The sequence below is a fragment of the Streptomyces sp. NPDC007917 genome, assembly GCF_042959105.1.
Taxonomy (GTDB): domain Bacteria; phylum Actinomycetota; class Actinomycetes; order Streptomycetales; family Streptomycetaceae; genus Streptomyces.
This window is the reverse complement of the sequence record NZ_JBIBKK010000011.1, coordinates 114053-170521: the sequence shown is the minus strand read 5'-3', so window position 1 is coordinate 170521 and position 56469 is coordinate 114053. Positions and strand designations below refer to the sequence as shown.

The following is a 56469-nucleotide window of genomic DNA, read 5'->3' as shown; positions in this document are numbered from 1 at the left end:
CGTTGATCGCCGCGTCGGTGAGCACCCGGGTCGTCTCCTGGAAGGACGCCGCCGACAGCCAGGACTCGGTCGCCAGCGAGGCCTTGGTGATACCCATCAGCTGCGGACGGCCGGAGGCCGGGTGGCCGCCTTCCTGGACCACACGACGGTTCTCGGACTCGAAGCGCGAGCGCTCCACCAGCTCGCCCGGCAGCAGCTCGGCGTCGCCGGACTCGATGATCGTCACGCGGCGCAGCATCTGCCGGATGATGATCTCGATGTGCTTGTCGTGGATCGACACACCCTGCGAGTTGTAGACCTTCTGGACCTCGCCGACCAGGTGCACCTGGACGGCGCGCTGGCCGAGGATGCGCAGCACGTCGTGCGGGTTGGTGGCACCCACGGTCAGCGGCTGGCCGACCTCGACGTGATCGCCCTCGTCCACCAGCAGACGGGCTCGCTTGGAGACGCCGAAGGCCGTCTCGTCGGAGCCGTCGTCCGGAGTGACGACGATCTTCTTGGTCTTCTCGGTCTCCTCGATCCGGACGCGGCCGGCCGCCTCCGAGATCGGGGCGACACCCTTGGGCGTACGGGCCTCGAAGAGCTCGACGACACGCGGCAGACCCTGGGTGATGTCGTCACCGGCCACACCACCGGTGTGGAAGGTACGCATCGTCAGCTGGGTGCCGGGCTCACCGATGGACTGGGCGGCGATGATGCCGACGGCCTCGCCGATGTCCACCAGCTTGCCGGTGGCCAGCGAGCGGCCGTAGCACATGGCGCAGGTGCCGACGGCGGACTCGCAGGTGAGCACCGAGCGGGTCTTGACCGTCTCCACGCCGTGCCGGACCAGCTCGTCGATGAGCACATCGCCCAGGTCGGTGCCGGCCGGGGCCAGCACCTTGCCCTCGACGACGATGTCCTCGGCGAGGCAGCGCGCGTACACGCTGGTCTCGACGTCGTCCGCCTTGCGCAGCACGCCGTCCGCGCCCCTGGCCGCGATCGCCAGCTTGAGGCCGCGGTCGGTGCCGCAGTCCTCCTCGCGGATGATCACGTCCTGGGAGACGTCCACCAGACGACGGGTCAGGTAACCCGAGTCGGCGGTACGCAGGGCGGTGTCGGCGAGACCCTTACGGGCACCGTGGGTGGAGATGAAGTACTCCAGCACGGAGAGACCCTCACGGAACGACGCCTTGATGGGCCGCGGGATGGTCTCGTTCTTCGCGTTGGACACCAGACCACGCATACCGGCGATCTGACGCATCTGCATCATGTTTCCGCGCGCGCCCGAGTCGACCATCATGAAGATCGGGTTGGTCTTCGGGAAGTTCTCGTTCATCGCGTCGGCAACCTCGTTGGTCGCCTTCGTCCAGATCGAGATGAGCTCCTGGGTGCGCTCGTCCTTGGTGATCAGACCACGCTCGTACTGCTTCTGGACCTTCTCGTCCTGCGCCTCGTAGCCCTCGATGATGGCCTTCTTGGCCTCGGGGACGACGACGTCGGAGATCGCGACGGTGACACCGGAGCGGGTGGCCCAGTGGAAACCGGACGCCTTCAGGTTGTCCAGGGTCGCCGCGACGATGACCTTCGGGTAGCGCTCGGCCAGGTCGTTGACGATCTCGGAGAGCTGCTTCTTGCCCACCGAGTAGTCGACGAACGGGTAGTCCTCGGGCAGCAGCTCGTTGAAGAGCGCGCGGCCCAGGGTGGTGCGCAGCCGGAAGCTGTCGCCCGGCTGCCAGGCGGGCTCGCCCTCCTCCGGAACCGGCGGGGTCCAGCCGCGGGGCGGGACGGTGCCGATCGGGAAGCGGATGTCGATCTTCGCCTGGAGCGAGAGCTCGCGGGCGTCGAACGCCATGATCGCCTCGGCGGTGGAGCCGAAGGCCCGGCCCTCGCCGATGACCTCGCGCTCCTCCTCGTCGGTGGTGAGGAAGAACAGGCCGAGCACCATGTCCTGGGTGGGCATGGTCACCGGGCGGCCGTCGGCCGGCTTGAGGATGTTGTTCGAGGACAGCATCAGGATGCGGGCCTCGGCCTGGGCCTCCGCGGACAGCGGCAGGTGCACGGCCATCTGGTCACCGTCGAAGTCCGCGTTGAACGCGGTGCACACGAGCGGGTGAATCTGAATGGCCTTGCCCTCGACCAGCTGCGGCTCGAAGGCCTGGATGCCCAGGCGGTGCAGGGTCGGCGCACGGTTCAGCAGCACCGGGTGCTCGGCGATGACCTCTTCGAGCACGTCGTACACGACCGTGCGGCCGCGCTCGACCATGCGCTTGGCCGACTTGATGTTCTGCGCGTGGTTCAGGTCCACCAGGCGCTTCATCACGAACGGCTTGAAGAGCTCCAGCGCCATGGCCTTGGGCAGACCGCACTGGTGCAGCTTGAGCTGCGGGCCGACGACGATGACCGAACGGGCCGAGTAGTCGACACGCTTGCCCAGCAGGTTCTGACGGAAACGACCCTGCTTACCCTTCAGCATGTCGCTGAGGGACTTCAGCGGGCGGTTACCGGGACCGGTCACCGGGCGGCCGCGGCGGCCGTTGTCGAACAGCGCGTCGACGGCCTCCTGCAGCATCCGCTTCTCGTTGTTCACGATGATCTCGGGGGCACCGAGGTCAAGGAGACGCTTGAGGCGGTTGTTCCGGTTGATGACGCGGCGGTACAGGTCGTTCAGGTCGGAGGTCGCGAAGCGGCCACCGTCCAGCTGCACCATCGGACGCAGGTCCGGCGGGATCACCGGGATGCAGTCCAGCACCATGCCGTTGGGGCTGTTGCGGGTCTGCAGGAAGGCGGAGACGACCTTGAGGCGCTTGAGCGCACGGGTCTTCTTCTGGCCCTTGCCGGTCCGGATGATCTCGCGGAGCTTCTCGGCCTCCTCGTCGAGGTCGAAGGACTCCAGGCGCTTCTGCAGGGCAGCGGCGCCCATGCCGCCCATGAAGTACGTGCCGAAGCGGTCACGCAGCTCGCGGTAGAGCAGCTCGTCGCCCTCCAGGTCCTGGACCTTGAGGTTCTTGAAGCGGTTCCACACCTCGTCGAGACGGTCGATCTCGCGCTGGGCGCGGTCGCGCAGCTGCTTCATCTCGCGCTCGGCGCCCTCGCGCACCTTGCGGCGCACATCGGCCTTGGCGCCCTCGGCCTCCAGCTCGGCGAGGTCCGCCTCGAGCTTCTTGGCGCGGGCCTCCAGGTCGGCGTCGCGGCGCTGCTCGATCTGCTGGCGCTCGACGGAGACATGGGCCTCCAGCGAGGGCAGGTCGCGCGTACGGCGCTCCTCGTCCACCCACGTGATCATGTAGGCGGCGAAGTAGATGACCTTCTCCAGGTCCTTCGGGGCGAGGTCGAGCAGGTAGCCCAGACGCGACGGAACGCCCTTGAAGTACCAGATGTGGGTGACGGGTGCGGCCAGCTCGATGTGGCCCATCCGCTCACGGCGCACCTTGGCGCGGGTGACCTCGACGCCACAGCGCTCACAGATGATGCCCTTGAAGCGGACGCGCTTGTACTTGCCGCAGTAGCACTCCCAGTCCCGGGTCGGACCGAAGATCTTCTCGCAGAAGAGTCCGTCCTTTTCGGGCTTCAGGGTGCGGTAGTTGATGGTTTCCGGCTTCTTGACCTCACCGTGGGACCACTGACGGATGTCGTCAGCGGTGGCGAGGCCGATCCGCAGCTCGTCGAAGAAGTTGACGTCGAGCACTTGTCGTCAATCCCTCTTTCAGGGTCGTGTCTTCGGGTCTGACTGGGGGTCCGGGGAGAGGCCGGGGCGGTCGCGGTGGTCGATCGCCCCGGCCAGACCCGTCAGACCTCTTCGACGCTGCTCGGCTCGCGCCGCGACAGGTCGATACCGAGCTCCTCCGCAGCGCGGAAGACGTCCTCGTCGGTGTCGCGCATCTCGATGGACATGCCGTCGGACGACAGCACCTCCACGTTGAGGCACAGGGACTGCATCTCCTTGATGAGCACCTTGAAGGACTCAGGGATGCCGGGCTCGGGGATGTTCTCGCCCTTGACGATGGCCTCGTAGACCTTCACTCGGCCGGTGACGTCGTCGGACTTGATGGTCAGCAGCTCCTGGAGGGCGTACGCGGCGCCGTAGGCCTCGAGCGCCCACACCTCCATCTCACCGAAGCGCTGGCCACCGAACTGAGCCTTACCACCCAGCGGCTGCTGGGTGATCATCGAGTACGGACCGGTGGAGCGGGCGTGCAGCTTGTCGTCCACCAGGTGGTGCAGCTTGAGGATGTACATGTAGCCGACGGAGATCGGGTCCGGGAACGGCTCGCCGGAGCGGCCGTCGAACAGCCGGGCCTTGCCGGACGACTGGACCAGGCGGTCGCCGTCGCGGTTCGGGATCGTCGAGTCGAAGAGACCGGAGATCTCGTCCTCGCGGGCGCCGTCGAAGACCGGGGTCGCGACATTGGTGCCCGGCGCGACCTCGTCGGCGCCGATCGCCTGCAGCCGCTGCATCCACTCCTCGGAGCCCTCGACCTTCCAGCCGCGGGAGGCCAGCCAGCCGAGGTGGATCTCCAGGACCTGTCCCGGGTTCATTCGGGACGGGACACCCAGCGGGTTGAGGATGATGTCGACCGGGGTGCCGTCCTCCAGGAACGGCATGTCCTCGACCGGCAGGATCTTGGAGATGACGCCCTTGTTGCCGTGGCGGCCGGCGAGCTTGTCACCGTCGGTGATCTTGCGCTTCTGCGCCACGTAGACGCGGACCAGCTGGTTCACGCCCGGGGGCAGCTCGTCGCCCTCCTCGCGGTCGAAGACGCGCACGCCGATGACCTTGCCGGTCTCACCGTGCGGCACCTTCAGCGAGGTGTCACGGACCTCACGGGCCTTCTCACCGAAGATCGCGCGCAGCAGGCGCTCCTCCGGGGTCAGCTCGGTCTCACCCTTCGGGGTGACCTTGCCGACCAGGATGTCCCCGGCGATGACCTCGGCGCCGATGCGGATGATGCCGCGCTCGTCGAGGTCGGCCAGGACCTCCTCGGACACGTTCGGGATGTCCCGGGTGATCTCCTCAGGGCCGAGCTTGGTGTCACGGGCGTCGACCTCGTGCTCCTCGATGTGGATCGAGGAGAGGACGTCGTCCTGCACCAGGCGCTGGCTGAGGATGATCGCGTCCTCGTAGTTGTGGCCCTCCCACGGCATGAACGCCACCAGGAGGTTCTTGCCGAGCGCCATCTCGCCGTCCTCGGTGGACGGGCCGTCGGCCAGCACCTGGCCGGCGATCACCCGCGCGCCCTCGTCCACGACGACCTTCTGGTTGAAGGAGGTGCCCTGGTTGGAGCGGGAGAACTTGGCCACCCGGTAGGTGGTGTAGGTGCCGTCGTCGTTGGCCACCGTCACGTAGTCGGCGGAGACCTCCTGGACCACACCGTCCTTCTCGGCCTTGATGACGTCGCCGGCGTCGACCGCACAGCGGTACTCCATGCCGGTGCCGACCAGCGGGGACTCCGCCTTGATCAGCGGCACGGCCTGGCGCATCATGTTCGATCCCATGAGCGCGCGGTTGGCGTCGTCGTGCTCGAGGAAGGGGATCATGGCGGTCGCGACCGACACCATCTGGCGCGGCGAGACGTCCATGTAGTCGACGTCGTCGCCCGGGATGTAGTCGACCTCGCCGCCACGGCGGCGGACCAGGACGCGGTTCTCGGCGAAGTGCAGGTCGTCCGTCAGCGGCGCGTTGGCCTGCGCGATGACGAATCGGTCCTCTTCGTCGGCCGTCAGGTAGTCGACCTCGTCGGTGACGACACCGTTGGCGACCTTCCGGTACGGGGTCTCGATGAAACCGAACGCGTTGACCCGGCCGTACGAGGCGAGCGAGCCGATCAGACCGATGTTCGGGCCTTCGGGCGTCTCGATCGGGCACATGCGGCCGTAGTGCGACGGGTGCACGTCACGGACCTCGAAGCCCGCCCGCTCACGGGACAGACCACCGGGGCCCAGCGCGTTCAGACGGCGCTTGTGGGTCAGACCCGACAGCGGGTTCGTCTGGTCCATGAACTGCGACAGCTGGCTGGTGCCGAAGAACTCCTTGATGGAGGCGACGACCGGCCGGATGTTGATCAGGGTCTGCGGCGTGATCGCCTCGACATCCTGAGTCGTCATGCGCTCGCGGACGACGCGCTCCATACGGGCCAGACCCGTGCGGACCTGGTTCTGGATCAGCTCGCCGACGTTACGGATACGGCGGTTGCCGAAGTGGTCGATGTCGTCGGTCTCGACGACGATCGTCTGACCGTTCTCGCCGACCGTCTCGGTCTCACCGGCGTGCAGCTTCACCAGGTACTTGATCGAGGCGATGACGTCCTCGACCGTCAGGACGCCCGCGTCCAGCGGAGCGGCCGCACCCAGCTTCTTGTTGACCTTGTAGCGGCCGACCTTCGCGAGGTCGTAGCGCTTGGGGTTGAAGTAGAGGTTCTCCAGCAGCGTCTGCGCGGCCTCACGCGTCGGGGGCTCGCCCGGGCGCAGCTTGCGGTAGATGTCGAGCAGCGCGTCGTCCTGGCCCTGGGTGTGGTCCTTCTCCAGGGTGGCGCGCATGGACTCGTACTCGCCGAACTCCTCGAGGATCTGCTCGGTGGTCCAGCCGAGCGCCTTCAGGAGGACGGTCACGGACTGCTTGCGCTTGCGGTCGATGCGCACACCGACCATGTCGCGCTTGTCGATCTCCATCTCGAGCCAGGCGCCCCGGGAGGGGATGACCTTGACGGAGAAGATGTCCTTGTCGGACGTCTTGTCGATGGAGGAGTCGAAGTAGACACCCGGCGAGCGCACCAGCTGCGACACCACGACACGCTCGGTGCCGTTGATGACGAAGGTGCCCTTGTTGGTCATGAGCGGGAAGTCGCCCATGAAGACCGTCTGGGACTTGATCTCACCGGTCTCGTTGTTGGTGAACTCGGCCGTGACGAAGAGCGGCGCGGCGTACGTGAAGTCGCGCTCCTTGCACTCGTCGATCGAGTTCTTCGGGGGCTCGAAGCGGTGATCGCGGAAGGTCAGGGACATCGACCCGGAGAAGTCCTCGATCGGGGAGATCTCCTCGAAGATCTCTTCCAGACCGGACTTGGTGGGGACGTCCTGACCGCTGTCCAGCGCAGCCTCGACGCGAGCCTTCCAGGCGGCATTGCCGAGCAGCCAATCGAAGCTCTCGGTCTGCAGCGCGAGGAGGTTCGGAACCTCGAGAGGCTCCTTGATCTTCGCAAAGGAGATGCGCAGCGGGGCGGTGCTGGCGCCGTTGTTCGTATTGGCAGTCGAGGCGTTGCGCGAGGCGGCCAAGAGGGGGTCCTTCCGAGGGCTCGGACTCACTACGCGCGTGCCGGTCCCAACTCGAGCCACAGAGGGAAATCCCTGGTCAGAGAGATTCCCTCGGCCGTGCTCTCAGGTGGGCATGCCCCTGGTGACGGGCAGGAGGCAGCTAACAGGCAGCGCAAAGGGTCAGTGTAGCCACTTGGCACACTGATGTCCAGCTCCGAGTTTCTGAGACCGGCAGCGCCAATCTCTCCCTCCGGTGAGGGGGCCGCTCCCCCTCGTTGTCTTCTCGTTGTTTTCGAACGCCTGCAGCCACCCATGCGCCTCAGGCGCATATCGATACTGCCCGCTTCGCCGCCGATCCATGCCTCGGACTTGGATCGGTGTGACGTCGCGTCCTGAGAATTGCGCGCTGCGTGCCGTTCGTCAAGGCCCCCCACTCCGGCGAGATCGTCACAGGGCGTGGCGACGGGCAACGAAGATCACCATACCCGCAGGGACCGACAAGGCAACGCAGCCGTGACGGAAGCGCCGAAGGGCGACCACCCCAACGGGTGATCGCCCTTACGGAACGGAGCGGGTCAGCGGGCCCGGCAGGGCCCGCCTCCTGGCCCGCCTCGGGTCACTTGACCTCGACGGAGGCGCCGGCGCCCTTGAGGGACTCGGCGGCCTTGTCGGCCTGCTCCTTGTTGACCTTCTCCAGGACCGGCTTCGGGGTGCCGTCGACGAGGTCCTTGGCCTCCTTCAGACCCAGCGAGGTCAGCTCACGCACGACCTTGATGACCTGGATCTTCTTGTCGCCGGCGCCGGTGAGGATGACGTCGAACTCGTCCTTCTCCGGCTCGGCCTCGGCCGCGGCGCCCGGGGCACCCGGGGCAACGGCGACGGCGGCCGGGGCGGCGGCGGTGACGTCGAACTTCTCCTCGAAGGCCTTCACGAACTCGGAGAGCTCGATGAGGGTCATCTCCTCGAACTGCGCGAGCAGGTCTTCCTGGCTGAGCTTCGCCATGATGGCGGTCCTTCCACTAAATCGGCTGGTGCCGGATGTACATGTCGGCGGGCGCGGGCCCGCTGGGCAGCGGGAGAGTTACTCCGCGGCCTCGGCGGGAGCCGGCTCGCCGGCACCGCCCTGCTCTTCCTTCTTGACGCGAAGCGCCTCCGCGGTGCGGACGAACTTCGACGGGAGCGCCTGGAAGAGCGCCGCAGCCTGGGACTGCTTGCCCTTCATGGCGCCCGCCAGCTTGGCGAGCAGCACCTCGCGGGACTCGAGGTCCGCGAGCTTCTTGATCTCGTCGGCGGACAGCGCCTTGCCGTCAAGGACACCGCCCTTGATGACGAGAGCGGGGTTCTCCTTGGCGAAGTCACGGAGACCCTTCGCCGCCACTACCGGGTCACCGGTCACGAAGGCGACGGCCGACGAACCCGCGAACAGGTCGTCGAGCGTGGTGATCCCGGCCTCGTTGGCCGCGATCTTGGTCAGCGTGTTCTTCACCACACGGTACTGAGCGTTCTCACCGAGCGAACGGCGCAGCTCCTTGAGCTGCGCGACGGTGAGACCGGTGTACGCGGTCACAACAGCAGCGTTGGAGTTACGGAACTTGTCCGTCATCTCCTCGACGGCCGCGACCTTGTCAGGCCTCGCCATGAGCCTCGGCCTCCTTCCGGGTGATGAGGACCGCATCGGCCGGGCAAGGAGGCTGAACGAAACGAAACGCCCCGGCGCAGGCGCTCGGGGCGTGACTCGACCGTACGGGCCAGTGGCCCGATCGGGAGTCCATCCACAGTCACCTGCGCAGGTCGTCCGCAGCTAGCGGATCCTTCGGCCGCCGCGCCCCCGGGGAGGCACAGCAGCGACCAGCGGTCTTTGGCTTCTGTGGAAGGCTACGCGAACGGGCCGCGGCCAGGCAAATCGGCTCTGCGCCGGGTCAGCTCTGCTGGCGCAGGGCGTCCTGGAAGTCCATGGTGTCCGAGGCCGGCGGCTCCTCGACCGTGACCTTGGTGCCGTAGTCCGAGTAGAAGACCGTCGAGTCGTACTTCCCGTTGTTGCTCTCGGCCTGCTCGCGCTTCTTGACCAGCAGGTTGTCACCGTCGATCCACAGGTCGATGGTCTCGGTCTCCATGCCCGAGGTCTCCAGCTGCTTCTGCAGGGCCTCCAGGTCCGACTGGGTCAGGTCCTTGGACTGCATCTTGGCCAGCTCGGAGACCTTCACGGTGCCCGTGTAGTGGGTCGCCTTGACGCCCTTGACCGACTCCGTGCCCACGCTCTTGACCTGGCCCGTGGCGATCAGCAGCTGCACCGAACGCGCCGGGTCGGTGTTCTGCATCTGGTCCTTGAGGAACTCGCCGGAGGCGCCGGCCTGCTTGGCCAGGGTGTCGTAGTCGTACTTCATCCAGTGCTTGCCGCCCGCCTGCGCCGCGAACTCGGGGCCGAGGTTCATGAACATCGCGTCCGGCGTGTAGCGCGCCTCCATGGGCTTGCCGGCCAGCGGCGAGTTCTGAACCGACCCGCCCTTCTGCGTGATGACCATGTTGGCGTGCATACCGTTCGCCCAGTCCATCGCGCCGGACATGGTCGAGTTCTGCGCACCCATCTGCGTGGTGCCCTCGACCTTGGCCGAGTGCTGCTGGTCCGTCTGCTTGGAGGCCAGCTTCAGCGCCGCGAGCGGGCTGCCCACCGCCTCGGCGGCCTTGTCGGAGCCTTCCTTCGACTTGTCGCCGCTGTCGGCCTTGTCGCTCCCGCAGGCCGTGAGACCGGCCACCAGAATCACACCGCTGAGCACCGCCGCACTCCGGGCAGCGAAACGAGTACCGCGCACAGGTCCCCCTATGTCTTTGCTTCTTATTTATCTTTTACGACTGCTGAGACTGTATCTGAGGGGACGCCCGACGCAGTGAGCCGGGTTCCCGCCCTCCACGGGGGAGGGCGGGAACCCGGCTCACTGGGGTCGAGCGCCGCCTCGGGCGGCGCTCAGAGCGCGCTCAGCACACGTTCAGGACGGGCTCAGACGGCTTCTTCCTCGACCAGCAGGTTGCGGGTGCGGTTGGCGTCCAGCGGGATGCCGGGACCCATCGTGGTGGTCAGGGTCGCCTTCTTGATGTAGCGGCCCTTGGCGGCGGACGGCTTGAGACGGTTGATCTCCTCGAGCGCCGCGGCGTAGTTCTCCACCAGCTTGGCCTCGTCGAAGGAGACCTTGCCGATGATGAAGTGCAGGTTCGAGTGCTTGTCGACGCGGAACTCGATCTTGCCGCCCTTGATGTCGGTGACGGCCTTGGCCACGTCGGGGGTGACGGTGCCGGTCTTCGGGTTCGGCATCAGACCACGCGGACCGAGCACCCGGCCCAGGCGGCCGACCTTGCCCATGAGGTCCGGGGTGGCGACGACGGCGTCGAAGTCCAGCCGGCCCTTGGACACCTCGTCGATCAGCTCGTCGGAGCCGACGATGTCGGCTCCGGCGGCCTCCGCGGCCGCAGCACGGTCACCGGTCGCGAAGACCAGGACCCGGGCGGTCTTGCCGGTGCCGTGCGGAAGGTTCACGGTGCCGCGGACCATCTGGTCGGCCTTGCGCGGGTCGACACCCAGGCGCATGGCCACCTCGACGGTCGCGTCGAACTTGGTGGTGGTGGTCTCCTTGGCGAGCCGGACCGCCTCGAGCGGGGGGTACACGCGCTCCCGGTCGATCTTGGCGTCCGCGCTGCGGAGAGTCTTGCTGCGCTTCACTGCTGCTCCTGGTGAATTCGTGTGGAGTCGTGGTCCGGGCCGCGCCTGGCCCTGCCACGGTGGTGCTACGGGGGTGTCAGCCCTCGACCGTGATGCCCATGGAGCGGGCGGTGCCGGCGATGATCTTCTCGGCGGCGTCCAGGTCGTTGGCGTTCAGGTCGGGCATCTTGGTGGTGGCGATCTCGCGGACCTGGTCGCGGGTGATCTTGGCGACCTTGGTCTTGTGCGGCTCGCCGGAGCCCTTCTCCACACCCGCGGCCTTGAGGATCAGCTTGGCGGCCGGCGGAGTCTTGGTGACGAAGGTGAAGGAACGGTCCTCGTAGACCGTGATCTCCACCGGCACGACCATGCCGCGCTGCGACTCGGTCGCGGCGTTGTAGGCCTTGCAGAACTCCATGATGTTGACGCCGTGCTGACCCAGCGCGGGGCCGACCGGCGGAGCCGGGTTCGCGGCACCGGCCTGGATCTGGAGCTTGATCAGCCCCGTGACCTTCTTCTTCTTGGGAGGCATGCTCTCTCCGGGTCTTAGTGAGAGGTGGTTCGCCTCCGAACCGGATCATCCGGATGGAGGCATACCGCACAACAGTAACGGGTATACCTGCGCGGCCTAAAACCGAGCAGGTCAGACAGGCCGCGAAAGCCCGTCTGACCTGATCGGAAGGTTCGTATGGTCAGTTCTTCTGGATCTGGTCGAAGCTCAGCTCGACCGGGGTCTCCCGGCCGAAGATCTCCACCAGGCCCTTGACCTTCTTCGAGTCGGCGTTGATCTCGTTGATCGTCGCCTGCAGCGTCGCGAAGGGGCCGTCGGTGACCGTGACCGAGTCGCCCACCTCGAAGTCCAGCACCTGGACCTCGACCTTGCGGCTCGGCGTCGGCAGGCCCGCCTCCTCGGCGGCGGCCTTGGCGGCCTTCTCCTCGGCCTCCGGGGCGAGCATCTTGACGATCTCGTCCAGGGTCAGCGGGTACGGGTCGTACGCGTTGCCCACGAAGCCGGTGACGCCCGGGGTGTTGCGGACCACGCCCCAGGACTCGTTCGTCAGGTCCATGCGCACCAGCACATAGCCGGGCAGCTTGTTCTGGCGCACGGTGCGGCGGTCGCCGTTCTTGATCTGGACGACCTCTTCCTGCGGCACCTCGGCCTGGAAGATGTAGTCCTCGACGTTCAGCGAGACGGCGCGCTGCTCGAGGTTGGTCTTCACGCGGTTCTCGTAGCCCGCGTAGGTGTGGATGACGTACCACTCGCCGGGGAGGGTACGCAGCTCCTCACGCAGGGCCTCGACCGGGTCGACCGCAGCCTCTTCCTCGGCCTCTTCTTCGGTCTCCTCCGCGTCGGCCTCGGCGGCGTCCTCGGCCTCCAGGACGGCGTCCTCGTCCTCGACGCGGACCGCGTCCTCCTCGGCCGGCTCTCCCGCCTCAGCCTCCGCAGCCTCGGCCTGGTCCTCATCGGCAGCCTCGATGATGTCGAGCTCGTCCTCATCGGACTCGACGGCCGCGGCGGCCTCGTTCAGGTTCGGGTCAGACACGGTGGCTGCTTCTTCCTGGCTTCAAGAGGGGTGGAACGTGCGAAGGGGCACCCATGGGACAGCGCCACCCTTCGCGGGTCAGCCAAAGACGTACTTGATGGCTTGGTTGAACCCATAGTCAATCACGGTAACGATACCGATCATGATCAGCACAAAGACGATCACCACAGTGGTGTACGTCGACAGCTGGCCACGCGTGGGCCACACGACCTTGCGCAGCTCAGCGACGATCTGGCGGTAGAAAAGCGCGAGCCTGCCGAAAGGCCCCTTCTTTGCGCGCTTGCCACCACGACGGCTCTTCTTGGCCGCCACCTCTTCTTCGGGACGACCGCTTTCAGGCGTCGCGGTGGAGCCAAGGGCTTCCGTCACTACGTCCTCACCTGAATCCGGGTCGTGGCCGTGCCGCGTCCGGCCCGGCCGCACAGCGGTGCATTCTCAGTACGCGCCCACGCACCCTGGTAAACGTGCGTGTAGCAGGGCCGGAGGGACTTGAACCCCCAACCGCTGGTTTTGGAGACCAGTGCTCTACCAATTGAGCTACGACCCTTTGCGGCTCCACCCAACCTACCGCATCCACCCGGCTCCATGGAGTGCGCGAGGCGAAACGGCTGTTGAGCGGCCAACGACGGATGAGTGTACGTGGTCGAGGGCCGGGCGTCGAACGAGAAGCGCCCATCGCGCCCGTAAACCCGCGTGCCGCGCCATCCGGCGGTCTGGGACGATGCACATATGACCGCTGCTACTCCCCCTGTACAGTCCCCGACAGAGCGCCGTGTCTCCGCCCGTATCGGAGCCATTTCCGAGTCCGCCACGCTCGCCGTCGACGCCAAGGCCAAGGCCCTCAAGGCCGCCGGGCGTCCGGTGATCGGCTTCGGCGCGGGCGAGCCCGACTTCCCCACGCCCGACTACATCGTCGAGGCGGCCGTGGAGGCCTGCCGCAACCCGAAGTACCACCGCTACACCCCGGCCGGCGGGCTGCCCGAGCTCAAGGCGGCGATCGCCGCGAAGACGCTGCGCGACAGCGGCTACGAGGTCGAGGCGGCGCAGGTCCTGGTGACCAACGGCGGCAAGCAGGCGATCTACGAGGCGTTCGCGGCGATCCTGGACCCGGGCGACGAGGTCATCGTCCCCGCCCCGTACTGGACCACCTACCCCGAGTCGATCCGGCTCGCGGGCGGCGTCCCGGTCGACGTCGTCGCCGACGAGACCACCGGCTACCGGGTCTCCGTGGAGCAGCTGGAGGCGGCCCGCACCGAGCGCACCAAGGTGCTGCTCTTCGTCTCCCCGTCCAACCCCACCGGCGCCGTCTACTCGCGCGAGCAGGTCGAGGCGATCGGGCGCTGGGCGGCCGAGCACGGGCTGTGGGTGCTCACCGACGAGATCTACGAGCACCTGGTGTACGGGGACGCGGAGTTCCACTCGCTGCCGGTCGTGGTGCCCGAGCTGCGGGACAAGTGCATCGTGGTCAACGGCGTGGCGAAGACGTACGCCATGACCGGATGGCGTGTGGGCTGGGTCATCGGCCCCAAGGACGTCGTCAAGGCCGCGACCAATCTGCAGTCGCACGCCACCTCGAACGTGAGCAATGTCGCACAGGCCGCCGCCCTGGCCGCCGTCTCGGGCGACCTGGACGCCGTGGCCGCGATGCGCGAGGCCTTCGACCGCCGCCGCCGCACCATCGTGCGGATGCTGAACGAGATCGACGGCGTGGAGTGCCCCGAGCCCGAGGGCGCCTTCTACGCCTACCCGTCGGTGAAGGCCCTGATCGGCAAGGAGATCCGCGGCAAGCGGCCGCAGAGCTCCGTGGAGCTGGCCGGGCTGATCCTGGAGGAGGCCGAGGTCGCGGTCGTCCCGGGCGAGGCCTTCGGCACCCCGGGCTATCTGCGGCTCTCGTACGCGCTGGGCGACGAGGACCTGGTCGAGGGGGTCTCCCGGCTGCAGAAGCTGCTGGGCGAGGCGCGCGCGTAGTACGGAACTTGTCGGATAAGCGGGCTCCCGGCCTTGGTCGGGGGCCCGCTTATCCGTTCAGGCACGTGCCCATTCAGGGAACACGGCTGCCTGGCCGCAGATTGCATTGCTACGGCAGTATCTGCAGGTGACTCCGCCCCGAGGGGCTTCTCACTCGACCGGTGTGTCGGTCTCATGACGGACAAGCCCTGTCCGGCGCCTCGCGGCACGGAATGGAGCCTAGCAGTAACGGAGAGTTGATGAATCACGTTCGTGATGTCCGCCTGTTGCCCAAAGCGCATCTGCATCTGCACTTCACCGGCTCGATGCGCCCCGCCACGCTGCTCGAGCTCGCCGACAAGTACGGCGTCCACCTCCCGGAGGCGCTCAGCGGCGGCGAGCCCCCCAGGCTGCGCGCCACCGACGAGCGCGGCTGGTTCCGGTTCCAGCGGCTGTACGACATCGCGCGGTCCTGTCTGCGCGAACCGGAGGACATCCAGCGGCTGGTGCGCGAGGCCGCCGAGGAGGACGTGCGGGACGGCGCCGGGTGGCTGGAGATCCAGGTCGACCCCACCTCGTACGCCCCGCGTCTCGGCGGTCTGATCCCCGCGCTGGAGATCATCCTGGACGCCGTGGAGACGGCCTCCCGGGACACCGGGCTCGGGATGCGGGTGCTGGTCGCCGCCAACCGCATGAAGCACCCCCTGGAGGCCCGCACGCTGGCCCGGCTGGCGGTCCGCTTCGCCGACCGCGGCGTCATCGGCTTCGGCCTGTCCAACGACGAGCGGCGCGGGCTGGCCCGGGACTTCGACCGGGCCTTCGCCATCGCCCGGGACGGCGGCCTGCTGGCGGCCCCGCACGGCGGCGAGCTGTCGGGCCCGAGCAGCGTCCGTGACTGCCTGGACGACCTCGGCGCGCAGCGGGTGGGCCACGGCGTACGGGCCGCCGAGGACCCCCGGCTGCTGCGCCGGCTCGCCGAGCGCGGCGTGACCTGTGAGGTGTGCCCGTCCTCGAACGTGGCCCTGGGCGTCTACGAGAAGCCAGAGGACGTGCCGCTGCGCACGCTGTACGAGGCCGGGGTGCCGATGGCGCTGGGCGCCGACGACCCGCTGCTGTTCGGGTCGCGGCTGGCGGCCCAGTACGAGCTGGCGCGCGAGCACCACGGCTTCACGGACACCGAGCTGGCCGAGCTGGCCCGGCAGTCCATCCGCGGCTCGGCGGCCCCCAAGGACGTGGCGGCCCGGCTGCTCGCCGACGTCGACGCCTGGCTGGTGGCCGCCGGGTAGCCGCTGGGCCCGTGCCCTCAGAGGCTGACGCCGACCGTCACCGGCTCGTTGACGAGCGTGATCCCGAACGCGGCCTCGACCCCGGCGACGACCTCGCGGGCGAGCGCGAGCAGGTCCTCGGTCGTGGCCTCGCCCCGGTTGGTCAGGGCCAGGGTGTGCTTGGTGGAGATGCGGGCCGGGCCGGTGCCGTAGCCCTTGGTGAAGCCCGACTTGTCGATCAGCCATGCGGCGGAGGTCTTGATCCGCCCCTCTCCCGCCGGATAGGCGGGCGGGGTGACGCCGGGGCCCAGACGCTCGGCGACGCGGGCCAGGAAGGCGGCGTGGGCCTCCTCGGTCAGGACCGGGTTGGTGAAGAAGGAGCCCGCGGACCAGGTGTCGTGGTCCTGCGGGTCGAGCACCATCCCCTTGCCCGCGCGGAGCTTGAGGACCGCCTCGCGGGCGGTGGCCACCGGCACCCGCTCCCCCACCGCCACGCCGAGGGCACGGGCGGTCTCCGCGTACTTGACGGGCGCGGACAGGCCGTCCGCGTCCTCCAGCGCGAAGCGCACCCGCAGCACCACATAGCGCTGTGGGTCGGCCTTGAAGCGGCTGTGGCGGTAGGCGAAGCCGCAGTCGGCGTTCGGGATGGTCACGACGGTCTCGGCGCGCCGGTCGTAGGCGACGACCTCGGTGATCGTGGCCGAGACCTCCTGGCCGTACGCGCCCACGTTCTGGATCGGGGTCGCACCCGCGGAACCGGGGATTCCGGCCAGGCACTCGATGCCGGCGAGACCGGCCCGGACCGTACGGGCCACCGCGTCCGACCAGTTCTCGCCCGCGGCCAGCTCCAGCCGGCCGCCGTCCAGGGTGAAGCCGCGGGTCGCGATGCGCAGGGCGGTGCCGTCGAAGCCCTTGTCGGCGATGACCAGATTGCTGCCGCCGCCTATGACCAGGAGCGGGGTCCCGGCCGCGTCGGCCTCCCGGACCGCCGCGATCACCTCGTCGTCGGTGGTGGCCGTGAGCAGCCGGCCGGCCGGGCCGCCGAGACGGAAGGTGGTGAAGGGGGCCAGGGGCGCGTCGTGGAGTTCCTGCACGCGCTCAAGAGTACGGGGCGCCCCGGCGGGGCCCGGCCCGGCCCGTGGGGCGCCTCACGTGCCTCGGGCGAGGCGGACGGCGGCTGCCTCAGGCGAGGCGGACGACGGCGCGGGCCCGGCCCAGCACCTTCTGCCCCGCGCTGGTCGCCATGACGTCGACGCGGACCGTACGGGCCTCGTCGTCCAGCTTCGCGCCGACCTTGGCGGTCACCTCGATGACCGCGCCCTTCTCGTCGTTCGGCACGACGACCGGCTTGGTGAAGCGCACCCCGTACTCCACGACGGCCGCCGGGTCCCCGGCCCAGTCGGTCACCACGCGGCCCGCCTCGGCCATGGTGAACATGCCGTGCGCGATGACGTCGGGGAGGCCGACCTCTTTGGCGAACTTCTCGTTCCAGTGGATCGGGTTGAAGTCCCCCGAGGCGCCCGCGTACCGGACCAGGTCGGCGCGGGTCACGGGGAACTCCTGGGCGGGCAGCTCGGTGCCGACCTCGACGTCGTCGTACGAGACCTTGGCTGTCATCTGTCTTCCTTTGCTGCCTGGGCCTCGACGGCGCGGGCCACGAGGGTCGTGTACGAGGTCACCACGTGCTCCCCGGCCTCGTCGTGCACCTCGCCGCGGACCGACAGGACGTCATTGCCGGCCAGCGACTTGATCGAGTCGATCGTCGAGGTGACCGTGACGCGGTCGCCCGCGTGCAGCGGGCGGGTGTAGACGAACCTCTGGTCGCCGTGCACCACCCGGCTGTAGTCCAGGCCCAGCAGCGGGTCCTCGATCACCTGCTGCCCGGCGGCCTTGAAGGTGAGCGCGAACACGAAGGTCGGCGGGGCGATCACATCGGGGTGGTCGAATACCCTGGCCGCCTCCGGATCGAAGTACACCGGATTGGCGTCGCCGATCGCCTCGGCGAATTCGCGGATCTTCTCCCGGCCGACCTCATAGGGCGCGGTGGGCGGGTAGGACCGCCCGACGAACGACTGGTCGAGCGCCATCGACTCGGCACCTCCTGCGGTTGATGTTGCTCGGATCTTGTTGTGGCACGAAAAGCCGGGCACAGGACGTTGTGGAACGAAACAAGGTCGCCCCCGCGTGTGGGGGGCGACCTTGAATGCGGTCTGTGCGTACTGTCTGACCGTCGCGTTTATCGCGTCTCGCGGTGCGCGGTGTGCGCGTTGCAACGCGGGCAGTGCTTCTTCAGCTCAAGACGATCCGGGTCGTTACGCCGGTTCTTCTTGGTGATGTAGTTCCGCTCCTTGCACTCCACGCAGGCCAGCGTGATCTTCGGGCGGACGTCGGTGGCAGCCACGTGAGTGCTCCTTGACGAACGGATGGATGAACGCAGAAATAGTAGCCGATCGAAGGACCGACCCCACAATCGGCTACAGTGGGTAGCGGTGACCGGACTTGAACCGGTGACACAGCGATTATGAGCCGCTTGCTCTACCGACTGAGCTACACCGCTGCGATGCGATTGGCCCCCACCCGACCTGAGCCGAGCGGGACACCTCACACATCAGAGCCCCAATACGGAATCGAACCGTAGACCTTCTCCTTACCATGGAGACGCTCTGCCGACTGAGCTATTGGGGCGAGCGATGAAGACATTACACGCTCGGGCGCCGAAGGTGAAATCCGTATCGGGGCGCCGTCACCGTTCGCCACCGTCCGCTCAGGCACCACACCGGTACGACTATTCGGCTCCTCCCGGAAGCCGCCCGCGCCTCGCCCTAGGCTCGGGCTCGGATCACGCTGAGCGATCTTGAGCCCAGGACATCCACAGGACATCCATCCACCGGACATCCAGGAGCGCGATGCCCGACAGCCATCCGCAGCGGCAGCCGCACACCCGCGACGCCACGGCGCCCGAGGACGCCCCCGCGCTGGTGCTCGGCGGCGTCCGGCTCGCCGACGGCCGCACTGTGGACGTACGGGTCAGCGGCGGGCGCATCGAGGCGGTCGGCACGGCGGGCAGCCTGGTCCCCGGCACCCGCCTCGACCTCGACGGCTATCTGCTGCTCCCGGCCCCCGCCGAGCCGCACGCCCACTGCGACACCGCCCTCACCGCCGACACCGTCGGACCCGTCTCGTACGCGCCCGAGGACGTCCAGCGCCGCACCACCGAGGCCGCCCTGCTGCACCTCGGCCACGGGGCGACCGCGCTGCGCACCCATGTGCCCATCGGCGGGGTGCACGGGCTGCGGTCCCTGGAGGCCGTCCTGCGGGCCCGGGAGACGCTGCGCGGGCTGACCGACCTGACCTCCGTGGCGGTGCCCCGGGTGCTGACCGGCGCGGCCGGGGCGGACGGTCTGGCCGTGCTGCGGGACGCCGTGAAGATGGGCGCCGGGGTCATCGGCGGCTGCCCCGACCTCGACCCCGACCCCACCGGCCATGTGGAGGCCGTCCTCGACATCGCCGCCCGCCACGGCTGCGCCGTCGACCTGCACACGGACGGCGACGACCCGGCCCGCCTCGCCCGGCTCGCGGCCATGGCCGGCGGGCTGCGGCCGGGCGTCACGATCGGCCCCTGCGGAGGGCTGGCGCGGCTGCCGCGCGATGTGGTGGCCCGGGTGGCGGACCGGCTGGCGGCGGCGGGCGTCACGGTCGTCTGTCTGCCCCAGGGCGACTGCGCCGGACTGGAGGACCGGCGCAGCCGCCCCGGGGCCTGCGCCCCGAGCTGCGCGCCGGTGCGGCTGCTGCGCTCGGCCGGGGTCCGGGTGGCCGCGGGCAGCGGGGCGCTGCGGGACGCCGCCAACCCGGTCGGGCGGGGCGATCCGCTGGAGGCCGCCTTCCTCCTGGCCTCGCGCGGCGAGGCGGAGCCCGAGGAGGCGTACGAGGCGGTCTGCGGGCGCGCCCGGGCCGCGCTGGGGCTGCCCGAAGTGCGCGTGGAGGCCGGGTTCCCAGCAGAGCTGCTCGCGGTGCGCGGGGACGGCCTGCCGGGCGTGCTCTCGCTCGCGTACAGCCGGGTGGTGGTCCACCAGGGGCGCGTGGTGGCGCGTACCAGCGCGGTGCGCGAGTACTGCGCCTCCGCGGCCGCGGCGGCGCTGGACCTGCCGCGGCAGGCGCGGACGGACCACAGCGGCCGCCCGCAGCCGCCGGCGGACTGAGCCGGGGGGCTCGGGGGCCGAGCCGGGGTCCGGCGGGTCAGCCGTTCCGGGAGCCCGCCGTCTCCGCCGGGCGCAGCGTGCCGAGGTCGCCGAGGTCGCCGGTCAGCCCGTCGATACCGCCGTCCCCAGGGCCCTGCGCGTCGCCGTCCACGCGGAAGCGGTCCCCTGAGATCGCGGCGGCGTCCTCGTCGCTCCCCGCGCCCTCGACGTCGCCCAGCATTCCGGTGGCCGCCTCCGCCATGCCCGGGATGTCGAGCTCGGTGGCGCCGGAGGGAACGGCGATCTTCCCGCCCTCCTTGAACGTCAACGTGACCGGCAGCTTCTCACCCTTCTTCAGCCCCTCGGCGAGCGGAGCGAGATCCGCGCTGGCCCCGGCGAGCGCGCCGTTCTTGATGGCGAAGTCGACCGCGATCTTCTTGTTCGGCAGGTCCTTGAAGTCCTTGGCCGTCGGCAGGTCCTCGGCGCCCGGGATCTCGTCGGTGAACGGCCTCAGCTCGTCGAAGATCCCGGTCACCAGAGTCCTGACCGGCCCGGTGGCCACCAGGTGGTCCGCCCCGTCACGGCGGCCCTCGTCCTTGATGGTGACCTCGCGGGCGAAGAGCTTTTTGAGGGCCTTCGTGATCTTCTTGCTCGTCCCGGGGGTGAGCTCGGGTTCGCCGGACGCCTTCTTCCCGCCCCCGGCGCCGAACTCCTCGCGCGCCTTCTCCATCTCGGCGGTGTCGATCTTGACCCACCCGCCGTCCAGGATCTGCCGCAGCGCCTTGCCGCCCGGCATGGAGTCGGGCATCTCGTCGGCGGACGGCACGGGTTCCCCCGTCAGCTCGCCGAACGCCCGCATGTCCATGCGTACGTACGCCGTCTTGCCCATGACCCGGTACTCGGCGAGATCCCCGTCCGGTCCGCTGAGCTTCACCCGCGTCGCGACCAGGTCCTTGTCCTTGGCCTCCGCCAACGGCTTCTTCGCCTGGACGGCCACGCTGACCTTCATCCCGGCCAGCGCCTCGGCCTCCTCGCGCGTCATGGACTCCGCCGCGCTGTCGCTCTTGGAGAGGGCGATGAGCTGCTCGGGCGTGGCATCGAGGTCCAGCTCCATCGACAGGGACCGGCGCTCGCCGAGCTTGTCGGCCGCGTTCTCCAGCTTCTTCCCCGCCGAGATGTTCTCGATGGCGCCGCATGCGGCGACGCCGGTGACCAGGGCGGTCGTACAGCCGACGGCGACGAGGGACTTACGGATGGCGGTCATGGCGGTAATCGGGGCTCCTCCAGTCGGCTGAACAGACGATTGCGCCTGATCTTCCGGTCAGACTCGCGAGTGCCAAGGAGGGTTGCACGGCGTACGGTCGGGATCATGCGCATTGTCATCGCTGGAGGACACGGTCAGATCGCGCTGCGGCTGGAGCGGCTGCTCGCCCGGCGCGGCGACGAGGTCGCGGGCATCATCCGCCGCCCCGAGCAAGCGGGCGACCTGCTGGCGGCCGGGGCCGAACCGGTCGTCCGCGACCTGGAACAGGCATCGGTCGACGACGTCGCCCAGCACCTGGAGGCCGCCGACGCGGCGGTCTTCGCGGCCGGCGCGGGCCCCGGCAGCGGCGCCGCCCGCAAGGAGACGGTGGACCACGCCGCCGCCGTGCTCTTCGCCGACGCGGCCGAGCGGGCCGGCGTACGGCGGTTCCTCGTCGTCTCCTCCATGGGCGCCGACCGCGAGATCGCCCCGGACACCGACCCGGTCTTCGCCGCCTATCTGCGGGCCAAGACCGAGGCGGACGCGGCCGTACGGGCCCGCCTGGCCCTCGACTGGACCATCCTGCGCCCGGGCCGCCTGACGGACGACCCGGGCACCGACCGGGTCACCCTGGCCGAGCACGTCGAGTACGGCTCGGTGACCCGTGACGACGTGGCGGCCGTCCTGCTCGCGCTCCTCGACGAGCCCCGTACGGCGGGCCGCACGCTGGAGCTGGTGAACGGCCCGACGCCGATCGGCGAAGCGGTGAGGGCGTCGGCGGCGTAAGGCCCCCGCGCGACCGCGCGATGTCCTGACCCGGGTCCTGGAAATCCGCCCGGGTCCTGGAAGTCCACCCGGGTCCTAGAAGTCCACCCGGGTGGCCTCGTCCGCCCGGGCCACGGACTCCTGCGCGTACCGCCGCTCATAGGCGTCCCGGATGCGCTCGATCTGCGGGTCGTGCGCCCGCGCCTCGGACACCGGGTACAGCAGGATCAGCTCGTACGACCGCTCCCGCTCGATCGTCCCGTTCTGGTCCCGCCACTGCCCCCGCCCGTCCTGGACCGTGAGCCCCGACGGAAAGCTCGGCGTGACCTCTTCGTCGACGAAGGCCATGAACTGCTCGTCGGTCACGGGAGGCCCGCCGTCCGGCCGCTGCGTCCCGAAGAACAACCGGGTCTCGACATACGGCTTGCCCCGGCTGACGGCGGAGGCGGGGGCAAAGGACGCGGCGGACGCGGGCTCGTCGTCGAGCGCGGCGTACGCGGCGACGGGCGTGGCCGCGGCGAGGGCGAAGGCCACTCCGACGGCGGCGAGCCGCACACGCGGCTTCAAGGTCACCATCCCCCGATGATCCCGCCGCTCCCCGCCCCGCGACAGACCGCCTCCCGGCGCCTGTTTCTCCGGTGCCCCCCAAAGGTAGGGCCGCATTCCATGCTCTCGGGGGAGGTGTGCGGCCGCCCACCAGCGCAGAGTGGAGGCGAGGGAAGGATGGAGATATGAGCCTGCATTCAACGCGCTTTACCTCGCGTCGTTCGAAACTCATTATCGGCACCTTCTTCGCCGTGGTCGCACTGGTCGCTTTCGCGATCTTCTTCTATGCCACCAGTGCGGATTCCACGCCCGGGTCGACCACGCCAAAGGAATCCCATTCCTCGACCAAGTCGCCCTCTCCATCAAAATCCAAGTACAAATCCAAGTCCCATGAACACCGGTCCCGCTCGGCCACTCCTCCTGAGGCGCAGCCGTCCACGCCGGAGCAGCCCCCGTCCGATCCCCCGTCCGATCAGCCATCGGACCAGCCACCGCCCGCGCAGCCCCCGCCCCAGCCGCCACCGCAGGACACGCAGCAGCCTCAGCCGGATCCGAACCAGTCCCAGCCCCAACCGGACCCCAACCAGTCACAGCCGCAGCCCGACCCGAACCAGTCCCAGCCGCAGCCCGACCCCAACCAGTCCCAGCCGCAGCCCGACCCCAACCAGTCCCAGCCCCAGCCCGACCCCAACCAATCGCAGCCCCAACCGGACCCCAACCAACAGCAGCAGCCCCAGTCGGACCCGAACCAATCCCAGCAGCCGCAACCTCAGCAGCCCCCGCCGCCACCCCCGCCCCAGCAGCCGCCGCAACAGCCGCCCCCGCAGCCCCAGCAGCAGCCGACCGCGCCTTGACTTCATGAATCGGTGGCGCTTCACCACCGTTTCAGGGGAGTGGTGAAGACAAGCTCGGCACGGTCCCCGGACAACGTGACGTCGGAGAATTCCACGACCCGGCCGTTGGTGTCGATGGAGATCTTCCGGAGAAGAATCACCGGGACATCCTTCTTCAGGCCGAGTTCTTCGGCTTCCTCCACCGTCGGCGGGCGGGCCGTGATCCGCTCTTCCACACGGTCCAGCTCGATACCGATCGTGTAGAGCTGGCTCTGCGTACCGCCGGGCCACGGTTCGTTCGAGGCGTCGAGCAGGTCCGGGTTGACTGCCACCACATCGCGCACGAGATACGAGCGCACCAGCGCGAAGGGGGAGTCCCCGTGGCAGTTGGTGCGGTAGATCCGCTCCAGCAGCCGGGTGCCGACCGGTACGCCGAACACCGCCGCGTGATCCTCGGCGGCCCTGGCCTCGCGGTACTCGGCGTGGAAGACGAGGTCTGCGGACTCCAGCCCGGTGTCGTGTTCCGTGGAGCCGGTCTCCAGCCGCTCGGCCCTCGGCTGACGCGCCCGGTCCTTCTCCCACTGGTGCCGCTCGTTGTGCCGCTCCACCCGCCGGCGCGGCTTGCGGACGAAGGTCCCCGCCCCATGCTGTCTGTCGATCAGACCCTCGCCCGCGAGTTGGGCAAGCGCGCGCTGAAGCGTCGGGAGGCTGGTGCGGCAGTGACTCGCGAGCTTGTCCTCGACCGGAAGCCACTCGCCCGGCTTGAGCTCTCTCGTGCGGATGCTCTGCCGCACCGCATCAGCGATCTGCTTGTGCTTGGCCATGGGCGCCCGTCGTCCTTCGTTGGCCGGACGATTCCAGCGTAGGTCCTTAAAACGACTTGAGCACAAAAGCTCTCAGAGGAAGCACTCTCCCTGAGAACCACAACGGCCCTGATCACGTTTCCGCAGATCAGAGGCCGTTTCCCTTAGCGTGGCGACCCCAAGATTCGAGCATATGTTCCGAGCTTCATGGTGGGGTGCGCGGGGATGCGTAACCCGTACAGAAGTTTGATCGTTGATGTGATCGTCAGGCCGAGCGCAAGGCGAGACGTGTGAGGGGCGGGATGCGACGCAGGGTTGTGGTGGGTGAGGGGGAGCTGCAGCAGGTCGCGGCGGCCTGCGCTCGCGCGCTGCGGGGCGTGGACGTGGTGACTGGTCAGCAACTCTGCGAGGCGGCTTTGGTGGAGCGGGCCGGATGGCTGACCGCTCTGGTCGGGTCGTTGGCCGCGGGCGTGGTCCAAGAGCACTGGACTGGGCCCGACCTGGCCCAGCTCGCCTCCGGTATCGACCTGGTGGGCGCATCGCTGCCGTCGCAGGGGTGGATGGCCTTGCGGCGTCTGGGCTGGGCGGTGACCTTGCCGGAGGGTGTATACGTGCCGGACCGAGTGGTGCGCATTGCGCAGGAGCAGGCCGGGCGGGTGCTGCGTTCGGCCTGGTGGCGCGCCGAGATCACTGCCGCGCTCCTGGCCACCTGGCCTGACGATCCCACCCGGCGCACCGTAGCGGAGTGGGAAGCGCTGCGCGCCGCGTTGCCCGATGGCCCGGTGGTGGCGACCGGTGTGCTGCTGGCCCGTACGCGGCAGATCGCCGCCTTTCACGCCCGACACCAGCGACTGCCGACGGGCCTGACGGAGTGCGAGCAGGCGCCGGGCGCGGGCGCGCAGGTGGTGCTCGCGGCGGTCGACAAGCAGCTCGCCACGCTCGAACGCTGCCAGGAAGACCCGTTCCACTACGGGGTGCTGATCCTTCGGATGCCTCTGCGGCCCGACCCCACCTGCCGGGCCCACTGGCACCCCGTCCGCATCCGCTTCCGGTTACCGCCCCATGTGCCCGCCACCGCGGTGCTGTGCGCCCCCACCCTGCGTGTGCGGCAGGGTCGGCTTCTGATCGATGTGCCCTACGCGCTGGTCGTGGCGAAACCGCGGCGGGCCGGCCACCGCACTGCGGTGGCATTCGACTGGGGACTGAATACCCTGCTCACTGGCGGCGCCCTCCATCTCACCGACGAGGCTCAGCCGCGAGTCGTGACCGACGGAGAGCCGACGTATTTTCGCGCGGGAGGAGTGCTGGCCAAGGCCGACCGGCTGCGCGTCCACGGCGAGCACATCGGCACCCGCATCGACCGACTGCGCACTCTGATCGCCTCCCGGCAAGAGCGCGGCCAACGCCCTGATCCGCATCTGGTGGCGAAGCTCGCCGTCCTTCAGGCCGAGCAGGAACGCGTCGCGAAGCGCCGCACCCGGCTGAACTCAGCGCTGGCCCGGGCGGCCGCACGCTTCATCGTGGATCACGCAATCGCCGCCGACGCGAGCGTCATCTACCTCGAAGACCTGCGGGACATGCAGGCGTGCGGCAAGGGCCGCACGCTGAATACGCGCCTATCGCAGACGGTGCGCGGCACGATCGTCACCCAGGTCCGCCACCAGGCCGCGGCCCAGGGGATCGCGGTGGTGATCGTGCCGCCGCGCGGCACGTCACAGTACTGTCCCCGGTGTCTGACCGCGCTTGTTCACCACAAAGCCCCCGACAATCGGGCGACCGGCTGGGCCTGGGCGTCATGCCCAAACAATGCGTGCGGGTACAGCACCTGCCGGGACCACGCCGCCTGGCAGCGCATTGGCGCCCGCGGCCTGACCCACCAGCATAAGACCAGCCTCGACCGCGCCGGCGGCACCTTCGTGATCCGTACGGTAGCCCCGGCCCTGGACCGCGCGAGCACGGTCCAGCAGCAGACCCGGGACCGCACCAAGAGCGGCCCCACGAACAAACGCCCTGTGCCCGGGAAGCGACGCAGGGTCCCCGCCCCACCCGACAACCGTGCCTCCACGGCACGGCCGGGTGGAAAGCGTCCGGCGGGGCGGCCCCCCACGCACCCGACCCACCACAGCCAGCGGTGTCCACGGCAGCAGGGACCGACCACCATCGACACCCCCACCCGGCCACACAGGCCGGACGGGGCCAGACTCGGGGCAGGCTTCCACCGCCACGCCCACACCACCCCCGCCCGAAGACGGCCGTGGCCGAGTCACCCTTCCGCACGGTCCCTAACACCCGGGATAGCCCAGGAAACCCAAGCCGATGAGAGACGCTAAGCCGACGGATTTCGGCGCGCCTGCCAAACACCGCACCGCACCGCACCGAACGGCACAATCCGGCTCGTGAAGCCATCTCCGCGCAGCCGTTCCTAGGTCACCACCAAGTCATCAGGTACCGACTGCCTGATCATGAGCGCCTGATCGGGATAGATCAGCAGCCGTTGAACAGCGGATGTTCTCGCCGGTGTCGCACGCCCGGGGCTCGAAAAGCACGGCCGAAGTGGGGATCCCAGCTCAAGCGCCCGGTATTGGACGGCCCCGCCGCGCGGCATGCGCTCCTGCATCGTGGGGGCGTTGGCTCGGGGAACACGAGCAACGGCCCCTGACTGCGTTTTCGCAGCTCATCAGCCGTTTTCCCAGTGTGGCGGCGCCAGGATTCGAACCTGGGTAGGCAAAGCCGGCGGATTTACAGACCGCGGTTTCCTCGCGTGTCAGCAGGAGAAACGTCGCTTGAAGACTCGGTTGCCCCACGCCTGCCCCAGAGCCCAGTGTTGTGAGGGTCTCCTCCAGTCAGCCATGCCAGTCGCCTCCCCGCGACTCTCACCAATGTCAAAGGAATCCGAAGCGGTGGTTCCCCCGAAATAGCCGTCTGCTATTCCGGCGTGGGAGATTGCCAGAACGGCGACAGACTGATGAAACTAGCCTGCAGACTGTCCCTCTACAGGAGCTTGTGATGCCTGACGCCCGCTCTCCACAGGCGAGAAGCGACTCACTCGTACAGTTGGCGCGGCACCGAACAGTTTACGATATTGCGTTGGCTTTCTATGGAGTGCTGACTGCATTGGCACTAGATCATCCGCTGACGAAGTTTGCCGAGGGGGTCGCCGCCGCACCATGGGGTCGCGGGTTCAACGATTGGACTCAGCGCCTTCTAACGTTGACGTTGTTGGTGCTGGCAGCGATCTGGATCCACACCCTGGCGATCTCGCTGGAGCTGAATGACACACGCCGCGACCCACGCCTGTACCGCGCTGCCATCTGCCTCTTCTGGGCTGGCGTCGCAATGGTGGTCATTCTGATGATCCTAGGGCGTTCGGTAAATCATGGTACGACCGCGTTTCTCACGGCTTCCATGGCCTACCTCGTCTGGAATCTGCTTTTCTCTATCGTAGGCTGGATCGTGACCGAGCGGCCGCCAAAGAATGCCGGACGCACGCCGCAGACTCACGTGGGGGTCAACCCAGTTCGACTGGTCCAGGCCCTGTGGAACCAGAGGGGAGATTGGCAGACAGGTTCGCAACCTAATCAGTCAACGCGGCATATGACCGCCGCTTTCGATGTTTTGCAGTGCGTCATCGGCCTGATCATCTTGTGGGGCTTGACATGGTGGGGTCACCACCACACACGCCCTGTTTGGCAGTTTGCACTAGCGCTGGCGTGGTTGCTCCTCGTGCTCCTTTCAGCCAGCCTTGATTACCTCATACAGCGCTGGTTCTATGGTCTTTGAATTGCCGGATGCCGTTTCACGGCGATCTACGGACCAAGTCCGTGCACCTCCAGGTAATCACTGATCGGAACCGCAAGGACGAGCTGCGAACTCCGGAGAAAGTTCTGCAATCGAACATATTCCGGGTCCTTCATAAATTCCCGGCCTTCACCCTCGCACGCAGCAAAGTACTCATCTAGGAACGATGCCAATACCGCACTGGAGAACAGCACGTCGTTTCCCTCACGCCGAGAGGCCGCCGGATTCAGATAGAAAGCAACAAGAAGAAGGGGCACACGCTGGCGGTCCGGCGCCAATCGTGGCTGCAAGAAGGGCATCCGCAGCACATTGCCCTGCCATCTACTGAACAGGCGCAACCGGGCAATGGGATCACCGTGATCGGTAGCGATATCGATCCGGTTAGGCGGTTCCACCTCGCCAACAGTGAGCAATGGACTTCGTTCACGTACCCACTCAGGCACCACCTTACCCAAGCGCGAACCGATGCCCGAGCCTCGGCAACTGGGCCGAACAGCGAGATACGACACGAGCAGTACCCGGCTCCGGCGATACCACTCCGCCGCGACGCCACCGACGACATTTTGGCTGCCATCAAGTGCCAGCAGAATTGAAGCCTCCATTCCCTGCATCGGAGTGAGCGCCTCTTCCAGCTCCTCCCGCGGTATCAACTCATCCCGAGTGAACGATGGCAGGAGAACATTGTCGTAGAAGTCTCGCGCCAGACCCTTGTCGGGATTGCGAATGAGATCCCACAGTTCAAATTCTGAACTGGCCTCGCTGTCGCCACTGACCATGATTTCCACCCATTCGCGCATCGTTGCTTGATGTGCACCAAGCAGGCAGAAGAGCATCGGGGTTATACTGCGGCTAGCCTCCATATACCACTATCCCGAGGCACGCCAATGCCCACAACTGCGGATGAAACCGTTGGATGGGGTGGTCTGCATGGAGTGGGCGGGGCCGCCGACGGTCTGCTGTTCCAGACCGCCCGCGAGGTCTGGAACAGCAGACCGGCTACGGGGGCGGTGTGAGCAGGGCGACCGAGGAAGCACCTCCGGACGTTCTTCGGGTGCCCCTACCACGCTGGGCTACGTCCCGGCGAGGCTGTATGGCTTCGCCGTGAGAACTGCGAACTGCCCCCTGGCAGGGCGGGGCACGCTGCACCTTGACGGCTCCCGGCCGCGCGTCGGAAGTCCCTGGACCGACTCAGGCGCCGCCCACGACGAGCGCGGGCTGAAGTGGCGCCCTGAGAAGGAGGTGCACTGAAGGTGTGCGCGAAGTGTTTGGACGGGGCCACGGCCACGGCGAACGCCCGGATCGACGAGGTACTGCAGAACTGGGGATGATCGCCGAGCGTGCCCCACGAATGCCCCCCACACGGTGGTCAGCAGGCGAGATCGAGTGAGACACAGTGGGATAGACCGCCCATTCCTGGCCCTGATCTCCGCTTGCCGAAGACAACGGCCCCTGACTGCGTTTTCGCAGTCAGGGGCCGTTTTCCCAGCGTGGCGGCGCCAGGATTCGAACCTGGGTAGGCAAAGCCGACGGATTTACAGTCCGCTCCCATTGGCCACTCGGGCACACCGCCTGGGATGTGACCAGGGGCTCTGTTCCCACTGTCGGGAACCCCCTGGCGACGACGTAAACAATACCCGATGACAGGGGGTGCTCCGCCACCGGGTTGATCCCGTCTCGATCATGGCTGGGATGGCTAGGCTGACCCGTGCGGTCCGGCGGGCCGTGCCCCTGACAGATCTATGTACGAGGAGCCAACTCAAGATGGCCGACTCCAGTTTCGACATCGTCTCGAAGGTCGAGCGGCAGGAGGTCGACAACGCTCTCAACCAGGCGAGCCGCGAGATCTCCCAGCGCTACGACTTCAAGAACGTCGGCGCCTCGATCGGGTGGTCGGGCGAGCGGATCGAGATGCGCGCCAACTCCGAGGAGCGGGTCAAGGCGATCCTCGATGTCTTCCAGTCCAAGCTGGTCAAGCGCGGGATCTCGCTGAAGGCGCTGGACGCGGGCGAGCCCCAGGCGTCCGGCAAGGAGTACAAGATCTTCGCCTCGCTGCAGGAGGGGATCTCCCAGGACAACGCCAAGAAGATCGCCAAGATCATCCGCGACGAGGGCCCGAAGGGCGTCAAGGCTCAGGTGCAGGGCGACGAGCTGCGGGTGTCGTCCAAGAGCCGGGACGACCTGCAGGCCGTCATCGCGCTGATCAAGGGCAAGGATCTCGACTTCGCAGTGCAGTTCGTCAACTACCGGTGACCCTGGGGCGGGCTGCCTGTGTTCGGGCCGCCCGCCCTGAGCGTCTCCTTGTCTCAGTACCGCTGTCGACCGCCCGGGTACCGGATCGGCATACGGCAGTCCGGCGCGTCGTCGGGCGGGCGCTGCTCACCGAGGGCGTAGCACAGGGCCGCGTGCAGCTGCTCCGCCTCGACAAGGGTCAGCTCCAGATCGGCAACGGCCATATGCTGCCCGTCGCCGCTGATCAAGAGCGGAGGCACGACTTCCCCATCGGCCGCACGGCGTAATCCCCGTCCTGAGACGAAGGTGATCTTCCACTGAGTCACGACGGATCGCCCCCGCTCTCAGTCGCCGGGGCATCGGTCGGCTCCTCGGCGCCGACCTCCTCGTACGGGGTCAGACGTCGGCCTCTGCTCTCAGCCACCCGCAGCACATCGCGCAGCGCTTCACACAGGCACTTGGCAAGAAAACGAAGCTCGGCCGCGTCCGCCTTGCGGTCCTCCAGGAGCGCGCGGGCGTGGGCGAGGAGCTCAGTCCCCATGGACAGCTGAAGCGACTCGATCATGTCGGCCCTCGCGTTCAGGTGGCTCTGATCGCCGTCCGAGGCCAAGTAGGACGGCTTGCCGTCGGGGCTCCTCCAGGGCAGCAGCCGAAGGCCGGTCATCGTGTCCATCCGGCCACCTCCGCGCTGTGCGCATGTGATTCGAAGATCTGGGCGATATGGTTTGGCATGTCGACCTGCTTCCGTCAGGTTGGCCATGCCCCGGGGCCGTCTGCAGCGGCCGCCGGGGCCTCGTGATTTCCGGGTGACTCCATCGAATCGCCCCCGTTGACCTCATGGAGGGGCCATGCAGGGGGCCAGGGAGGGGCCAGACTGAAACGGGGAGAGGGGACTGCCATGAGCAGTGATCGACGCAAGCGGTTCGGCGCCTACCTCGCGCGGCTGCGACGGGCCACGGGAAGACGCCAGCGGCAGTTAGCGGACCGGCTGTGCGCCCTGTCAGGGCTGGATTCCGTGACCCGGCACGAAATCTCGCGGTGGGAACGCGGTGCACGGGTGCCCGATTCCTGGTTGGCCATGCTGGCAGAGGCGCTCGGCGTGTCGGCGAGCGAGCTGGAGCGGGCCGCCGCCTACGCCCGTCGCGAGACGGACACTGCTCCTCCGGGACCGGCGGCAACCCTCGCCGAGTTGCTGCCTGTCGGCGACCCTCTGGTGCCGATCGCCGCACAGCCCGGGCGGCGTATCGGCGCCGAGGCCGTCAACAGACTTGCGGCCCGCGTGCATGGACTGCGGCTGGCTGACGACGTGCTGGCAGGGGGCGATCTGATCGCACCCGCCTTTCGTGAGCTGGGCGCTGCCGTCCGGCTGTACCGAGAGAGCGGCCACAGCGAGGAGGTAGGTCGCGCGCTCCTCACACAGATCGGCGAGCTCGCGCAGATCGCCGGGTGGATCGCCAGCGACGCGGGACAGTACGCCCAGGCGGAACGCGCTTACACCGTTGGCATCTCAGCCGCACAGCAGGCCGGTGACCGGCCGCTCGTGGGCCACCTCGCCGGCAGCCTCGCCTACCAGTTGAGCAACACCGGGCGGGAACGCGAAGGCATCGACCTCGCCCGGGCGGCGCTGGCGGACGCGGGACCGGACGCCCCCGCCAAGGCCCGGGCCCTGTTCTTCGACCGTGTCGCATGGGGGCACGCCCGTGCCGGTGAGGCGCAACCCGCCATGCGGGCACTCGGCGAGGCCCACGACGCTCTCTCGGTGGAGGGCGCGGATGACGCGCCGCTGTGGGCCTACTGGGTCAGCCGCGAGGAGCTAGAAGTGATGGACGCCCGGGTGTTTACCGAGCTGCGGCGCCCGCTGCGGGCCGTACCGCTGCTCACCGACGTGCTCACCCGGTACGACGCCACCCACGCCCGAGAGGTGGCCCTCTACCGGTCGTGGCTGGCGGTCGCTTACGCCGACGCCAATGAACCGGAGCGGGCCGCCCAAGAGGCGCGCCACGTGATCACGACAACCGCCGAGGTAGCCAGCGAACGGATCGCCGAACGCTCTCGCATCGTGCTGCGTCGGCTTCTTCCCTTCGGGGATGTGCCTGAGGTGCGCAGCCTGCTCGACGATCACGCGAATCTGACCGCCGGGTGATGCCCATGGGGTGGATCTACCAGCGGCCGGCCGCGAAGGGACGGTTCGTGGAGACGATCTCGTGGCCCAGAGGGGTCAGGGATATCGGGATCAGCTTGAAGTTGGCCAGGCCCAGCGGGATGCCGATGATCGTGATGCACAGGATGGTGCCGGTGATGATGTGGCCGAGCGCCAGCCACCAGCCCGCGAGGACGAGCCACAGCACATTGCCGACGCAGGAGGGTGCGCCGGCGTCACTGCGGGGGACGGCGGTGCGGCCGAAGGGCCAGAGGGCGAAGCCCGCGATGCGCCAGGAGGCGATCGCGAAGGGAATCCCGATGATGGTGAGGAAGAGGATCAGCCCGGCGAGCAGGTAGGCACAGGCCAGCCAGAAGCCGGAGAGGATCAGCCAGATCAGGTTCAGGACGGTCTTCATGGCTGGCGACCTGCCATCTGTTCGAGGCGGGCGATGCGCTCCGCCATGGGCGGGTGGGTGGAGAAGAGCTTGGCCATACCCTCACCGGCGCGGAACGGGTTGGCGATCATCAGATGACTCGCGGTCTCCAGGCGCGGCTCGGGCGGCAGCGGGAGCTGCTGGGTGCCCGCCTCGAGCTTGCGGAGGGCGTTCGCGAGGGCGAGGGGGTCGCCGGTGAGCTGGGCGCCGGAGGCGTCGGCCTCGTACTCGCGGGAGCGGCTGACGGCGAGCTGGATGATGGTGGCCGCGAGCGGGCCGAGGATCATGATCAGCAGCATGCCGAGGAAGCCGGGGCCGTCGTCGTCGTCGGACCGGCCGATCGGGATCAGCCAGGCGAAGTTGACCAGGAACATCACGACGCTGGCGAGCGCGCCGGCGACGGACGAGATGAGTATGTCGCGGTTGTAGACGTGGCTGAGCTCATGGCCGAGGACGGCGCGCAGCTCGCGCTCGTCGAGGAGGCGGAGGATGCCTTCGGTGCAGCACACGGCCGCGTTCCGCGGGTTGCGGCCGGTCGCGAAGGCGTTGGGGGCGTCGGTCGGGGAGATGTAGAGGCGCGGCATGGGCTGGCGGACGGCGGTGGAGAGCTCGCGGACCATGCGGTAGAGCTGGGGGGCCTCGAATTCGCTCACGGGCCGCGCGCGCATGGCGCGCAGGGCGAGCTTGTCGCTGTTCCAATACGCGTACGCGTTGGTGCCCAGCGCCACGAGAACCGCGATGATCAGGCCCGTACGGCCGAAGAGGCTGCCGACGACGATGATGAGGGCTGACAGTCCCCCGAGGAGTACGGCGGTTTTGAGCCCGTTGTGCCGACGATGCACGGTGTGCCCTCCAAAAGATGCCGCAAGGGAACCCTTTTTCGCGGTGTCTCCACCTTCCAGTGGACCCTTCCGCATTGGTCAACGCCATACGAAGGTCGCTGGTTCCCTAGTGCACACGTGACGGGCCGTCGGGCCGCCGGTGCGGCGCCCTGCGGCCGGGCCTCAGGGCGAGGTCACAACAGGGCGCCGGAGGCGAAGCGCAGGACGAGTTGCGGGACTCCGGAGAGGGCGACGCCGAGGGCGGTGGCGAGGCCGATGACCGCGGTGAGGGAGGCGGGGATCGCGCGGGGGCCGGGTGCGGGAGCCCCTGCCGGCGCGCGGAAGAGGGCGGCCGTCCACTGGAGGTAGTAGTAGAGCGCGATCACGACGTTCACGGCCATGACGACGGCAAGCCAGCCGAGCCCCGCGTCCACGGCCGTCGAGAAGACGGTGACCTTGGCGAACAGGCCGATGACACCGGGCGGCAGCCCGGCCAGGCAGAGCAGGAAGAAGCCGAGGGCGAGGGCGGCCAGGGGGCGGGAGGCGTACAGGCCGCGGTGGTCGCTGAGGCGGCCCGTGGGGTGCGTGCGCGACACCAGGGCGACGACCGCGAAGGCGCCGAGGTTCACGGCGGCGTACATGAGGGCGTACGCGACCGTGGAGCCGATGGCGTGGGCCGCGTCGCCGGAGGAGTCGGCGTACCCGGCCGCCGCGATGGGGACCAGCAGATAGCCCGCCTGGCCGACGGAGGACCAGGCCAGCAGGCGTACGGCGCTGTGCGCGCGCTCGGGGCGCTGGCGCAGCGCGGCGACGTTGCCGGCGGTCATGGTGAGCGCGGCCAGCACCGCGATGGCCGGGCCCCACACGTCGGCGTACGCAGGGAAGGCGAGGACGGTGACCAGGATGAGGCCGGAGAAGCCGACGGCCTTGCCGATGACGGAGAGGTAGGCGGCCACCGGGAGCGGGGCGCCGACGTAGGTGTCGGGGACCCAGAAGTGGAACGGTACGGCGGCGGTCTTGAAGGCGAAGCCCACCAGGGTGAGCACGACGCCGGCCTGGGCGAGCGTGTCCAGCCGCGGGTCGACGTGGCCGAGGGCGGCGGCGATCCGGGACAGGTGGAGACTGCCGGTGGCGGCGTAGACGAAGCTGACGCCCATCAGCATGACCGCGGTCGCGGTGACCGAGGAGAGGAAGAACTTGAGGGCGGCCTCGGAGGAGAGGCGGTCGCCGCGGCGCAGCCCCACGAGGGCGAAGGCCGGCAGGGAGGCGACCTCCAGGGCGACGACGAGGGTCGCGAGGTCGCGGGAGGCGGGCAGGAGGGCCGCGCCCGAGGCGGAGGACAGCAGCAGGAACCAGAATTCGCCGGCGGGAACTTTGCCGCCCCCTCCGGCGTCCTCGGCGTCCCCCGTGTCCCCGGCGTCCTTGGAGCCGCGGTTGTGGACCGTGCTCATGGACAGCAGGGCCGTCAGAAGGGCTCCCCCCAGCACCAGGAACTGGATGACGACGGCGAATTCGTCGGCCCTGTAGCTGCATACGTCCGGGTCGGAGGTCAGGCAGAAGGTGCTGCGGTCCCCGGCGCGCAGCGGCAGCAGGAAGAGCGCGGCCAGAGCCAGGCCCCCGGTCGCGAGCCATCCCAGGAGGGGTTTGTTCCGCTCGGCGAGGAAGAGATCGGCGACCAGGACGGCCAGGGCGGCCGCGGCGGCGATGGTGGGCGGGGCGATCGCGAGCCAGTCGACGGACTGGACGTAGCCTCCGGCGAGCGCGGTCATCAGTGGCCTCCCGCGAGGATGTGCTGCACGGCCGGGTCGGTGAGGCCGAGGAGGGCCGCGGGCCACAGTCCGCCGAGGACGGTGAGGGCGACCAGCGGGGTCCAGGCGGCGAATTCGTAGCCGCGTACGTCCGCCAGGGCGGGGCGGAGCGGTCCGAGGGGTGCTCCGGCGGCCCCGGCGGCCCCTGCTGCCTGTCCGGGCCCGTCCGTGGCCCCGTCCGCGGGCGCGCCGGTGAGCGTTCCGCCCATCTCCGCCTCCGGGTGCTCGCCCATGCAGACGCGGCGCACGACGACGAGCAGGTACGCGGCGGTCAGCAGGGTGCCCAGGCCCGCGAGCGCCATGAAGGTGAGGAAGGCCGGGCGGCTGAGCCCGTCGGCGGGGTCGAACGCGCCGAACATGGCGAGCATCTCGCCCCAGAACCCGGCGAGCCCCGGCAGCCCCAGGGAGGCGACGGCGGCGAAGGCGAGCAGGCCGCCCAGGCGCGGCGCCCGGCCGTACAGGGCCGCTCCGCCGGTGCCGGCGAGCTGGTCGAGGTCGGTGGTGCCGCAGCGGTCCTTGAGGGCGCCGACGAGGAAGAAGAGCAGGCCGGTGATCAGGCCGTGCGCGACGTTGGCGAACAGCGCGCCGTTGACCCCGGTCGGGGTGAGCGTGGCGATGCCGAGCAGAACGAAGCCCATATGGCCGACGGAGGAGTACGCGACCAGCCTCTTGAGGTCGCCTTTGGCCCCGGAGCGGGCCAGGGCGAGGCAGGCGAGGGAGCCGTAGATGATGCCGGCGACGGCGAACGCGGCCAGGTAGGGCGCGAGGGTGTGGGCCCCCTCGGGCGCGATGGGCAGCACGATGCGCACCAGCCCGTAGGTGCCCATCTTGAGCAGCACGCCCGCGAGGAGGACGGAGCCGACGGTGGGCGCGGCGGTGTGGGCGTCCGGGAGCCAGCTGTGCAGGGGCCACATGGGGGCCTTGACGGCGAGGCCGACGCCGATGGCGAGGACCGCGATCAGCTGGGTGGTGTGGCTGAGCTTGGAGCCGTTGTCGGAGGCGAGTGCCACCATGTCGAAGGTGCCGCCCTTGAGCCCGACGAGGAGGAGGCCGAGCAGCATGATCACGGAGCCGAGAAGCGTGTAGAGGATGAACCTCCAGGCGGCGCGCTCGCGCCCGGCGCCGCCCCACCGGTTGATGAGGAAGTACATCGGGATGAGCACCATCTCGAACGCCAGGAAGAACAGCATCAGGTCGAGGACGGCGAAGGTGGCCAGGGTGCCGGACTCCAGGAGCAGCAGCAGCGCGACAAAGGCCTTTGGGGAGGGGCCGGCGGGCATGTTGAAGTAGCCGTACAGGGCGCACAGGAAGGTCAGCAGCGCCGTCAGCACGAGGAGGGGCAGCGAGACGCCGTCCACACCGAGGTGGATCCGGATGTCCAGCGCCGGGATCCAGCTGATGTCGGTCTGCGCCTGCATGGCGGCCGGCCGGTCGTGGTCGAAGCCCGCGGCGAGCGCGACGGCGACGGCCAGGACGGCCCCGGTGACCGTGACGCCGTGCCGCAGCACGGCCTGGTCGGGGCCGCGGCCGCGCAGCCCGGGCGGGGCGGGGAGGAGCGCTGCGGCCGAGCCGAGGAGGGGCAGCACGATCAGGGCCGCGAGGAGCGACTGCAGGACGGTGTGGTTCACGGCTCAGGCTCCCGCTGCGAGGAGGACGGCGACGGCCAGGACGAGCGAGCCCGCGATCAGCGCGCCCAGGTAGGTCTGCACGTTGCCGGTCTGGGCGCGCCGTACGGCCGCGCCGAGCAGACGGGGCACGCCGCCCGCGCCGCGCACATAGGTCTCCACGACCTCCCGGTCGAGGAAGCCGACGAGCCGGGCGGCGGCGCGCACCGGGCGTACGAACAGCGCGGCGTACAGGGCGTCGAGGTGGAAGCCCGCCGCCGCGTGCCGGTGGAGCGGGCCGAGGAGGAGGCGGCCGGGGTCCGCCGGGTCGTGGGCCGCGGCGATGTCGCCGTACGCGGGCTCATGGGCGGCGATGGCCTCGGCCTCGGAGAGCGCGGGCTCGGCGTCCGGGTGGGCGGCCACGGCGCCGAGCGGGGTGCGGGCGGCCAGTGCTGTGGTGTGGCGCCAGGCCCCGTAGGTGACGAGGACGCCGACGAGGGCCAGCCCGGTGCCCAGCACGGTCGTGGTGAGGGTCGGGGCGAGGGACTCGCCGTCGAACCAGTCCGGGAGGGCGCCGAAGGCCAGGCCGAAGGCGGCGGCGGGGATGAAGAGGACCCACAGGACGGCGTTCATGACGACGGGCTGGCGGCCGTGGTCGGGGGCCTCGGTGCCCTTGCCGCGGAAGGTCAGCAGCCACAGGCGGGCCGCGTAGCCGGCGGTGAGGAGGGCGGTGAGCAGCCCGGCGACCAGGACGGTCCAGCCGACGGCCGCCGGGACGGCCGGGGCGTGCCCGGTGGCCGCGTGCTCGGCCGCGCCGAGGACGGCCTCCTTGGAGAAGAAGCCCGCGAACGGCGGGATGGCGGCGAGCGCGAGCAGCGCGACCGTCATCGTCCAGTAGGCGTCGGGGATGCGCCGCGCCAGGCCGCTCATGCGCGACATCGCGGCCAGCGAGTTCGTCCCGGCCGCGTGGATGATCACGCCGGCGCCGAGGAAGAGCAGGGCCTTGAACGCGCCGTGGGCCAGCAGGTGGAAGACGGCGGCACCGCGGTTGTCGACGGCGAGCGCGCCGGTCATGTAGCCGAGCTGGCCGACGGTCGAGTAGGCGAGTACGCGTTTGATGTCGTCCTGGGCCAGGGCCGCGAGCGCGGAGCCGACCATGGTGACCGCCGCCATGACCGCGAGCACCGCGAGGGCGGCGGCGGAGGACGCGAAGACGGGCAGCAGCCGGGCGATGAAGTAGACGCCGGCGGCGACCATGGTGGCGGCGTGGATCAGCGCGGAGACCGGGGTGGGGCCGGCCATCGCGTCGGGCAGCCAGGTGTGCAGCGGGAACTGCGCCGACTTGCCCGCGACCCCGGCCAGCAGCAGCAGCGCGATCAGGGTGGGGTGGTCGAGCTGGAAGTGCGCGGCCGAGGAGGTCAGCTGGGTGTAGATGCGGCTGATGCGGAACGTCCCGGCGTCGGCGCCGAGCGCGAAGATCCCGAAGAGGAACGGCACATCGCCGAGCTTGGTGACCAGGAACGCCTTGAGGGAGGCGGAGCGCGCGGCCGAGGTCTCCCAGTAGTGGCCGACCAGGAAGTACGAGCAGATGCCCATGATCTCCCAGCCGACGAGCAGCACGATCAGGTCGTCGGAGTAGACGACCAGCAGCATCGCGGCGGTGAAGAGGGAGACGAGCGCGGCGTACGACGGGTAGCGCGGGTCGTCGCGCAGATAGCCGGTCGAGTAGATCTGCACACAGCACGCGACGACGCCGACGAGGACCGCGACCAGGGCGGCGAAGCCGTCGATGTGCAGCGCGAGGTCGATGGGGAGCGAGCCGGTGTCGGTGAGCCGGGTCGCCGCGTCCACCGCCCCCTTGCCGCCGCCCGCTCCCCCGCCCTGCCGTACGGCGACGAGGACGGCGAGGGCGGCCGCGGCGACGGTCGGCAGCACCGCGAGGGGGCGTACGAAGCCGGGGGCGCGGCGGCCCAGCAGCAGTCCGGCGAGGGCGCCGAGGAAGGGCAGGAGGGGGACGAGGACGGCGGCGGTCGTGGTCGTCACGCGGTCTGCCTCCGGGCGGGGATTCCCTGGTCGGCGCCGTCGCCGGGGCCGTTGTCAGTGGCGGCTGTCACGCTGTCTTCGGTGGGCGGGGGCTCGGCGAGGCCCCGGAGCTTGTCGATGTCGGCTGTACCGCGGTCGCGGTGGACGAGGAGGACGATGGCCAGGCCGATGCCGATCTCGGCGGCGGCGATGGCGATGACGAAGAGCGTGAGGGCCTGGCCCGCGTGCAGGGTGTCGCGGAGCCAGACGTCGAAGGCGACGAGGTTGAGGTTGACGGCGCCGAGCATCAGCTCGACGGACATCAGCACCAGGATCGCGTTGCGGCGGGCGAGGACGCCGTACAGGCCGGTGCAGAAGAGGAGGACGGCGAGCACGGCGGGGTAGGCGAGGTGCATCAGCCCTCCTTCTCGGCGAGGTCGGCGGCGGGGCGGCTGCCACCGCCCGGGGACTGCGGGGAGGCGCCGGAGCCGCCGGGGGTCTGCTGGGAGGAGCGCAGCCGGGAGAGCACGATCGCGCCGACGAGCGCGGCGAGCAGCAGCACCGACAGCGCCTCGAACGGCAGCACCCAGTGCCGGAAGAGGCTTTCGCCGGTGACCTTGGTGGAGCCCTGCACCTCCCCGACATCGATCCAGGTGGCCCGGAAGGCGTCCACGACCACCCAGACCAGGGCGGCCGCGGAGGCCACGGCGACCGCGAGGGCGGCCGGGCGGTTGCCCGAATCGGCGTCCGGCGACCGCCCGATGGGCGCCTTGGTCAGCATCAGCCCGAACAGGATGAGGACGACCACGGACCCGACGTAGATCAGCACCTGCACCCAGGCGATGAACTCCGCCGTGAGGAGCAGGAACTCGACCGCGAGCCCGCCGAGCGTGACCACCAGCCACAGCGCGGCGTGCACCAGCTGCTTGGTGGTGACGGTGACGACGGCCCCGCCCAAGGTGACCACCGCGACCAGAAGGAAGGTGATCTCCACACCGGTCGGTGACAGAAAACCGTGGCCGGCGGCCGCGAGCTGACCACCGACCGCGAGCTGCGCCGCGGCAGTCATGATGCCGCTCCGTCCCGGCCGGAGGAGCCGGTTTCGTCCCGGCCGGAGGAGCCGGTTCCGTCCCGGCCGGAGGAGCCGGTTCCGTCCCGGCCGGAGGAGCCGGTGGGACCATCGGCCTCGGCCGCACCGTTGGCCTGCCCTGCCTGCGCGGCCTGTGCCGCCTCGGCCGCGGCGATCTTGTCGGCGGCCTTGCGGGCGGCGGCGATCTCCTTCGGCTCCTCGGCACCCGGGTCGAGCGCGGGCGGCGCGGGCACCGTCCACATCCACTCGCGGAGCTTGTCGCGCTCATGGGTGAGGTCGCGGATGTCCTCCTCCGCGTACTCGAACTCCGGCGACCAGAACAGCGCGTCGAAAGGACACACCTCGATGCAGATACCGCAGTACATGCACAGGGCGAAGTCGATGGCGAACCGGTCCAGCACATTGCGGCTGCGCTCACGCCCGCCGGGCGCGGCCGGCGGCACCGTCTCCTTGTGGGAGTCGATGTAGATGCACCAGTCCGGGCACTCGCGCGCGCAGAGCATGCAGACCGTGCAGTTCTCCTCGAACAGGCCGATGACGCCGCGCGTGCGGGGCGGCAGCTCGGGCTGGACGTCCGGGTACTGCGCGGTGTGCGCCTTCCGGGTCATCGTGCGCAGGGTGACGGCCAGGCCCTTGGCCAGGCCGGAACCGGGGATGCCCATCAGGAGATCACCACCTTGACGACGCCGGTGAGGGCGATCTGGACCAGAGCGAGCGGGATGAGACCGGTCCAGGCGAGCTTCTGCAGCTGGTCCTCGCGCAGCCGCGGATAGCTCACCCGTAGCCAGATCACCACGAAGGCGAGCACGGCCGTCTTCAGCAGCGTCCACACCCAGCCCAGGTCATGGGCGAACGGACCGTGCCAGCCGCCCAGGAACAGCACGGTGGTCAGCCCGCAGAGGACGACGATGCCCGCGTACTCGGCCAGCAGGAACAGGGCGAAGCGCAACCCGGTGTACTCGGTGTACGCGCCGAAGATGATCTCCGAGTCGGCGATCGGCGCGTCAAAGGGCGGACGCTGCAGCTCGGCGAGGCCCGCCGTGAAGAACACCACCCCGCCGACGATCTGCCACGGCACCCACCACCACTCGAACGCGTCGAGGATGCCGGGCAGCGAGACGGTACCGGCGGCCATCGCCACGGAGGCGGCGGCGAGCAGCATCGGCAGCTCGTACGCCATCAGCTGCGCGGCCGTACGCAGACCCCCGAGCAGCGAGAACTTGTTGGCCGACGCCCAGCCCGCCATGAGCGAGCCCAGCACGCCGACGCCCATCACGGCGAGCACGAAGAAGATGCCCGCGTCGATGAACCGGCCGACGGCGCCGGGCGCGACCGGGATCGCGACCAGGACGAGCAGATACGGCAGCAGCGCGACGGCGGGGGCGAGCTGGAAGATCCGCCGGTCGGCCCCCGCCGGTACGACGTCTTCCTTCTGCGCGAACTTCACACCGTCCGCGACCAGCTGTGCCCACCCGTGGAACCCACCCGCGTACATCGGCCCGAGCCGGCCCTGCATATGGGCCATGACCTTGTGCTCGGTCTGACCCACGACCAGCGGCAGTACGAGGAAGGCGGCCAACAGCGCGAGCAGTCGCAGCGCGACGTCGAGGACGTCGTTCACGCGGTGCCTCCCGCCGGGTCGTCGGTGTGGGGGTCGGGGTCGGGGTGGCGCGTGTCCGGCCGGTGAGGGTCGTCGGACCCGGCGGGCGCATCAGGCCCGGCGACGCCTTCGCGCACGTCGGATGCCTTGGGCCCGGCCTGCGTGTGGGGCCCGGCCGACGCGTCAGGACCGTGGGCGCCCTCGGGCTCGTCGGGCCCCTGAGGGTCCTCGCGGCGCTCGAGGCCTTCGGCCTGCCCCTCGCCCTCGGCGCCCGGGGCAGGGTCCGTCGGCTCGTCCCGGGCCGGGCGGGCGTGGTGCCAGGGGGCGTCGGCCGAGCGCGGGCGGGTGGTGGGGCGGTCCGCACGCGCCTGGGCCTGACCGCCCGTCGCGGCGCGCTGGCTCGCCGAACCCTCGCCGGCGCTACGGGCACGACGCGCGGGCCGGGCGGCGCCGCCCGGTGCCCCCTCCGTGGCCGCGCCCGCCGCTTCCTCCGTACCCGCGCCGCGCTGGCTCGCGGAGCCCTCACTCGCACTGCGCGACCGGCGCACGGGCCGGGCGGCACCCTCCGCCGCCGCGGCCGTACCGGCGTCCCGCTGGCTCGCGGAGCCCTCGCCCGCACTGCGAGCGCGGCGCGCGGGCCGGGCGGAGTCGTCCGCCGGCGTCTCCGCGCCCGTGGTGTCGGTGGCGCGCTGACTAGCTGAGCCTGCGGACGCGCTGCGGGCGCGGCGGGCCGGGCGTTCGCCCCCGGCGCCCGCGGCGCCTGCCGCGCCCGCCGTGCGGGTCGCGCGCGCCGGGCGGGCGGGGGCAGGGGGGAGCTGTCCCTTGAGCGGGCCCCATTCGTTGGGGTCGGGGACACCGGGCGGCAGCATCTGCCGTCGTCTGGGCGCGTGCGCGGCGTCGGACTCCCCCGGCTCCTTCGCGCCCGGCCAGGCCTTGACGACCCGCGCCGCCAGCACGAAGTCCTTGCGCAGCGGGTGCCCCTCAAAGCCGTCCGGGAGCAGCAGCGGCGCCAGGTGGGGGTGGTCGGCGAAGTCGATGCCGAACATCTCGTGGGTCTCGCGCTCATGCCAGGCCGCGCCTGCGTAGACGCCGGTCGCGGTCGGCAGGGCGGGCGCGTCGTGCGCCACGGTGGTGCGCACGAGCAGCCCGCGCACGGCGGCCGCGGGAGCGGTCGCACCGGGGCCGGCCGCCGCGGCGGTCGCCGGCCCGAGGGCCACGACGTGCGCGGCCACGCGGAAGCCCTCGCCGGGCTCGTCGACCGCGCTCAGCCAGTCGAAGTAGGTGCAGCCCAGCGCGTCGCGGGCGGTCTCCAGCGCGGGGATCCACGCGTCGGCGGGAACGTCGACGGTGAGCAGCCCGTACGCCTCCTCCGCCGTCGCCTCTTCCCCGAACAGCTCGGTGGCCGGCCGCGGCAGCCAGCCGACCGCCGGCTGGGCGGGCGCGGCGGCGGGCGCGGCAGCGGCCTCGACGGGCCCGGCCGTGACAGGCTCGGCCTCGACGGGCTGGTTCCGGTCGTCGGGCGCGGTCACGGCGTGCCCTCCCCCGCGTCCTGGGTGGAGGACGGGCCGGGCGGCGGCACCAGGCCGCTGCGCAGCGCCGCGGCGGACGGCCGGGGGGAGTCCCCGCCGTCGCCGCTCCGGGCCCCGCCGTCGCGTCCGTACCGCTCGCCCAGCGACTCGCGCGCGATCTTCTCCTGCAGCTTCAGGATCCCCTGCAGCAGCGCCTCGGGGCGGGGCGGGCAGCCCGGCACATACACATCGACGGGGATGATCTGGTCGACGCCCTTGGTGACCGCGTACGAGTCCCAGTAGGGCCCGCCGCAGTTCGAGCAGGCCCCGAAGGAGATGACGTACTTCGGCTCGGGCATCTGCTCGTACAGCCGCTTCACCGCGGGCGCCATCTTGTCCGTCACCGTGCCCGACACCACCATGAGGTCGGCCTGGCGCGGGCCGGGGGCGAAGGGGATCACGCCGAGCCTGATGAAGTCGTGGCGGGCCATCGACGCCGCGATGAACTCGATGGCGCAGCAGGCCAGCCCGAAGTTGAAGACCCACAGGCTGTAGCGGCGGCCCCAGTTCAGGACCACCTTCATCGGCTCGGGCGCCAGCTTGGCCAGGGCCCCGAGGCGGCGCGGCTCCGGGAGATCCACGGGTGTGGCGGCGGGCACGGGGGCGGGGGTCGGTGTCACGTCCATTCCAGGACGCCCTTCTTCCAGGCGTACAACAGGCCCACGGCGAGGAAGCCGAGGAAGATGAACATTTCCACCAGCGTCGTTCCGCCGTAGCCCGGTGCGGCGAACACCGTCGCCCAGGGGAAGAGGAAGATCGAGTCCACCGCGAAAATCACATACAAGAAAGCGTAGACGTAGTAGCGGATCTGGGTGTGGGCCCAGCCCTCGCCGACGGGGTCGACACCGCACTCGTACGTCAGCAGCTTCTCCGGAGTGGGCACCACGGGTCGCAGCAGCCGCCCGGCCCCGAAGGCCACGGCGACGAAGAGGACCCCGACCACCGCGAGCAGACCGACCACCGAGTAGCCCTGGAAGTAGTCGGCCGCGAGCGGCACGGCTGTGGTGCGCACGGTCGTCGCCTCCGGCACGTCCGCCCCTCGCTCCCTGTCCCGCTGGTGTTCGTCTGATGCTCGTCGGTGCTCGTCGGTGTCCAGTGTTCGACCGCTCCGTACGCACGGGAGTGTAGGCCCTGCCGCCGTCCAGGTGAGTCGCCAGTCCGAGATGCGGTGGGGTTACCCCTACCCGGCCACGGCGACGTGCCCCATGGCGGAGCGGGGGCGGGCCCGGCAATCTTGCCCGTATGACCGTGAGTTCAACCGATCAGGGCGACGAGGGCGGCGAGCGGCTGCCTCGGCCGCCCGCCTTCGGCTTTCCCCGGCAGACCTGGAAGGAGATCGCCCACCTCCTCGCCAATCTGCCCGTGGGCGTCCTCGGCTTCGTCTACTCCCTGGTGTGGCTCGTCATGGGCCTGGGGCTGGCGATCACCGTGGTGGGGCTGCCGCTGGTGGCCTTCGGGCTGCGTGGCAGCCGGCTGTACGGCGCGTTCGAGCGGCGTCGCGCCCGCGCGCTGCTCGCGGTGCGCGTCGACGAGCCGAGCCGGCTGCGGCACCACGCGGACGGCGGCTTCTTCTCCTGGCTGTGGGCGCGGCTGCGGGACCCGGTGGGCTGGCGGACCACGCTGTACTCCTTCATGCGGCTGCCCTGGGCGGTGGCCACCTTCTGCGTCACCCTGCTGTCCCTCTTCCTCGCCTGGCCCGTGCTGCCCTGGATCGCCCGGGGCCTGACGAACGCCGACCGGGCGATGGTGCGCGGGCTGCTGTCCCCCTCCGACGAGCTGGAGCGGCGGATCGCGGAGCTGGAGTCGGACCGGGGCACGGTGGTCGACACGGCGGCGGCGGATCTGCGCCGTATCGAGCGTGATCTGCACGACGGGGCGCAGGCCAGGCTGGTCGCCCTCGCGATGGGTCTCGGCCTGGCGAAGGAGAAGGTGCTGGAGGACCCGGAGGCGGCGGCCGCGATGGTCGACGAGGCGCACGGCGAGGTGAAGCTGGCCCTGCAGGAGCTGCGCGACCTCGCCCGGGGAATCCACCCGGCGGTGCTGACCGACCGGGGCCTGGACGCGGCGCTGTCGTCGGTGGCGGCGCGCTGCACGGTGCCGGTGGAGGTCTCCGTGAAACTGCCGGAGCGGCCCGCGCCCGCCATCGAGGGCATCGCCTACTTCACCGTCTCCGAGCTGCTGCAGAACATCAGCAAGCACAGCGGCGCCCGGACCGCCGCCGTCGAGGTGTGGCGGTCGGACGGGCGGCTGCTGATCCAGGTGCGGGACGACGGGCGCGGCGGCGCGGGCACGGGTGAGGGCAGCGGTCTGGCCGGGCTCGCGGAGCGGCTGGGGTCGGTCGACGGCCTGTTCCTGGTGGATTCGCCGGTGGGCGGGCCGACGGCCGTGACCGCCGAGCTGCCGTGGCGCGACCGCGGAGCCGCGCGGGCCTAGGTCCTGTCCGGGCCGGGGGGCGTCCGCGCGGGTCCGGTGTTATGCCCAGGGCTACCCCGGCGGTAGGGCTAGCCCCACGGTCAAGACGCCTACCTGCTCCATGGCCCGGACGGGCGTGCTCCGGGAGCCTGGATGTACGCACCGCAGCACCGGGCACCATGCCCCACCCTTCGGAGGACGGACGAGAGATGGCCACCGCATACGAACCGTATGGGCCGGGGACCGAGCCCCGCGGCTCTCTGATGCCCGCGGCCCTGCGCGCGCCCTTCCAGGCGCGTGTCTGGCGCGAGTTCCTGTATCTGGTGCTCAGCTTCCCGATGTCCTTGCTCACCTTCGTCTACGCGGTCACGATGCTCGCGCTCGGCGTCGGGCTTCTGGTCACCTTCCTCGGCATACCGGTGCTCGGGGTCGCCCTGGCGGGCTGCCGGGCGCTCGGGGCCGTGGAGCGGGCCAGAGCGCGCGGGCTGCTGCGCCTGGAGGTCGCCGAGCCCGAGCCGGTGCGGGCGGTGACCCGCGGGTCGCGCGCGGCCGGTCCGTTCGCGTGGGTGGGCGCGCTGCTCAGGAGCGGCACCTCCTGGCGCCATGTCCTCTACTCGCTGATCCACCTCCCATGGGCGATCTTCGCCTTCGTTCTGTCGCTGGTGCTGTGGGTGAACGCCTGGGCCCTGGTGAGCTATCCGCTGTGGCAGTGGGTCCTCCCCACCTACAGCGACCAGCAGGGCATCCAGCTCTTCGAGGTCGACGGCCGCGGCTTCTTCCTCGACACCCCGCTGGAGATAGCGGCCACCAGCGTCGCCGGGGCGCTGCTGCTGGTGGGGACGCCGTTTGTGATACGGGGGCTGACCTCCGTCGACCGGCTGCTGGTGTCCGGGCTGCTGGGCCCCTCGCGGCTCGCGGAGCGGGTGTGGGAGCTGGAGTCGGACCGGGGCACGGTGGTCGACACGGCGGCGGCGGATCTGCGCCGTATCGAGCGCGATCTGCACGACGGGGCGCAGGCCAGGCTGGTCGCCCTCGCCATGGACCTGGGCCTGGCGAAGGAGAAGCTGCGGGAGGACCCGGAGGCGGCGGCCGCGATGGTCGACGAGGCGCACGGCGAGGTGAAGCTCGCCCTGCAGGAGCTGCGCGACCTCGCCCGTGGCATCCACCCGGCGATCCTCACCGACCGGGGCCTGGGCCCGTCCCTGTCCGCTCTGGCGGCCCGCTGCGCGGTGCCCGTGACGGTCACGGTGGACCTGCCGGAGCGGCCGGCAGCCGCCATCGAGGGCATCGCCTACTTCACCGTCTCCGAGCTGCTGCAGAACATCAGCAAGCACAGCGGCGCCCGGACCGCCGCCGTGGATGTGTGGCGCTCCGAGGACCGGGTGATGCTGCAGGTCTCGGACGACGGCCGGGGCGGGGCGGACGCCCGGGCCGGGTCGGGGCTCGCCGGGCTGGCCGAGCGGCTCGACGCGGTCGACGGCCTTCTCGTCGTGCACTCCCCGGCCGGCGGTCCGACCTCCGTCACCGCCGAGCTCCCCTGGCGCAGGTGACCCGAGGGCCCCACCCTCGTCCGCCCTGTGCCCCGCCCCGATGAGCGCGCCGGGCCTCGGGCGGGTCCGATCCCTGGGATGCTGGGGGCCGAGGAACCGACGAGTGGGGGCGGGCTGTGGAGGACAGGGTGCGGGTGGTCATCGCCGAGGATTCGGTGCTGCTCAGGGAGGGGCTGACCCGCCTGCTGACCGACCGTGGTCATGAGGTGGTCGCCGGGGTCGGCGACGCGGAAGCGCTGATGAAGTCGGTCCAGGAGCTGGCCGACGGGGGAGCGCTGCCGGATGTGGTGGTCGCGGACGTACGGATGCCGCCGACACACACCGACGAGGGGGTGCGGGCGGCGGTCCGGCTGCGCCGCGACCACCCGGGACTGGGTGTGCTGGTGCTGTCACAGTACGTGGAGGAGCAGTACGCGACGGAGCTGCTGGCGGGCAACAGCCGTGGCGTCGGCTATCTGCTCAAGGACCGGGTGGCCGATGTGCGGGAGTTCGTGGAGGCCGTGGTGCGGGTGGCCCGGGGCGGCACGGCGCTGGACCCGGAGGTCGTGGCGCAGCTGCTGGGGCGCAGCCGCAAGCAGGACGTGCTGGCCGGGCTCACCCCGCGCGAGCGGGAGGTCCTCGGTCTGATGGCCGAGGGCCGTACGAACTCGGCGATCGCCAAGCAGTTGGTGGTGAGCGACGGTGCGGTCGAGAAGCACGTCAGCAACATCTTCCTGAAGCTCGGCCTGTCGCCGAGCGAGGGGGACCACCGGCGGGTGCTCGCGGTGCTCACTTATCTCGAATCCTGAGACAACGGGATGCAAGACGGGCATGGGGAGTCCGCGGTCAACTAGTGGTCGTAAAACCAAAGACCTCAAGGGGAGGATCGCTCGACATGAGCACGGGGGCGCATGCAGAGCATGGCAATTCACCACATAACGGGGCGGTGTCAGGGCGTCCATTATGCGATCCGGTCAGGGAAGGCGACCCTTACCGACGTACGATGGCCATGGGACAACCGGTCGGCACCGATGTCCACGAGCGCCGCCTCAAGGGAGGTCCGAATCAGTGACCAGCCAGGTCAGTAGCCCGGCCGAGCAGGCCGAACCAGCCGATCAGCAGGACGGGCAGACGCTCGTCGGGGGACAGCGAGCGTCGGACGGTGGCAAAGAGGTCCGCCGTCTGGACCGGGTGATCATCCGGTTCGCGGGTGACTCGGGCGACGGTATGCAGCTCACGGGTGACCGGTTCACCTCGGAGACGGCGTCATTCGGCAATGACTTGTCCACGCTGCCCAACTTCCCGGCCGAGATCCGGGCTCCCGCCGGCACCCTCCCCGGCGTCTCGAGCTTCCAGCTGCACTTCGCCGATCACGACATCCTCACCCCGGGAGACGCGCCGAACGTGCTGGTGGCGATGAACCCGGCCGCACTGAAGGCCAATCTGGGCGATGTGCCGCGTGGCGCCGAGATCATCGTCAACACCGACGAGTTCACCAAGCGCCCGATGGCCAGGGTCGGCTACGACCAGAGCCCGCTCGAGGACGGTTCGCTGGACGGGTACAACGTCCACCCCGTGCCGCTGACGACGCTGACCGTCGAGGCGCTCAAGGGGTTCGGGCTGTCCCGCAAGGAGGCGGAGCGCAGCAAGAACATGTTCGCGCTCGGCCTGCTGTCCTGGATGTACCACCGCCCGACCGAGGGCACCGAGAAGTTCCTGCGCCAGAAGTTCGCCAAGAAGCCGCAGATCGCCGAGGCGAACGTGGCGGCTTTCCGGGCCGGCTGGAACTTCGGCGAGACGACGGAGGACTTCGCGGTCTCCTACGAGGTGGCGCCCGCCTCCTCCGCGTTCCCCCCGGGGACATACCGCAACATCTCCGGCAATCTGGCGCTGTCGTACGGTCTGGTCGCGGCCTCGCACCAGGCGGATCTGCCGCTGTTCCTGGGCTCGTACCCGATCACGCCCGCCTCGGACATCCTGCATGAGCTGTCCCGGCACAAGAACTTCGGCGTGCGCACCTTCCAGGCCGAGGACGAGATCGCGGGCATCGGCGCGGCGCTGGGCGCCGCCTTCGGCGGTGCCCTCGCGGTGACCACCACCTCCGGTCCGGGCGTGGCGCTCAAGTCGGAGACCATCGGGCTCGCGGTCAGCCTGGAGTTGCCGCTGGTCGTGGTCGACATCCAGCGCGGCGGTCCGTCCACCGGCCTGCCCACCAAAACCGAACAGGCCGATCTGCTGCAGGCGATGTACGGGCGCAACGGCGAGGCCCCGGTGCCGATCGTGGCCCCCATGACCCCGGCGGACTGCTTCGACGCGGCGCTGGACGCGGTGCGGATCGCGCTGACCTACCGCACCCCCGTCTTCCTGCTCTCCGACGGCTACCTGGCCAACGGGTCGGAGCCGTGGCGGGTGCCGGAACTGGAGGACCTGCCGGATCTGCGGGTCCGGTTCGCCAGCGGCCCCAACCACACCCTGGCGGACGGCTCCGAGGTCTTCTGGCCGTACAAGCGCGACCCCGAGACGCTCGCCCGGCCCTGGGCGGTGCCCGGCACCCCCGGCCTCGAGCACCGCATCGGCGGCATCGAGAAGCAGGACGGCACCGGCAACATCTCCTACGACCCGGCCAACCACGACCACATGGTGCGCACCCGGCAGGCCAAGGTCGACGGCATCGAGGTGCCGGACATCACGGTGGACGACCCCACCGGCGACGCCCGCACGCTGGTGCTGGGCTGGGGTTCGACCTATGGGCCGATCACCGCCGCCGTGCGCCGGGTCCGCGCCGCCGGAGACTCCGTCGCCCAGGCCCATCTGCGCCATCTCAACCCCTTCCCGGCGAACCTCGGCGCGGTGCTGGCCCGCTACGACAAGGTGGTCGTGCCCGAGATGAACCTCGGTCAGCTCGCCACCCTGCTCCGCGCCAGGTATCTGGTCGACACCCGCTCCTTCACCCAGGTGCGGGGGCTGCCATTCAAGGCCGAGCAGCTTGCGACGGCCCTTAAGGAGGCCATCGATGACTGAGACGATCGCGGAAGGGCTCTCCTCCGTCGACGCGCTTTCGCTGGTGCCGAAGGCCGCCACCAAGCAGACCATGAAGGACTTCAAGTCCGACCAGGAAGTGCGCTGGTGCCCCGGCTGCGGCGACTACGCGGTCCTCGCCGCCGTCCAGGGCTTCATGCCCGAACTCGGCCTGGCGAAGGAGAACATCGTCTTCGTCTCCGGCATCGGCTGCTCCTCCCGCTTCCCGTACTACATGAACACCTACGGGATGCACTCGATCCACGGCCGTGCCCCCGCCATCGCCACGGGCCTTGCCGCCTCGCGCCGCGATCTGTCGGTCTGGGTGGTCACCGGTGACGGCGACGCGCTCTCCATCGGCGGCAACCACCTGATCCACGCGCTGCGCCGCAACGTCAACGTGAAGATCCTGCTGTTCAACAACCGGATCTACGGCCTCACCAAGGGCCAGTACAGCCCGACCTCCGAGGTCGGCAAGATCACCAAGTCCACGCCGATGGGCTCGCTCGACGCGCCCTTCAACCCCCTCTCGCTCGCGCTGGGCGCCGAGGCCGGGTTCGTGGCCCGCACGGTGGACTCCGACCGCAAGCACCTCACCCAGGTGCTGCGGGAGGCGGCCGCCCACCCGGGCACCGCGCTGGTGGAGATCTACCAGAACTGCAACATCTTCAACGACGGCGCCTTCGAGGTCCTCAAGGACAGGGACCAGGCGCTGGAGGCCGTCATCCGCCTCGAGCACGGCAGGCCGATCCGCTTCGGCGCGCCGTTCAGCGAGGAGGACGGCGGGGACGGCCTCGGCTCCAAGGGCGTCGTCCGCGACCCGGCCACCGGCGACCTCAGGGTCATCGATGTGACCCGGGAGGGCACCGAGCGGGTGCTGGTCCACGATGCGCACGCCGCCTCGCCCACCACCGCCTTCGCGCTGACCCGCCTCGCCGACCCCGACACGCTGCACCACACCCCCATCGGGGTGCTGCGCAATGTCACCCGCCCGGTCTACGACACCGAGATGGCCACCCAGCTCGAGGCCGCCGTGGAGCAGAAGGGCAAGGGCGACCTCGGCGCCCTGCTCGCCGGCCACGACACCTGGACCGTCGTCGGCTGACCCGGCGGGCCACCGCGCCCACCCGTAAGGGTGAGTGCGTACGTACGCGGGCGGGTGCCTGCCCGGAGCGTCTGACGGCGCCCCGGGCGGGCACCCGCTCTGATAGGGCCCATGGCCGACCCCGCCGAACTGCTCCCGCCCCGCGACCGCATCATCTACCACGTCAAACGGCGGCTGCTCGGCCCGCCGCTGGTCACCGAGCGCATCGAGAGAGAGAAGCTCAACAACCCCACCGCGCTCGGCGTGCTCGCCTCGGACTGCATCTCCTCGACCGCGTACGGCAGCGAGGAGATGCTGCGCATCCTGGTGCCGGTGGTCGGGGTGGCGGCCTTCACCCTCCTCCTCCCGGTGACCGGGGCGATCCTCCTGGTCCTGGTGCTGGTCACGCTCAGCTACAGCGATGTGGTGACGATCTACACCCGGGCCGGCGGCTCGTACATCGTCGCCCGTGAGAACTTCGGCCCGGACATCGCCCAGATCGCCTCCGTCGCGCTGCTGGTCGACTACATCGTCACCGTCGCCGTGCAGGCCTCGGCCGGCACCAACGCGATCATCTCGTGGGCCCATCTCATCGGCGGTCAGTGGACCGGTATCGACCGCCTCCAACTGCCCATCACCATCGGCGTGGTGCTGATCCTGGCGTACGGCAATCTGCGCGGGGTGCGCGAGGCCGGGCGGGTCTTCGCGGTGCCCGCCTATCTGTTCATCGCGGCCGTCGGCCTGATGCTGGTGATCGGGGTGATCCGCGGCGTCAGCGGCGAGTTGCCGCACGCCGCTGTGCACGCCCCCGGCGCCGTGGACGTGGGGCAGCCCGGCAGCGGCTGGCTCTACGGCGCCTCGCTCTTCATCGTGCTGCGCTCCTTCGCCAACGGCGGCTCCTCGCTCACCGGCCTGGAAGCGATCTCCAACGGCGTCTCCGTCTTCCGTGAACCCCAGGGCCGCAACGCCCGCCGCACGCTCATCACGATGAGCTGCATCCTCGGCACCCTCGTGCTCGGCGTCTCGGCGCTCGCCCACTTCACCCATGCCACGCCCTACCGGGACGGCACCCCGACCGTGCTCGCGCAGGAGGCGCACCTGGTCTTCGGCGGCGGCTGGCCCGGCGCCGCCGGGCTGGCCTTCGTCCAGCTGGCGACCGTGCTCATCCTCTACACCGGCGCCAACACTCCCTTCACCGGCTTTCCCTACCTGGCCAGCTTTGTCGCCGAGGACCGCTTTCTGCCCCGGCGGCTGACCCGGCGCGGCCACCGGCTCGCGTTCTCCAACGGCATCGTCTCGCTGGCCGTGATCGCCCTCGCGCTGCTGATCGTCACCAATGCGAGCGTCGACCGGCTGGTGGCGCTGTACGCGATCGGTGTGTTCACCGCCTTCACCATGGCCGGCTCCGGATTGACGGCCTATCATCTGCGCCGCAGCGAACCGGGTCGGTTCTGGAGGATCGCCGCCAACGCCGCGGCCGCGGTCGTCTCGGCGGCGGTGGTGCTGATCTTCGCCATCACCAAGTTCACCGAGGGCGCCTGGCTGGTGGTGGTGGTCTTCCCGCTCGGGGTCTGGGCGCTGATCCGGATCAACCGCGAGTACCGCGCCGAGGCGGCGGCCCTGGAGGCGGCGCCCCGGCTCGGCGTCGGCCGGCCGCGCTGGCGGCGCCATGTCGTCCATGTCCTCGTCGAGAACCTCGACCTGGCGACGGTCAAGGCGCTGCGGTACGCGCAGGAGCTGAGGGCCGACGACGTCCGCGCCGTGCACTTCATGATCGACGAGGCGCAGGCCCGACGGCTGATGGCGAAGTGGGAGGCCCTGGCAGACACCTCGATCGCACTGGAGGTCGTGGAGTGTCCGGACCGGAAGCTGCACCCGGCCGCGGTCGAGCAGGCGGCCCGGACGATCGAGGACGGGGAGACAGCGCTGACGCTGCTGGTGCCGCGCCACACCTACACCACCGCGCTGAGCAGGCTGCTGCACCGGGGCACCGCGGAGTCGCTGGCCAGGGCCCTCGAGCATCTGCCGAGCGTCGCGGTGACGATCCTGCCCTTCGATGTCACACGGGCCGTGCGCGCCCTGAAGGCCGGGCGCCGGCCGCAGCCCGAGTGACCTTGGCGGCGTCGTACGCCTCCCGGGCGGCCATGACCTCCGGGATCTTCTCGTCCGTCCATTCCGCCAGGGCCCACACCCGCCGGGCCGCCTCCTCGCCGAGTTCGGTCAGCGAATAGTCCACATGCGGCGGAATGACGGGGTGGGCCTCGCGGTGCACAAAGCCGTCCCGCTCCAGGGTTTGAAGGGTCTGCGTCAGCATCTTCTCGCTGACGCCGCCGATCGCGCGCCGCACCTCGCTGAACCGGTGCGTGCCGCCCAGCAGCACGCCGAGGACGAGGACGCCCCAGCGGCTGGTGACATGCTCCAGCACCAGACGCGCCGGGCATGTGGCGACCTCGCGGGTGCCTATCAGCGGGCCCTGCATCGCGCCGGTGACCTTGTCGCTCACTGCCATAACAGTAGCTTACTTCAAAGTGGGTACTTTCAAATGGTTAGCGCCAACAACTAGGGTGGCTCACAGACCGAGACCAAGAGGATGAAAGCGAGAAAACGGGCATGAGCATCGTCGTCACCGGAGCCACCGGCCACCTCGGCCGCCTCGTCATCGAGGGTCTGCTGGAGAAGGTCCCCGCCGACCAGGTCGTGGCGGTGGTGCGGAACGCCGACAAGGCGGCCGACCTCGCGGCGCGCGGCGTGCGGCTGCGCATCGCCGACTACGGCCGGCCGGAGACCCTTCAGGGCGCCTTCGCCGCCGGCGACAAGGTGCTGCTGATCTCCGGCAGCGAGGTCGGACAGCGCGTACCGCAGCACCAGGCCGTCATCGACGCCGCCAAGGAGGCGGGTGTCGCCCTGCTCGCGTACACCAGCGTCCTCGGCGGCCCCGCGGCCGACTTCGCCCTGGCCGATGAGCACAAGGTCACCGAGCAGGCCGTTCAGGCCTCCGGCCTGCCGTACGTCCTGCTGCGCAACGGCTGGTACAACGAGAACTACACCGAGCAGCTGGCCCCCGTGCTGGAGCACGGCGCCGTCGTCGGCAGCGCGGGCGGCGGCCGTGTCGCCTCCGCCGCGCGCGCCGACTACGCGGCCGCCGCCGTCGAGGTGCTGACCGGCGAGGGCCACGAGGGCAAGGCCTACGAGCTCAGCGGCGACACCGCCTGGAGCTTCGAGGAGTACGCCGCCGAGATCGCCAAGCAGACCGGCAAGGAGATCGCGTACGGCCCGGTGCCGCCCGAGACCCACAAGACCATCCTGACCGGCGCCGGCCTTCCCGAGCCGCTGGCCGAGATCCTGGTGGACGTCGACGCCGCGATCTCCCGCGGCCTGCTGGCCGGTACGCCCGGCGATCTCTCGCGCCTCATCGGCCGGCCGACCACGCCCATCGCGGACTCGATCGCGGCGGCCCTCAAGGGCTGAGCACCCCAAACCCCGGGCGCCCGGCACGGCGGCCCGCCTGTCATGACCGTATGGCGATACGTAAATGACAGGCGGGCCGCTTCGGCGCTACCTTCGACAGGTCGTCATGCCGCCGGGAGGACATGTGAAGCCGCAGAGCCAGCAGCAGCGCAGCGGACTCCCCTACGGCCTCGCCGCCTACGGCATGTGGGGCCTGGTCCCCCTCTTCTGGCCGCTGCTGGAGCCCGCCGGGGCCGTCGAGATCCTCGCCCACCGCATGGTGTGGTCGCTGGTGGCCGTCATCCTCGTCCTGCTCGTACTGCGCCGCTGGTCCTGGATACCTCCGCTGCTGCGGCAGCCCGCGCGCCTGGGGCTGGTCGCGGTCGCCGCGGCCGTCATCTCCGTCAACTGGGGCCTGTACATCTGGGGCGTCAACAGCGGCCACGTCGTCGAGACCTCGCTCGGATACTTCATCAACCCCCTGGTCAGCATCGGCTTCGGCGTTCTGCTGCTGCGCGAGCGGCTGCGGCCGGTGCAGTGGGCGGCGGTCGGCGTCGGCGTGGCGGCCGTGGCCGTCCTGTCGATCGGCTACGGCTCACTGCCCTGGATCGCGCTCACGCTCGCGTTCTCCTTCGCCACCTACGGCCTGGCCAAGAAGCGGATCGGCCTGGGTGGGCTGGAGTCGCTCGCCGCCGAGACCGCGGTCCAGTTCCTGCCCGCGCTCGGCTTCGTGATCTTCCTGACCGCGCGCGGCGACAGCACCTTCGGCAGCGAGGGCGCCGGACACTCGGCGCTGCTGGCGAGCAGCGGGCTGATCACCGCCCTGCCGCTGATCTGCTTCGGCACGGCGGCCGTACGGCTGCCGCTGTCGACGATCGGGATGCTGCAGTACATCGCCCCGATCTTCCAGTTCGGGCTCGGCGTCGTCGTCTTCCACGAGTCCATGCCGCCCGAGCGGTGGGCGGGCTTCTCCCTCGTATGGCTCGCGCTGGCCCTGCTCACCTGGGACGCGCTGCGCACCGCCCGCCGGGCGCGGACCCAGCTGCGCGAGGCCGCGGCGCGGGCCGCCGCGGCGACGGCGTACAACGGAGACGCGGCGACCGAGGACCCCGTCCTCGGCTGAGGAAGGGCTGAGGACGGGCTGAGGACCTGCCGCAAACCCGCTGAGGACCGGTTGAAGACCGGCTGAGGACCGACGGGCACCACCCTCGAAAGGGTGTGCGGGATCGATATGCGGCGGCCGGTGTCCGGTTTATGCCCTTGACGCGGCGTCAGCCCGACCCGGAGCATCTGCCTTTGCGACACTCCGCACCCCACGTGCCACTGCCCCACCGTGCCACCTCTTCAGCGCTCCCCCCGTCCCACGGGTGCGTGCACCACTCAGCGTCACGTTCATTCCGTCCTGTCCTCGTTCGGAATTCGGAGCCCCCCATGTCGTCATCCCGAAGATCCTTGATACGCCGGGCCGCCACCGCCGCGACGGCGGCCGGTGCGGTCGTCGCGGCCCTGGCCACGGCGGCGCCCGCCGCCCCGCTGTCACCGGCCGGCCCGGCGCCGGCCCCGGCGGCCGCGGCCGCCCTCGCCGCGCCCGACATCCCCGTCGCCAATGTCAAGGCCCACCTGAGCCAGCTGCAGTCCATAGCCACCGCCAACAGCGGCAACCGCGCCCATGGCCGCCCCGGTTACAAGGCCTCGCTCGACTACATCAAGGCCAAGCTCGACGCGGCCGGGTTCACCACCACCGTGCAGCAGTTCACCTCCGGCGGCGCCACCGGCTACAACCTCATCGCCGACTGGCCCGGCGGCGACACCGACAAC

The 56469-nt window shown here is 70.0% G+C and carries 50 protein-coding genes and 4 tRNA genes (2 of these 54 only partly in view); 17 read left to right on the top strand and 37 right to left on the bottom strand.

What is annotated here, in order from left to right:
- The 10 genes from ACFZDL_RS23450 to ACFZDL_RS23405 all read right to left on the bottom strand — a co-directional run.
- A protein-coding gene (locus ACFZDL_RS23450; protein ID WP_353592292.1) for a DNA-directed RNA polymerase subunit beta' crosses the window boundary here: on the bottom strand, nucleotides 1–3667 show its 5' portion. 233 nt of this gene lie to the left of the window's left edge; the window shows 3667 of its 3900 coding nt (coding positions 1–3667); it begins with the start codon at nucleotides 3665–3667; its stop codon lies off the left edge, out of view.
- A gap of 101 nt (nucleotides 3668–3768) precedes the next feature.
- Nucleotides 3769–7251 carry a DNA-directed RNA polymerase subunit beta gene (rpoB, locus tag ACFZDL_RS23445; RefSeq protein ID WP_353592291.1) on the bottom strand — a complete coding sequence of 1161 codons (3483 nt, stop codon included), beginning with the start codon at nucleotides 7249–7251 and terminating at the stop codon, nucleotides 3769–3771.
- A gap of 595 nt (nucleotides 7252–7846) precedes the next feature.
- Entirely contained in the window at nucleotides 7847–8233 is a 387-nt protein-coding gene (gene rplL, locus ACFZDL_RS23440) for a 50S ribosomal protein L7/L12 (protein ID WP_353592290.1), read from the bottom strand.
- A 78-nt stretch (nucleotides 8234–8311) separates the two neighbouring features.
- The gene (gene rplJ, locus ACFZDL_RS23435) at nucleotides 8312–8869 is read right to left on the bottom strand and encodes a 50S ribosomal protein L10 (protein ID WP_353592289.1); all 558 of its coding nucleotides are present in this window, start codon (nucleotides 8867–8869) and stop codon (nucleotides 8312–8314) included.
- Between the two features lie 280 nt (nucleotides 8870–9149).
- Complete coding sequence (locus ACFZDL_RS23430) at nucleotides 9150–10004, bottom strand: hypothetical protein (protein WP_353592288.1); 855 nt, start codon at nucleotides 10002–10004, stop codon at nucleotides 9150–9152.
- Between the two features lie 221 nt (nucleotides 10005–10225).
- Complete coding sequence (gene rplA, locus ACFZDL_RS23425) at nucleotides 10226–10942, bottom strand: 50S ribosomal protein L1 (RefSeq protein ID WP_353592287.1); 717 nt, start codon at nucleotides 10940–10942, stop codon at nucleotides 10226–10228.
- Between the two features lie 76 nt (nucleotides 10943–11018).
- Nucleotides 11019–11453 (bottom strand): 50S ribosomal protein L11, encoded by a 435-nt coding sequence (rplK, locus tag ACFZDL_RS23420; protein ID WP_020869305.1) that lies wholly within the window; start codon nucleotides 11451–11453, stop codon nucleotides 11019–11021.
- Between the two features lie 160 nt (nucleotides 11454–11613).
- A complete protein-coding gene (nusG, locus tag ACFZDL_RS23415) occupies nucleotides 11614–12465 on the bottom strand; it encodes a transcription termination/antitermination protein NusG (RefSeq protein WP_353592286.1) in 852 nt (283 codons plus the stop codon).
- 78 nt (nucleotides 12466–12543) lie between these two features.
- A complete protein-coding gene (secE, locus tag ACFZDL_RS23410) occupies nucleotides 12544–12834 on the bottom strand; it encodes a preprotein translocase subunit SecE (RefSeq protein ID WP_043487404.1) in 291 nt (96 codons plus the stop codon).
- A gap of 105 nt (nucleotides 12835–12939) precedes the next feature.
- Nucleotides 12940–13012: transfer RNA gene (locus ACFZDL_RS23405), tRNA-Trp, on the bottom strand.
- Between the two features lie 182 nt (nucleotides 13013–13194).
- Here ACFZDL_RS23405 and ACFZDL_RS23400 point away from each other — a divergent pair.
- Nucleotides 13195–14433 carry a pyridoxal phosphate-dependent aminotransferase gene (locus ACFZDL_RS23400; RefSeq protein ID WP_353592285.1) on the top strand — a complete coding sequence of 413 codons (1239 nt, stop codon included), beginning with the start codon at nucleotides 13195–13197 and terminating at the stop codon, nucleotides 14431–14433.
- 239 nt (nucleotides 14434–14672) lie between these two features.
- On the top strand, nucleotides 14673–15698 hold the full coding sequence (locus ACFZDL_RS23395; protein WP_353592284.1) for an adenosine deaminase: 1026 nt from the start codon (nucleotides 14673–14675) through the stop codon (nucleotides 15696–15698).
- Nucleotides 15699–15715: 17 nt separating this feature from the next.
- On the opposite strand, the gene ACFZDL_RS23390 is transcribed toward ACFZDL_RS23395, so the two are convergent.
- From ACFZDL_RS23390 to ACFZDL_RS23365, 6 genes are all read right to left on the bottom strand, one after another.
- On the bottom strand, nucleotides 15716–16771 hold the full coding sequence (locus ACFZDL_RS23390) for a UDP-N-acetylmuramate dehydrogenase (RefSeq protein WP_353592283.1): 1056 nt from the start codon (nucleotides 16769–16771) through the stop codon (nucleotides 15716–15718).
- Nucleotides 16772–16859: 88 nt separating this feature from the next.
- A complete protein-coding gene (locus tag ACFZDL_RS23385) occupies nucleotides 16860–17294 on the bottom strand; it encodes a MaoC family dehydratase (protein WP_353592282.1) in 435 nt (144 codons plus the stop codon).
- The gene (locus ACFZDL_RS23380) at nucleotides 17291–17764 is read right to left on the bottom strand and encodes a MaoC family dehydratase N-terminal domain-containing protein (RefSeq protein ID WP_353592281.1); all 474 of its coding nucleotides are present in this window, start codon (nucleotides 17762–17764) and stop codon (nucleotides 17291–17293) included. The genes ACFZDL_RS23385 and ACFZDL_RS23380 overlap by 4 nt, the downstream gene beginning before the upstream one ends.
- A 149-nt stretch (nucleotides 17765–17913) precedes the next feature.
- Nucleotides 17914–18078, bottom strand: coding sequence for a 50S ribosomal protein L33 (rpmG, locus tag ACFZDL_RS23375; protein ID WP_065962933.1), 165 nt, complete (start codon nucleotides 18076–18078; stop codon nucleotides 17914–17916).
- Between the two features lie 83 nt (nucleotides 18079–18161).
- Nucleotides 18162–18234 (bottom strand) — tRNA-Met (locus ACFZDL_RS23370).
- A 55-nt stretch (nucleotides 18235–18289) separates the two neighbouring features.
- Nucleotides 18290–18362: transfer RNA gene (locus tag ACFZDL_RS23365), tRNA-Thr, on the bottom strand.
- A gap of 221 nt (nucleotides 18363–18583) precedes the next feature.
- Between ACFZDL_RS23365 and ACFZDL_RS23360 the strand changes: the two genes are divergently transcribed.
- Nucleotides 18584–19876, top strand: coding sequence for an amidohydrolase family protein (locus ACFZDL_RS23360; RefSeq protein WP_353592280.1), 1293 nt, complete (start codon nucleotides 18584–18586; stop codon nucleotides 19874–19876).
- 37 nt (nucleotides 19877–19913) lie between these two features.
- Here ACFZDL_RS23360 and ACFZDL_RS23355 read toward each other — a convergent pair whose 3' ends face one another.
- On the bottom strand, nucleotides 19914–21119 hold the full coding sequence (locus ACFZDL_RS23355; protein WP_353592279.1) for a hypothetical protein: 1206 nt from the start codon (nucleotides 21117–21119) through the stop codon (nucleotides 19914–19916).
- 105 nt (nucleotides 21120–21224) lie between these two features.
- On the opposite strand from ACFZDL_RS23355, the gene ACFZDL_RS23350 reads away from it, so the two are divergent.
- Nucleotides 21225–21884 carry an NAD(P)H-binding protein gene (locus ACFZDL_RS23350; RefSeq protein WP_353592278.1) on the top strand — a complete coding sequence of 220 codons (660 nt, stop codon included), beginning with the start codon at nucleotides 21225–21227 and terminating at the stop codon, nucleotides 21882–21884.
- 75 nt (nucleotides 21885–21959) lie between these two features.
- On the opposite strand, the gene ACFZDL_RS23345 is transcribed toward ACFZDL_RS23350, so the two are convergent.
- The 3 genes from ACFZDL_RS23345 to ACFZDL_RS23335 all read right to left on the bottom strand — a co-directional run bounded on the left by ACFZDL_RS23345 (nucleotide 21960) and on the right by ACFZDL_RS23335 (nucleotide 24066).
- On the bottom strand, nucleotides 21960–22439 hold the full coding sequence (locus tag ACFZDL_RS23345; RefSeq protein WP_353592277.1) for a DUF3574 domain-containing protein: 480 nt from the start codon (nucleotides 22437–22439) through the stop codon (nucleotides 21960–21962).
- Nucleotides 22440–22996: 557 nt separating this feature from the next.
- The gene (locus ACFZDL_RS23340) at nucleotides 22997–23269 is read right to left on the bottom strand and encodes a hypothetical protein (protein ID WP_353592276.1); all 273 of its coding nucleotides are present in this window, start codon (nucleotides 23267–23269) and stop codon (nucleotides 22997–22999) included.
- 14 nt (nucleotides 23270–23283) lie between these two features.
- The gene (locus tag ACFZDL_RS23335; RefSeq protein WP_353592275.1) at nucleotides 23284–24066 is read right to left on the bottom strand and encodes a GntR family transcriptional regulator; all 783 of its coding nucleotides are present in this window, start codon (nucleotides 24064–24066) and stop codon (nucleotides 23284–23286) included.
- A 281-nt stretch (nucleotides 24067–24347) separates the two neighbouring features.
- Here ACFZDL_RS23335 and ACFZDL_RS23330 point away from each other — a divergent pair, with 281 nt between their 5' ends.
- The gene (locus tag ACFZDL_RS23330) at nucleotides 24348–26375 is read left to right on the top strand and encodes a zinc ribbon domain-containing protein (protein WP_391192119.1); all 2028 of its coding nucleotides are present in this window, start codon (nucleotides 24348–24350) and stop codon (nucleotides 26373–26375) included.
- A gap of 676 nt (nucleotides 26376–27051) precedes the next feature.
- Nucleotides 27052–27825, top strand: a complete 774-nt coding sequence (locus tag ACFZDL_RS23325) for a hypothetical protein (RefSeq protein WP_353592273.1) — start codon at nucleotides 27052–27054, stop codon at nucleotides 27823–27825.
- A 26-nt stretch (nucleotides 27826–27851) separates the two neighbouring features.
- Here the strand turns inward: ACFZDL_RS23325 and ACFZDL_RS23320 are convergent, their stop codons facing one another.
- Nucleotides 27852–28676: a GNAT family N-acetyltransferase gene (locus tag ACFZDL_RS23320; RefSeq protein WP_353592272.1), complete on the bottom strand. Its 825-nt coding sequence runs from the start codon at nucleotides 28674–28676 to the stop codon at nucleotides 27852–27854.
- Between the two features lie 655 nt (nucleotides 28677–29331).
- Nucleotides 29332–29413: transfer RNA gene (locus tag ACFZDL_RS23315), tRNA-Tyr, on the bottom strand.
- Nucleotides 29414–29604: 191 nt separating this feature from the next.
- On the opposite strand from ACFZDL_RS23315, the gene ACFZDL_RS23310 reads away from it, so the two are divergent.
- Nucleotides 29605–30093 (top strand): YajQ family cyclic di-GMP-binding protein, encoded by a 489-nt coding sequence (locus ACFZDL_RS23310; protein ID WP_353592271.1) that lies wholly within the window; start codon nucleotides 29605–29607, stop codon nucleotides 30091–30093.
- A gap of 53 nt (nucleotides 30094–30146) precedes the next feature.
- On the opposite strand, the gene ACFZDL_RS23305 is transcribed toward ACFZDL_RS23310, so the two are convergent.
- Together ACFZDL_RS23305 and ACFZDL_RS23300 are read right to left on the bottom strand one after the other, a co-directional pair.
- Nucleotides 30147–30332: a hypothetical protein gene (locus ACFZDL_RS23305; RefSeq protein WP_353592270.1), complete on the bottom strand. Its 186-nt coding sequence runs from the start codon at nucleotides 30330–30332 to the stop codon at nucleotides 30147–30149.
- A 62-nt stretch (nucleotides 30333–30394) separates the two neighbouring features.
- Nucleotides 30395–30745, bottom strand: a complete 351-nt coding sequence (locus ACFZDL_RS23300) for a hypothetical protein (RefSeq protein WP_353592269.1) — start codon at nucleotides 30743–30745, stop codon at nucleotides 30395–30397.
- A 225-nt stretch (nucleotides 30746–30970) separates the two neighbouring features.
- Here ACFZDL_RS23300 and ACFZDL_RS23295 point away from each other — a divergent pair, with 225 nt between their 5' ends.
- Complete coding sequence (locus ACFZDL_RS23295) at nucleotides 30971–32215, top strand: helix-turn-helix transcriptional regulator (protein ID WP_353592268.1); 1245 nt, start codon at nucleotides 30971–30973, stop codon at nucleotides 32213–32215.
- 16 nt (nucleotides 32216–32231) lie between these two features.
- Here ACFZDL_RS23295 and ACFZDL_RS23290 read toward each other — a convergent pair whose 3' ends face one another.
- The 12 genes from ACFZDL_RS23290 to ACFZDL_RS23235 all read right to left on the bottom strand — a co-directional run bounded on the left by ACFZDL_RS23290 (nucleotide 32232) and on the right by ACFZDL_RS23235 (nucleotide 44191).
- On the bottom strand, nucleotides 32232–32630 hold the full coding sequence (locus ACFZDL_RS23290; protein WP_353592267.1) for a YccF domain-containing protein: 399 nt from the start codon (nucleotides 32628–32630) through the stop codon (nucleotides 32232–32234).
- Entirely contained in the window at nucleotides 32627–33490 is an 864-nt protein-coding gene (gene htpX / locus ACFZDL_RS23285; protein ID WP_353592266.1) for a zinc metalloprotease HtpX, read from the bottom strand. The genes ACFZDL_RS23290 and htpX overlap by 4 nt, the downstream gene beginning before the upstream one ends.
- A 173-nt stretch (nucleotides 33491–33663) precedes the next feature.
- Nucleotides 33664–35238, bottom strand: coding sequence for an NADH-quinone oxidoreductase subunit N (locus ACFZDL_RS23280; RefSeq protein ID WP_353592265.1), 1575 nt, complete (start codon nucleotides 35236–35238; stop codon nucleotides 33664–33666).
- Complete coding sequence (locus ACFZDL_RS23275; protein WP_353592264.1) at nucleotides 35238–36905, bottom strand: NADH-quinone oxidoreductase subunit M; 1668 nt, start codon at nucleotides 36903–36905, stop codon at nucleotides 35238–35240. The genes ACFZDL_RS23280 and ACFZDL_RS23275 overlap by 1 nt, the downstream gene beginning before the upstream one ends.
- Nucleotides 36906–36908: 3 nt before the next feature.
- A complete protein-coding gene (locus ACFZDL_RS23270) occupies nucleotides 36909–38924 on the bottom strand; it encodes an NADH-quinone oxidoreductase subunit L (RefSeq protein ID WP_353592263.1) in 2016 nt (671 codons plus the stop codon).
- Entirely contained in the window at nucleotides 38921–39319 is a 399-nt protein-coding gene (gene nuoK / locus ACFZDL_RS23265) for an NADH-quinone oxidoreductase subunit NuoK (protein ID WP_353592262.1), read from the bottom strand. The genes ACFZDL_RS23270 and nuoK overlap by 4 nt, the downstream gene beginning before the upstream one ends.
- Complete coding sequence (locus ACFZDL_RS23260; protein ID WP_353592261.1) at nucleotides 39319–39972, bottom strand: NADH-quinone oxidoreductase subunit J; 654 nt, start codon at nucleotides 39970–39972, stop codon at nucleotides 39319–39321. The genes nuoK and ACFZDL_RS23260 overlap by 1 nt, the downstream gene beginning before the upstream one ends.
- On the bottom strand, nucleotides 39969–40655 hold the full coding sequence (locus ACFZDL_RS23255) for an NADH-quinone oxidoreductase subunit I (protein WP_353592260.1): 687 nt from the start codon (nucleotides 40653–40655) through the stop codon (nucleotides 39969–39971). The genes ACFZDL_RS23260 and ACFZDL_RS23255 overlap by 4 nt, the downstream gene beginning before the upstream one ends.
- The gene (locus tag ACFZDL_RS23250; protein ID WP_353592259.1) at nucleotides 40655–41614 is read right to left on the bottom strand and encodes a complex I subunit 1 family protein; all 960 of its coding nucleotides are present in this window, start codon (nucleotides 41612–41614) and stop codon (nucleotides 40655–40657) included. The genes ACFZDL_RS23255 and ACFZDL_RS23250 overlap by 1 nt, the downstream gene beginning before the upstream one ends.
- The gene (locus ACFZDL_RS23245) at nucleotides 41611–43122 is read right to left on the bottom strand and encodes an NADH-quinone oxidoreductase subunit C (RefSeq protein ID WP_353592258.1); all 1512 of its coding nucleotides are present in this window, start codon (nucleotides 43120–43122) and stop codon (nucleotides 41611–41613) included. The genes ACFZDL_RS23250 and ACFZDL_RS23245 overlap by 4 nt, the downstream gene beginning before the upstream one ends.
- Nucleotides 43119–43787: an NADH-quinone oxidoreductase subunit B family protein gene (locus ACFZDL_RS23240; protein ID WP_353592257.1), complete on the bottom strand. Its 669-nt coding sequence runs from the start codon at nucleotides 43785–43787 to the stop codon at nucleotides 43119–43121. The genes ACFZDL_RS23245 and ACFZDL_RS23240 overlap by 4 nt, the downstream gene beginning before the upstream one ends.
- Nucleotides 43778–44191 (bottom strand): NADH-quinone oxidoreductase subunit A, encoded by a 414-nt coding sequence (locus ACFZDL_RS23235; RefSeq protein WP_089509737.1) that lies wholly within the window; start codon nucleotides 44189–44191, stop codon nucleotides 43778–43780. Before ACFZDL_RS23235 ends, ACFZDL_RS23240 begins: the two co-directional genes overlap by 10 nt.
- Before the next feature lie 212 nt (nucleotides 44192–44403).
- On the opposite strand from ACFZDL_RS23235, the gene ACFZDL_RS23230 reads away from it, so the two are divergent.
- From ACFZDL_RS23230 to ACFZDL_RS23205, 6 genes are all read left to right on the top strand, one after another.
- A complete protein-coding gene (locus ACFZDL_RS23230; RefSeq protein WP_353592256.1) occupies nucleotides 44404–45594 on the top strand; it encodes a sensor domain-containing protein in 1191 nt (396 codons plus the stop codon).
- A 188-nt stretch (nucleotides 45595–45782) separates the two neighbouring features.
- On the top strand, nucleotides 45783–47123 hold the full coding sequence (locus ACFZDL_RS23225) for a sensor domain-containing protein (RefSeq protein WP_353592255.1): 1341 nt from the start codon (nucleotides 45783–45785) through the stop codon (nucleotides 47121–47123).
- Nucleotides 47124–47251: 128 nt separating this feature from the next.
- Complete coding sequence (locus ACFZDL_RS23220) at nucleotides 47252–47911, top strand: response regulator transcription factor (RefSeq protein WP_353592429.1); 660 nt, start codon at nucleotides 47252–47254, stop codon at nucleotides 47909–47911.
- A 259-nt stretch (nucleotides 47912–48170) separates the two neighbouring features.
- Entirely contained in the window at nucleotides 48171–50123 is a 1953-nt protein-coding gene (locus tag ACFZDL_RS23215; protein WP_353592254.1) for a 2-oxoacid:acceptor oxidoreductase subunit alpha, read from the top strand.
- Entirely contained in the window at nucleotides 50116–51225 is a 1110-nt protein-coding gene (locus ACFZDL_RS23210; protein WP_353592253.1) for a 2-oxoacid:ferredoxin oxidoreductase subunit beta, read from the top strand. Before ACFZDL_RS23215 ends, ACFZDL_RS23210 begins: the two co-directional genes overlap by 8 nt.
- 111 nt (nucleotides 51226–51336) lie before the next feature.
- Nucleotides 51337–53316, top strand: coding sequence for an APC family permease (locus ACFZDL_RS23205; RefSeq protein WP_353592252.1), 1980 nt, complete (start codon nucleotides 51337–51339; stop codon nucleotides 53314–53316).
- Here the strand turns inward: ACFZDL_RS23205 and ACFZDL_RS23200 are convergent.
- Nucleotides 53264–53683: a helix-turn-helix domain-containing protein gene (locus tag ACFZDL_RS23200; RefSeq protein WP_353592428.1), complete on the bottom strand. Its 420-nt coding sequence runs from the start codon at nucleotides 53681–53683 to the stop codon at nucleotides 53264–53266. The genes ACFZDL_RS23205 and ACFZDL_RS23200 overlap by 53 nt on opposite strands.
- A 131-nt stretch (nucleotides 53684–53814) precedes the next feature.
- On the opposite strand from ACFZDL_RS23200, the gene ACFZDL_RS23195 reads away from it, so the two are divergent.
- The 3 genes from ACFZDL_RS23195 to ACFZDL_RS23185 all read left to right on the top strand — a co-directional run.
- Nucleotides 53815–54672, top strand: coding sequence for an SDR family oxidoreductase (locus ACFZDL_RS23195; protein ID WP_353592251.1), 858 nt, complete (start codon nucleotides 53815–53817; stop codon nucleotides 54670–54672).
- A gap of 106 nt (nucleotides 54673–54778) precedes the next feature.
- On the top strand, nucleotides 54779–55774 hold the full coding sequence (rarD, locus tag ACFZDL_RS23190) for an EamA family transporter RarD (RefSeq protein ID WP_353592250.1): 996 nt from the start codon (nucleotides 54779–54781) through the stop codon (nucleotides 55772–55774).
- Nucleotides 55775–56082: 308 nt separating this feature from the next.
- Nucleotides 56083–56469, top strand: the start of a protein-coding gene (locus ACFZDL_RS23185; protein ID WP_353592249.1) for a M28 family metallopeptidase. 600 nt of this gene lie beyond the right edge of the window; the window shows 387 of its 987 coding nt (coding positions 1–387); its start codon is at nucleotides 56083–56085; its stop codon lies off the right edge, out of view.

What these genes read in the sequence shown, in the direction of transcription:
- rplL (WP_353592290.1), bottom strand. Translation starts at nt 8,233, where the DNA reads ATGGCGAAGCTCAGCCAGGAAGACCTGCTCGCGCAGTTCGAGGAGATG.
- ACFZDL_RS23200 (WP_353592428.1), bottom strand. Translation starts at nt 53,683, where the DNA reads ATGCAGGGCCCGCTGATAGGCACCCGCGAGGTCGCCACATGCCCGGCG.
- ACFZDL_RS23230 (WP_353592256.1), top strand. Translation starts at nt 44,404, where the DNA reads ATGACCGTGAGTTCAACCGATCAGGGCGACGAGGGCGGCGAGCGGCTG.
- ACFZDL_RS23255 (WP_353592260.1), bottom strand. Translation starts at nt 40,655, where the DNA reads ATGGGCATCCCCGGTTCCGGCCTGGCCAAGGGCCTGGCCGTCACCCTG.
- ACFZDL_RS23290 (WP_353592267.1), bottom strand. Translation starts at nt 32,630, where the DNA reads ATGAAGACCGTCCTGAACCTGATCTGGCTGATCCTCTCCGGCTTCTGG.
- ACFZDL_RS23360 (WP_353592280.1), top strand. Translation starts at nt 18,584, where the DNA reads ATGCCCGACAGCCATCCGCAGCGGCAGCCGCACACCCGCGACGCCACG.
- ACFZDL_RS23325 (WP_353592273.1), top strand. Translation starts at nt 27,052, where the DNA reads ATGCCTGACGCCCGCTCTCCACAGGCGAGAAGCGACTCACTCGTACAG.
- ACFZDL_RS23260 (WP_353592261.1), bottom strand. Translation starts at nt 39,972, where the DNA reads ATGACTGCCGCGGCGCAGCTCGCGGTCGGTGGTCAGCTCGCGGCCGCC.
- ACFZDL_RS23300 (WP_353592269.1), bottom strand. Translation starts at nt 30,745, where the DNA reads ATGGACACGATGACCGGCCTTCGGCTGCTGCCCTGGAGGAGCCCCGAC.
- ACFZDL_RS23195 (WP_353592251.1), top strand. Translation starts at nt 53,815, where the DNA reads ATGAGCATCGTCGTCACCGGAGCCACCGGCCACCTCGGCCGCCTCGTC.
- ACFZDL_RS23330 (WP_391192119.1), top strand. Translation starts at nt 24,348, where the DNA reads ATGCGACGCAGGGTTGTGGTGGGTGAGGGGGAGCTGCAGCAGGTCGCG.
- ACFZDL_RS23335 (WP_353592275.1), bottom strand. Translation starts at nt 24,066, where the DNA reads ATGGCCAAGCACAAGCAGATCGCTGATGCGGTGCGGCAGAGCATCCGC.
- ACFZDL_RS23280 (WP_353592265.1), bottom strand. Translation starts at nt 35,238, where the DNA reads ATGACCGCGCTCGCCGGAGGCTACGTCCAGTCCGTCGACTGGCTCGCG.
- ACFZDL_RS23205 (WP_353592252.1), top strand. Translation starts at nt 51,337, where the DNA reads ATGGCCGACCCCGCCGAACTGCTCCCGCCCCGCGACCGCATCATCTAC.
- ACFZDL_RS23310 (WP_353592271.1), top strand. Translation starts at nt 29,605, where the DNA reads ATGGCCGACTCCAGTTTCGACATCGTCTCGAAGGTCGAGCGGCAGGAG.
- ACFZDL_RS23295 (WP_353592268.1), top strand. Translation starts at nt 30,971, where the DNA reads ATGAGCAGTGATCGACGCAAGCGGTTCGGCGCCTACCTCGCGCGGCTG.
- ACFZDL_RS23395 (WP_353592284.1), top strand. Translation starts at nt 14,673, where the DNA reads ATGAATCACGTTCGTGATGTCCGCCTGTTGCCCAAAGCGCATCTGCAT.
- ACFZDL_RS23340 (WP_353592276.1), bottom strand. Translation starts at nt 23,269, where the DNA reads ATGAAGTCAAGGCGCGGTCGGCTGCTGCTGGGGCTGCGGGGGCGGCTG.
- ACFZDL_RS23210 (WP_353592253.1), top strand. Translation starts at nt 50,116, where the DNA reads ATGACTGAGACGATCGCGGAAGGGCTCTCCTCCGTCGACGCGCTTTCG.
- ACFZDL_RS23385 (WP_353592282.1), bottom strand. Translation starts at nt 17,294, where the DNA reads ATGACAGCCAAGGTCTCGTACGACGACGTCGAGGTCGGCACCGAGCTG.
- ACFZDL_RS23320 (WP_353592272.1), bottom strand. Translation starts at nt 28,676, where the DNA reads ATGCTCTTCTGCCTGCTTGGTGCACATCAAGCAACGATGCGCGAATGG.
- ACFZDL_RS23380 (WP_353592281.1), bottom strand. Translation starts at nt 17,764, where the DNA reads ATGGCGCTCGACCAGTCGTTCGTCGGGCGGTCCTACCCGCCCACCGCG.
- rplK (WP_020869305.1), bottom strand. Translation starts at nt 11,453, where the DNA reads ATGCCTCCCAAGAAGAAGAAGGTCACGGGGCTGATCAAGCTCCAGATC.
- ACFZDL_RS23345 (WP_353592277.1), bottom strand. Translation starts at nt 22,439, where the DNA reads ATGGTGACCTTGAAGCCGCGTGTGCGGCTCGCCGCCGTCGGAGTGGCC.
- ACFZDL_RS23350 (WP_353592278.1), top strand. Translation starts at nt 21,225, where the DNA reads ATGCGCATTGTCATCGCTGGAGGACACGGTCAGATCGCGCTGCGGCTG.
- ACFZDL_RS23400 (WP_353592285.1), top strand. Translation starts at nt 13,195, where the DNA reads ATGACCGCTGCTACTCCCCCTGTACAGTCCCCGACAGAGCGCCGTGTC.
- rarD (WP_353592250.1), top strand. Translation starts at nt 54,779, where the DNA reads ATGCCGCCGGGAGGACATGTGAAGCCGCAGAGCCAGCAGCAGCGCAGC.
- ACFZDL_RS23225 (WP_353592255.1), top strand. Translation starts at nt 45,783, where the DNA reads ATGGCCACCGCATACGAACCGTATGGGCCGGGGACCGAGCCCCGCGGC.
- ACFZDL_RS23355 (WP_353592279.1), bottom strand. Translation starts at nt 21,119, where the DNA reads ATGACCGCCATCCGTAAGTCCCTCGTCGCCGTCGGCTGTACGACCGCC.
- nuoK (WP_353592262.1), bottom strand. Translation starts at nt 39,319, where the DNA reads ATGCACCTCGCCTACCCCGCCGTGCTCGCCGTCCTCCTCTTCTGCACC.
- rplJ (WP_353592289.1), bottom strand. Translation starts at nt 8,869, where the DNA reads ATGGCGAGGCCTGACAAGGTCGCGGCCGTCGAGGAGATGACGGACAAG.
- ACFZDL_RS23240 (WP_353592257.1), bottom strand. Translation starts at nt 43,787, where the DNA reads ATGGACGTGACACCGACCCCCGCCCCCGTGCCCGCCGCCACACCCGTG.